At 66.8% G+C, this 41557-nt stretch carries 45 protein-coding genes and 1 tRNA gene (1 of these 46 cut by a window edge); 21 read left to right on the forward strand and 25 right to left on the reverse strand.

Features of this window, described 5'->3' with window-relative positions; translation table 11 throughout:
- The 4 genes from gdhA to QQ25_RS25085 all read left to right on the forward strand — a co-directional run.
- A protein-coding gene (gene gdhA, locus QQ25_RS25070; RefSeq protein WP_039324326.1) for an NADP-specific glutamate dehydrogenase crosses the window boundary here: on the forward strand, positions 1–922 show its 3' portion. 428 nt of this gene lie to the left of the window's left edge; only the last 922 of its 1350 coding nucleotides appear in the window; its start codon lies off the left edge, out of view; it ends in the stop codon at positions 920–922.
- 118 nt (positions 923–1040) lie between these two features.
- A complete protein-coding gene (locus QQ25_RS25075; RefSeq protein WP_039381621.1) occupies positions 1041–2231 on the forward strand; it encodes an NAD(P)/FAD-dependent oxidoreductase in 1191 nt (396 codons plus the stop codon).
- A gap of 1 nt (position 2232) precedes the next feature.
- Positions 2233–3150 carry an RNA polymerase sigma-70 factor gene (locus QQ25_RS25080; RefSeq protein ID WP_039324331.1) on the forward strand — a complete coding sequence of 306 codons (918 nt, stop codon included), beginning with the start codon at positions 2233–2235 and terminating at the stop codon, positions 3148–3150.
- Between the two features lie 39 nt (positions 3151–3189).
- Positions 3190–4719 carry a PucR family transcriptional regulator gene (locus tag QQ25_RS25085; protein ID WP_039381623.1) on the forward strand — a complete coding sequence of 510 codons (1530 nt, stop codon included), beginning with the start codon at positions 3190–3192 and terminating at the stop codon, positions 4717–4719.
- On the opposite strand, the gene speB is transcribed toward QQ25_RS25085, so the two are convergent.
- The 3 genes from speB to QQ25_RS25100 form a co-directional block, all read right to left on the reverse strand.
- On the reverse strand, positions 4698–5744 hold the full coding sequence (gene speB / locus QQ25_RS25090; protein ID WP_052236045.1) for an agmatinase: 1047 nt from the start codon (positions 5742–5744) through the stop codon (positions 4698–4700). The genes QQ25_RS25085 and speB overlap by 22 nt on opposite strands.
- Positions 5681–7258 carry an amidohydrolase gene (locus tag QQ25_RS25095; RefSeq protein ID WP_157847850.1) on the reverse strand — a complete coding sequence of 526 codons (1578 nt, stop codon included), beginning with the start codon at positions 7256–7258 and terminating at the stop codon, positions 5681–5683. Before QQ25_RS25095 ends, speB begins: the two co-directional genes overlap by 64 nt.
- Before the next feature lie 74 nt (positions 7259–7332).
- On the reverse strand, positions 7333–8634 hold the full coding sequence (locus QQ25_RS25100; RefSeq protein WP_039381625.1) for an MFS transporter: 1302 nt from the start codon (positions 8632–8634) through the stop codon (positions 7333–7335).
- 191 nt (positions 8635–8825) lie between these two features.
- Between QQ25_RS25100 and QQ25_RS25105 the strand changes: the two genes are divergently transcribed.
- On the forward strand, positions 8826–10070 hold the full coding sequence (locus QQ25_RS25105; protein WP_039381627.1) for an aminodeoxychorismate synthase component I: 1245 nt from the start codon (positions 8826–8828) through the stop codon (positions 10068–10070).
- Here QQ25_RS25105 and QQ25_RS25110 read toward each other — a convergent pair.
- Together QQ25_RS25110 and rsmI are read right to left on the reverse strand one after the other, a co-directional pair.
- Complete coding sequence (locus QQ25_RS25110; protein WP_052236047.1) at positions 10059–10424, reverse strand: hypothetical protein; 366 nt, start codon at positions 10422–10424, stop codon at positions 10059–10061. The genes QQ25_RS25105 and QQ25_RS25110 overlap by 12 nt on opposite strands.
- Positions 10425–10486: 62 nt before the next feature.
- Entirely contained in the window at positions 10487–11323 is an 837-nt protein-coding gene (gene rsmI / locus QQ25_RS25115) for a 16S rRNA (cytidine(1402)-2'-O)-methyltransferase (RefSeq protein WP_039381629.1), read from the reverse strand.
- A gap of 24 nt (positions 11324–11347) precedes the next feature.
- Between rsmI and QQ25_RS25120 the strand changes: the two genes are divergently transcribed.
- The gene (locus QQ25_RS25120; RefSeq protein ID WP_039381632.1) at positions 11348–12898 is read left to right on the forward strand and encodes a dolichyl-phosphate-mannose--protein mannosyltransferase; all 1551 of its coding nucleotides are present in this window, start codon (positions 11348–11350) and stop codon (positions 12896–12898) included.
- A 117-nt stretch (positions 12899–13015) separates the two neighbouring features.
- Here the strand turns inward: QQ25_RS25120 and arcA are convergent, their stop codons facing one another.
- Positions 13016–14224, reverse strand: a complete 1209-nt coding sequence (gene arcA / locus QQ25_RS25125) for an arginine deiminase (RefSeq protein WP_409370976.1) — start codon at positions 14222–14224, stop codon at positions 13016–13018.
- Positions 14225–14257: 33 nt separating this feature from the next.
- On the opposite strand from arcA, the gene soxR reads away from it, so the two are divergent.
- A complete protein-coding gene (gene soxR, locus QQ25_RS25130) occupies positions 14258–14689 on the forward strand; it encodes a redox-sensitive transcriptional activator SoxR (protein ID WP_039324341.1) in 432 nt (143 codons plus the stop codon).
- 34 nt (positions 14690–14723) lie between these two features.
- Entirely contained in the window at positions 14724–15320 is a 597-nt protein-coding gene (locus QQ25_RS25135; protein ID WP_039324342.1) for an alpha-ketoglutarate-dependent dioxygenase AlkB, read from the forward strand.
- A 6-nt stretch (positions 15321–15326) separates the two neighbouring features.
- Here the strand turns inward: QQ25_RS25135 and QQ25_RS25140 are convergent, their stop codons facing one another.
- Both QQ25_RS25140 and QQ25_RS25145 read right to left on the reverse strand, forming a co-directional pair.
- Positions 15327–16001 carry a DUF5642 family protein gene (locus QQ25_RS25140; protein WP_039381634.1) on the reverse strand — a complete coding sequence of 225 codons (675 nt, stop codon included), beginning with the start codon at positions 15999–16001 and terminating at the stop codon, positions 15327–15329.
- A 47-nt stretch (positions 16002–16048) separates the two neighbouring features.
- Positions 16049–16738, reverse strand: a complete 690-nt coding sequence (locus QQ25_RS25145; RefSeq protein WP_052236066.1) for a DUF5642 family protein — start codon at positions 16736–16738, stop codon at positions 16049–16051.
- Positions 16739–16892: 154 nt separating this feature from the next.
- On the opposite strand from QQ25_RS25145, the gene QQ25_RS25150 reads away from it, so the two are divergent.
- Both QQ25_RS25150 and lpqN read left to right on the forward strand, forming a co-directional pair.
- Positions 16893–17159, forward strand: coding sequence for a hypothetical protein (locus tag QQ25_RS25150; RefSeq protein ID WP_234711971.1), 267 nt, complete (start codon positions 16893–16895; stop codon positions 17157–17159).
- A gap of 140 nt (positions 17160–17299) precedes the next feature.
- The gene (gene lpqN, locus QQ25_RS25155; protein WP_039381636.1) at positions 17300–17995 is read left to right on the forward strand and encodes an envelope biogenesis lipoprotein LpqN; all 696 of its coding nucleotides are present in this window, start codon (positions 17300–17302) and stop codon (positions 17993–17995) included.
- A 2-nt stretch (positions 17996–17997) separates the two neighbouring features.
- On the opposite strand, the gene QQ25_RS25160 is transcribed toward lpqN, so the two are convergent.
- Genes QQ25_RS25160 through QQ25_RS25175 form a run of 4 tightly spaced genes read right to left on the reverse strand, consistent with a single transcriptional unit; the run spans position 17998 to position 21069 of the window.
- Complete coding sequence (locus QQ25_RS25160; RefSeq protein ID WP_409370977.1) at positions 17998–18852, reverse strand: shikimate 5-dehydrogenase; 855 nt, start codon at positions 18850–18852, stop codon at positions 17998–18000.
- On the reverse strand, positions 18849–19850 hold the full coding sequence (locus tag QQ25_RS25165) for an acetyltransferase Pat (RefSeq protein WP_039381638.1): 1002 nt from the start codon (positions 19848–19850) through the stop codon (positions 18849–18851). Before QQ25_RS25165 ends, QQ25_RS25160 begins: the two co-directional genes overlap by 4 nt.
- Positions 19851–19882: 32 nt before the next feature.
- Positions 19883–20665 (reverse strand): molybdate ABC transporter substrate-binding protein, encoded by a 783-nt coding sequence (gene modA / locus QQ25_RS25170; RefSeq protein WP_039381639.1) that lies wholly within the window; start codon positions 20663–20665, stop codon positions 19883–19885.
- Positions 20662–21069 carry a TOBE domain-containing protein gene (locus QQ25_RS25175; RefSeq protein WP_039324356.1) on the reverse strand — a complete coding sequence of 136 codons (408 nt, stop codon included), beginning with the start codon at positions 21067–21069 and terminating at the stop codon, positions 20662–20664. Before QQ25_RS25175 ends, modA begins: the two co-directional genes overlap by 4 nt.
- 143 nt (positions 21070–21212) lie before the next feature.
- On the opposite strand from QQ25_RS25175, the gene QQ25_RS25180 reads away from it, so the two are divergent.
- A complete protein-coding gene (locus QQ25_RS25180) occupies positions 21213–22670 on the forward strand; it encodes an aldehyde dehydrogenase family protein (RefSeq protein WP_039381641.1) in 1458 nt (485 codons plus the stop codon).
- Between the two features lie 12 nt (positions 22671–22682).
- Here the strand turns inward: QQ25_RS25180 and QQ25_RS25185 are convergent, their stop codons facing one another.
- The 4 genes from QQ25_RS25185 to QQ25_RS31425 all read right to left on the reverse strand — a co-directional run bounded on the left by QQ25_RS25185 (position 22683) and on the right by QQ25_RS31425 (position 24220).
- On the reverse strand, positions 22683–23237 hold the full coding sequence (locus QQ25_RS25185) for a hypothetical protein (protein WP_039324360.1): 555 nt from the start codon (positions 23235–23237) through the stop codon (positions 22683–22685).
- Positions 23234–23509, reverse strand: coding sequence for a hypothetical protein (locus QQ25_RS25190; protein ID WP_039324365.1), 276 nt, complete (start codon positions 23507–23509; stop codon positions 23234–23236). The genes QQ25_RS25185 and QQ25_RS25190 overlap by 4 nt, the downstream gene beginning before the upstream one ends.
- Positions 23510–23645: 136 nt before the next feature.
- Positions 23646–23960, reverse strand: coding sequence for an SDR family oxidoreductase (locus QQ25_RS31420; protein WP_052236049.1), 315 nt, complete (start codon positions 23958–23960; stop codon positions 23646–23648).
- A gap of 17 nt (positions 23961–23977) precedes the next feature.
- Positions 23978–24220, reverse strand: coding sequence for an SDR family oxidoreductase (locus QQ25_RS31425; RefSeq protein WP_052236050.1), 243 nt, complete (start codon positions 24218–24220; stop codon positions 23978–23980).
- Between the two features lie 101 nt (positions 24221–24321).
- Between QQ25_RS31425 and QQ25_RS25200 the strand changes: the two genes are divergently transcribed.
- Complete coding sequence (locus tag QQ25_RS25200; protein ID WP_052236067.1) at positions 24322–25164, forward strand: enoyl-CoA hydratase/isomerase family protein; 843 nt, start codon at positions 24322–24324, stop codon at positions 25162–25164.
- Positions 25165–25174: 10 nt separating this feature from the next.
- Here the strand turns inward: QQ25_RS25200 and QQ25_RS25205 are convergent, their stop codons facing one another.
- Complete coding sequence (locus tag QQ25_RS25205; protein WP_039381809.1) at positions 25175–26014, reverse strand: helix-turn-helix transcriptional regulator; 840 nt, start codon at positions 26012–26014, stop codon at positions 25175–25177.
- Positions 26015–26101: 87 nt separating this feature from the next.
- Here QQ25_RS25205 and QQ25_RS25210 point away from each other — a divergent pair, with 87 nt between their 5' ends.
- Positions 26102–27034, forward strand: coding sequence for an SDR family oxidoreductase (locus tag QQ25_RS25210; RefSeq protein ID WP_039381810.1), 933 nt, complete (start codon positions 26102–26104; stop codon positions 27032–27034).
- 72 nt (positions 27035–27106) lie between these two features.
- Here the strand turns inward: QQ25_RS25210 and QQ25_RS25215 are convergent, their stop codons facing one another.
- The gene (locus tag QQ25_RS25215; RefSeq protein ID WP_039381643.1) at positions 27107–27787 is read right to left on the reverse strand and encodes a TetR/AcrR family transcriptional regulator; all 681 of its coding nucleotides are present in this window, start codon (positions 27785–27787) and stop codon (positions 27107–27109) included.
- Between the two features lie 29 nt (positions 27788–27816).
- On the opposite strand from QQ25_RS25215, the gene QQ25_RS25220 reads away from it, so the two are divergent.
- Positions 27817–29271: a cytochrome P450 gene (locus tag QQ25_RS25220; RefSeq protein ID WP_101906469.1), complete on the forward strand. Its 1455-nt coding sequence runs from the start codon at positions 27817–27819 to the stop codon at positions 29269–29271.
- Positions 29272–29326: 55 nt separating this feature from the next.
- On the opposite strand, the gene QQ25_RS25225 is transcribed toward QQ25_RS25220, so the two are convergent.
- The 5 genes from QQ25_RS25225 to QQ25_RS25245 form a co-directional block, all read right to left on the reverse strand.
- Positions 29327–29399, reverse strand: a tRNA-Ala gene (locus QQ25_RS25225).
- 56 nt (positions 29400–29455) lie between these two features.
- Positions 29456–30676, reverse strand: coding sequence for a divisome protein SepX/GlpR (gene sepX / locus QQ25_RS25230; RefSeq protein WP_039381645.1), 1221 nt, complete (start codon positions 30674–30676; stop codon positions 29456–29458).
- 238 nt (positions 30677–30914) lie between these two features.
- Positions 30915–31568 (reverse strand): GNAT family N-acetyltransferase, encoded by a 654-nt coding sequence (locus QQ25_RS25235; RefSeq protein WP_039381647.1) that lies wholly within the window; start codon positions 31566–31568, stop codon positions 30915–30917.
- Between the two features lie 46 nt (positions 31569–31614).
- Positions 31615–32853: a molybdotransferase-like divisome protein Glp gene (gene glp, locus QQ25_RS25240; protein ID WP_039324381.1), complete on the reverse strand. Its 1239-nt coding sequence runs from the start codon at positions 32851–32853 to the stop codon at positions 31615–31617.
- A 68-nt stretch (positions 32854–32921) separates the two neighbouring features.
- The gene (locus QQ25_RS25245; RefSeq protein ID WP_039324383.1) at positions 32922–33851 is read right to left on the reverse strand and encodes a UTP--glucose-1-phosphate uridylyltransferase; all 930 of its coding nucleotides are present in this window, start codon (positions 33849–33851) and stop codon (positions 32922–32924) included.
- Positions 33852–33878: 27 nt separating this feature from the next.
- Between QQ25_RS25245 and QQ25_RS25250 the strand changes: the two genes are divergently transcribed.
- The 4 genes from QQ25_RS25250 to QQ25_RS25265 all read left to right on the forward strand — a co-directional run bounded on the left by QQ25_RS25250 (position 33879) and on the right by QQ25_RS25265 (position 38575).
- The gene (locus tag QQ25_RS25250; protein WP_101906467.1) at positions 33879–34478 is read left to right on the forward strand and encodes a 5-formyltetrahydrofolate cyclo-ligase; all 600 of its coding nucleotides are present in this window, start codon (positions 33879–33881) and stop codon (positions 34476–34478) included.
- A 19-nt stretch (positions 34479–34497) separates the two neighbouring features.
- A complete protein-coding gene (locus tag QQ25_RS25255) occupies positions 34498–35733 on the forward strand; it encodes a PucR family transcriptional regulator (RefSeq protein WP_039381649.1) in 1236 nt (411 codons plus the stop codon).
- Between the two features lie 125 nt (positions 35734–35858).
- The gene (locus QQ25_RS25260; protein WP_039381652.1) at positions 35859–37691 is read left to right on the forward strand and encodes an amino acid permease; all 1833 of its coding nucleotides are present in this window, start codon (positions 35859–35861) and stop codon (positions 37689–37691) included.
- Positions 37688–38575, forward strand: coding sequence for a universal stress protein (locus QQ25_RS25265; RefSeq protein ID WP_039381654.1), 888 nt, complete (start codon positions 37688–37690; stop codon positions 38573–38575). The genes QQ25_RS25260 and QQ25_RS25265 overlap by 4 nt, the downstream gene beginning before the upstream one ends.
- Positions 38576–38683: 108 nt before the next feature.
- On the opposite strand, the gene QQ25_RS25270 is transcribed toward QQ25_RS25265, so the two are convergent.
- On the reverse strand, positions 38684–39466 hold the full coding sequence (locus QQ25_RS25270; RefSeq protein WP_234711972.1) for an HNH endonuclease family protein: 783 nt from the start codon (positions 39464–39466) through the stop codon (positions 38684–38686).
- Between the two features lie 64 nt (positions 39467–39530).
- Here QQ25_RS25270 and QQ25_RS25275 point away from each other — a divergent pair, with 64 nt between their 5' ends.
- The 3 genes from QQ25_RS25275 to mscL all read left to right on the forward strand — a co-directional run bounded on the left by QQ25_RS25275 (position 39531) and on the right by mscL (position 41195).
- The gene (locus QQ25_RS25275; RefSeq protein WP_039381661.1) at positions 39531–39863 is read left to right on the forward strand and encodes an FmdB family zinc ribbon protein; all 333 of its coding nucleotides are present in this window, start codon (positions 39531–39533) and stop codon (positions 39861–39863) included.
- 69 nt (positions 39864–39932) lie between these two features.
- Positions 39933–40592: an SAF domain-containing protein gene (locus tag QQ25_RS25280; protein WP_039381663.1), complete on the forward strand. Its 660-nt coding sequence runs from the start codon at positions 39933–39935 to the stop codon at positions 40590–40592.
- Between the two features lie 132 nt (positions 40593–40724).
- Positions 40725–41195 carry a large-conductance mechanosensitive channel protein MscL gene (gene mscL / locus QQ25_RS25285; protein ID WP_039381666.1) on the forward strand — a complete coding sequence of 157 codons (471 nt, stop codon included), beginning with the start codon at positions 40725–40727 and terminating at the stop codon, positions 41193–41195.
- 78 nt (positions 41196–41273) lie between these two features.
- Here the strand turns inward: mscL and QQ25_RS25290 are convergent.
- The coding region (locus tag QQ25_RS25290; protein ID WP_039381667.1) for an MspA family porin at positions 41274–41557 on the reverse strand (284 nt) is incomplete at its 5' end.

Below are 41557 nucleotides of genomic sequence, written 5' to 3' on the forward strand. Positions count from 1 at the left end.
GATCATGCGGTTCTGCCAGTCGTTCATGACCGAGCTCTATCGCCACATCGGCGAGTACACCGATGTGCCTGCCGGCGACATCGGCGTCGGTATGCGCGAAATCGGTTACCTCTTCGGCCAATACAAGCGGATCACCAACCGCTATGAGTCCGGCGTGCTCACCGGCAAAGGTCTCACCTGGGGCGGGTCACAGGTCCGCACCGAGGCCACCGGATACGGCACGGTGTTCTTCGTCGACGAGATACTGCGGTCCAGCGGGCAGTCCTTCGACGGCAAGCAGGTGGTGGTGTCCGGTTCGGGCAACGTGGCCATCTACGCGATCGAAAAGGTGCACGCTCTGGGCGGCACCGTCGTGGCCTGTTCGGACTCGGGCGGCTACGTGCGCGACGACAAGGGCATCGACCTCGACCTGCTCAAGGAGGTCAAGGAACTGCGCCGGGGCCGCATCGAGGACTACGCCGAGGCCCGCGGCGGCGCGGCCGAGGTGGTCACCGGCCGCAGTGTGTGGGAGGTGCCGTGTGACATCGCGCTGCCCTGCGCCACGCAGAACGAGCTTGCCGGCGCCGACGCGACGGCGCTGATCAAGTCCGGCTGCCAGATCGTCGCCGAGGGCGCCAACATGCCGTGCACCCCCGAGGCGGTGAAACTCTTCGAGGAAGCCGGGGTGAAATTCGCGCCCGGCAAGGCCGCCAACGCCGGCGGCGTGGCCACCAGTGCGCTGGAGATGCAGCAGAACGCCTCGCGCGACTCGTGGACCTTCGACGACACCGAAGCGCGACTGGCCGAGATCATGCGGCGCATCCACGACCGCTGCCTGAGCACCGCCGACGAGTACGGGCAGCCGGGCAACTACGTCGCCGGCGCCAACATCGCCGGGTTCATCCGGGTGGCCGACGCGATGCTGGCCCTGGGCTTGGTTTAAGGGCTCCGCCTAGCGATCACCCCATGGTGATGTGGGTCACATAATCGGGGCGGCTGTCACAAACCCGGCATGCGCGGTGTCTTGAGGGCACAAGCCTTTGAGAACAGGAGACGCTCCCATGACCGAACAAACTGCGCGGAACACCCGGGTGATCGTGATCGGCGGAGGTTACGCCGGGGTGCTGGCGGCCAATCGTCTGCAGGGGACTCCCGGAGTGGCTGTCATGCTGGTCAATCCGCGGCCCGAGTTCGTCGAACGGATCCGGCTGCACCAGATGGCCGCCGGAAACCACAGCGCCACCGCTGCATACGACGAACTGCTGGGCGGCGGGGTACGGCTGCTGGTCGACGGCGCCGAATACATCGACGCCGAGATCCGTCAGGTGCAGCTGACCTCCGGCGAGGTGCTCGATTACGACTACCTGGTCTACGCCGTCGGCAGCACTGCCGGCGTGCCCGCCTCGGTACCGGGCGCTGCCGAATTCGCTTACCCGCTTTCAGAATTCGAGCACGCTCAACGCCTGCACGCCCGTCTGCAGGACGTCCCGATGTCAGCGCCCGTGGTCGTCGTCGGCGGCGGCCTCACCGGGATCGAGGCCGCGGGCGAGTTCGCCGAAGCGGGCCGCTCGGTCACCCTGGTCACCGATGTGGTCGGCGCGTCCCTGGGCGCCGGTGCCCGGCGCTCGATCGTCAAGGCGCTCACCAAGCTCGGCGTCTCGATCGTCGACGGGCCCGAGATCCTGGTGACCGGGGTCGAAGCCGACGCCATCACCCTGGCCGACGGCAACCGCCTGCCCAGTGCGGTAACCGTCTGGACCACCGGGTTCGGGGTTCCCGGGCTGGCCGCGGCCAGCGGGCTGCGCACCGACGAGCTGGGACGGTTGCTCACCGATGAAACCCTCACCAGCATCGACGACGCGTGCATCGTCGCCGCCGGCGACGCGGCCTCACCGTCGGGGATTCCGCTGCGGATGAGCTGCCAGTCGGCAGGCCCGATGGGAGTCCAGGCCGCCAACACCGTGCTGGCGCGCATCGCCGGCGCCGAACCCAAGGTCATCAACCAGGCCTTCGCCGGACAGTGCGTCAGCGTCGGGCGGACCTACGGAACCGTGCAGCTGTGCCACTCCGACGACAGCCCGCGCCGCGTCTTCATCGGCGGGCGTACGGCCGCCTACTTCAAGGAGCAGGTGTGCCGCGCGACCTTGACGTTCCTGCGCAAGGAGGGCGTCAAGCCGGGGTCCTACTTCTGGTTCAAGGGTGACAACCGCGCCCGTCAACTCGCCGAAGCAAGCAAGGAAAGCTTGGTCTGACATGTCCAACCCCAGTGCAGGTAACTCGAACGAACACGCCGAACGATTCACGCTGCTGCGGCCGCTGTTGTTCACCATCGCGTACGAGATCCTCGGATCGGCAACGGAATCCGACGACGTGCTGCAGGAGAGTTACCTGCGCTGGGCCGAGGTCGACCTGGCGACCGTGACCGACACCAAGGCCTACCTGGCCAAGCTGGTCACCCGCCAGGCCCTCAATGCGCTGCGGGCCGAATCCCGGCGGCGTGAGGATTATGTGGGTCCGTGGCTGCCCGAACCTCTGCTGCTGGCCACCGACAATATCGGCGACCCGTCGGCTGATGTGGTTCTGGCCGAGTCGGTCTCGATGGCCATGCTGGTGGTGCTCGAGACGCTGACGCCCGATGAGCGCGCGGTGTTCGTGCTGCGCGAGGTGTTCGGGTTCAGTCACGACGAGATCGCTTCGGCGATCGACAAATCCGCGAGCGCGGTGCGTCAGATGGCGCACCGGGCCCGCAATCACGTGCAGTCCCGGCGTAAGCGTTTCGAGCCCGTCGACCCTGCCGAGTCCACCCGGATCACCGAGCGGTTCTTCGCGGCCGCAACCACCGGCGACGTGAACGTGCTGCTGGAACTGCTGGCACCTGACGTGGTGTGGACCGCCGACAGCGACGGCAAGCGCAGCGCCGCCCGCAGGCCGGTGACGGGGGCCCAGTCGGTGGCCAAGCTCGTCATCGGGCTGATGCGGTTCACCGCCTCAGGCGGCCGCTTCGAGCCCACGACGTACAACAACGCCCCTGCGTTCAAGCTGTACCTCGACGACAGCTTCGAAGGTGTCATCACCGTCGAGGTCGTCGACGGCAAGATCACCCACTTCTACGCGATGCGCAATCCGGACAAGTTGACCGGCATCGACATCCCGCGGGTGATCAGCCGCTGACACTTCGCCAGCAGGCTCTGCGCGTCGTACTGTCACGGGGTGCCCGTCACCATCCGGAGCCTGCTGAAGCATTGGAATACCAGTACTGAGCTCATCGTCGGCGCCGACGACGCGGAGTCGTCGATCGACCAGCCTGTTCTGTGGGTGCACAGCTCCGAATTGGCGGACCCGACACCGTTCCTCGATGCCGGCCACCTGCTGCTGACGGATGGCACCCAGTTCGCAGCTGGATCAGACGATCGGGACCGCTACGACTCATACGTCGCCCGACTTCGGCAGAACGGCATCGTTGGCCTGGGGTTCGGCATCTCCGTGGTCCACCACAGCCTGCCGCCTGAGCTCGAGACGGCGTGCCGCCGGCACGGGCTGCCGTTGTTCCTGATCACCGACCTCACCCCGTTCCTGGCGTTCGCCCGGTATGTGGCCGACGAGCTGGCCCACGAGCAGAACGCCCGAATCCGGTGGTCTCTCGATGCACAACGAGCGATCGCGCGGGCCGCTATGCGACCCGACGGCCTTTCGTCCATCTTGGCCGAACTGGAGAACCAGTTGCAGTGTTCGGCGCTGCTGTTCGATGCGGTGGGTGCACGCATCCGCTCTCCCAGCGACCCGCCGATCACCGACCTGGACAACGAGATCCGTGAAGCGGTGCGGACCATTCTCGAGCGGGGTGTGCGGTCAGCGTCTCATGTGACGATCGGTGAGCGGGTGTACACCATCCAGACAATCGGCCACGGGAAGCGGCTCGATGGCGTGTTGGTTCTCGGCGGGCTCGAGTGGTCCGATCCGGCCGCCGCCGACTTGGTCAACAGCGTGATCGCGCTCGCCGGCCTGGCACTGTCGCAGAACCGGGCGCTCGAGAAGGCACACCACCATCTGCGGGCAGGTCTGTTCGAGCAATTGTTGAAGGGCGACCGGGCGCTCGCCACCCGTACCGCGAAGTCGGTATGGGGCGGACTGCCCACCGAACCATTGGCGGTGCTGGTCGCACAGAAGCCGGACCACAGCGACTTCCTCTTGGACGCACTCGACCATGAGACAGAGGAAAGCCGTGGACAGATCTTCTACACCCAGCGAGGCGATCGCATCATCGTGCTCACCCAGGTGGCGAAGTCGAACAATCTCATGAGGTTGCTTGTCCGCCATGCTATTCCGGTTGGAACGTCATCAGACGTCTCGTTTGAGACGCTGTCCCGCGGCGTTGCCGAGGCGGAACGTGCTCTGCGTCACGCGGTCGCGAGCGGCCAAGCCAGCGCGACCTTCGAAGAATTCCGCGACCGCGGCATACTGGGGCTACTGCAGCGCGAACAGATGGGCACTGTCGCGCGCGGAATCCTGGGCGTACTGCACGCACACGACGTCGAAAAGGGCGCCGACTTGCTGACCACCGTGCGTGTCTGGGTGCAGAACGATTGCGCCTGGGATACCACGGCGCGCGAACTCGGCATCCATCGGCACACACTGCGGAATCGGATCCAGTTGTCGGGCCGACTGCTCGACCTCGACCTCGACCTGCTGCGTGATCGCCTCGAACTCTGGGCGGCGGTTCAGCTGATGACGGACGACTGACGGCCGTCGTCACGCCCCTTCCGAGAGTGCTGCGAGGCCATGATGCTGACGAACTCGTACGCCAGGTTGGCGGCGGCCACGGACGTAATGGCGGCGTGGTCGTATGCGGGCGATACCTCGACGATGTCGGCGGCCACGATCGGCAGATCGCGAAGCCCTCGGATCACGCCGAGAAGCTCGCGGCTGGTCATGCCGCCGGCCTCTGGGGTGCCGGTGCCAGGTGCCATCGATGGGTCCAGGACGTCGATGTCCACCGAAATGTACAGCGGCGCATCGCCTACACGTTCGCGCACCCTCGAGAGCACACCGTCGATACTCAACGAGTCGATGTCGCGGCAGTGAACGATCGTGAACCCCAACCGTTCGTCGTCGAGGAAATCTGACTCGTCGTACAGGGAACCGCGAATGCCCACATGGGCTGAGCGATCCTTACGGATGAGCCCTTCCTCGGACGCGCGCCGGAACGGCGAGCCGTGGGTGACGGGCTCTCCGAAATAGGTATCCCACGTATCCAGGTGCGCATCGAAATGGACCAGCGCGACCGGACCGTGTAACGCGTGTGCTGCCCGCAGCGCCGGCAATGCGACAGTGTGGTCACCGCCGAGCGTAACCACAGGCCGTCCGCCGTCCATGAGACGCGTGAACCCGCTCTGCATACTGTCCAGAGCCTCGGCGATGCTGAACGGATTGGCGTCGATATCACCGGCATCCACGACCTGCGCCACGTTGAAGGGTGCGAGGCCGATCGCCGGGTTGTAGGGCCGCAACAGGCGGGACGCTTCGCGGATGGCCGACGGCCCGAAACGCGCGCCAGGACGGAATGTCACACCCGAGTCGAAAGGCACACCCACCACTGCGATGTCCCAGGTGTCGACGTCCTCGATGCGAGGCAGGCGTGCGAAGGTCGTCAGGCCCGCGTAACGCGGGGAACGCTGACCATCGGTCTGGCCGATGATTGTGGTCACGCTGCATGTCCTTTCGTGATTGGGTTTTCGCGGTCGAATACTCGGCGCCCACCCACCCATGTCTGCTCGACCTCAATGTCGACGACATCATCGACCTCGGCGGTCAGCGGATCGGAGGCAAGTACGACGAAGTCGGCCAGCTTGCCCTCCTCCAGTGAACCGATGGCCTCTTCGCGATGAGCCGAGGCGGCTGCCGTAAAGGTATGGGCTCGTAACGCTTGAGCCACGGTGAGCCGCAGGGCTTCTGAACCTAGACGCTGTCCAGACAGGGTTCGGCGTTGAACCGCCGCGGCGACAGCTTCCAAAGGGTGCGGTGGGCACACCGGCGCATCCGAAGACAGCACCACCGGCGCGCCTGCATCCCGGATTTCACCGAGCGGCGTCACACGCTGCGCACGGTCGCCGAGTACGCCGATCAACTCGTCGCCGTAGCGCAACAGATACTGCGGCTGCGTGATCGGCCACAGGCCCAGATCACGACATTGCCGCACCTGGGCCTCCGTGGGTCCACCGAAGTGCTCGATCCGATGCCGCAGGCCGCTCAACGCGCCCGGCCGCGCCAGCCCATCGTGTGCGTCGAGCACCAACTGGATGGCGGCATCCCCCTGGGCGTGCGTCGCAGCCTGAAGGCCCAGTGCGGTCACGCGGGCGATCATCTCGGCGAGCTCCCCCTTCGGGTGGTAGAGGTAGCCAAAGTCATTGACGCTGCAGCAATATGGCTCGGAGAAACGAGCAGTGCCGGCTGTGAGCGCCCCGTCCGCATAGAGTTTGACACCAGCGATAGCCAGTTGGTCGTCGCCGAACCGTCCGCAGAGGCCGAGTGCCTCCAGCGAATCGATCAGGCTTGAGATGACGAGCATTTCGGCACGCATCGTCAATGTGCCGGCCTGTTTCGCGCGCAGATAAGCGCTGAGTTCGCGCGAGGTCACTTGAGCATCCACGATCGTCGTGATTCCTCGGGCATGCATCTGCACCTGTGCCGCGCGCAGTTGCTCGTCGAGTGCCATCGGCTCGTCAGGTAGGTGAAAGTTGGGGCCATTGTTCGTGATCTTCACGCCATACCGGCCGGTGAGCCAGTCGGCAGCCGAATCCCATACAGTGCCGTCGGGCGTTCCGTCGGCCTCACGGCCGAAGTGTCCGCCCGCCGGATCGGCGGTATCGGCGGTCACGCCCATCGCTTCCAAGGTCCAACTGTTGACCATGGCGCCGTGTCCGCTCGAATGGAACACCAGAACTTCGCGATCTTGAGCGACACGATCGAGATCGTGCCGGGTGAGCAGGCGCCGTTCGGTCACGTTGCCGTGATGAAAGCCTTTGCCCCGCACGGGTCCCGATCCGGTACGCGCCCTGGCGGTAAGCGACGCGACAACGTTATCGATCGCCGGGGCCGCCTCCCACCCGCAGTCGACCCACGAATCGAATTGCCCATACATCAGCGGGTGGCAGTGGGCATCCACGAAACCCGGAAGCACTGTGCCGCCCACAATGTCGACGACCTCGAACCGGCCGACGGCACGGGACCGGCAGTCAGCCTCCGTGCCGACGGAAACGATGCGCTCACCGCGCAAGAGCATCGAGGACACTGCCTCCCCGCCGGCGTGAGGGCGGATCGCACCGCCGACGATCAGTACTTCGTCCAGATCGGTTGTCATTTGACAGCTTCCTCCAGTGGTTCGACGTCGGCGGTGAGCTGACGAGTCGCCAACACGCAGCCGGCAGCACCGATGCAGAGCACCGCCAGGTAGGCGAAAATGAGCCCCGGTGAGCCGCTTGACATTCCGAGCAGGGTGGGCAGCACGATCGGGGTCAGCGCGCCGGCGGTCAACGCGGCGCCCTGATAGGCCAGCGACGTTCCGGTGTAACGGACACGCACAGGGAAGATGCCGGCGAGCACCGCCGCGATCGGCCCGTAGTTGAAGCCGGTGAACAGAGCGGTGACCACGAGCATGAAGGTGATCACCAGGAATGATCCGGTGTGCGCCAGAAGGTATAGCGGCACACTGATCACCGCGATGCCGATAAGGCCGACGACCACCACGTAGCGCGGTTGCCATTTATCGCCGAGCCAGCCCGCGAACGGTACGAACAGCATCTCGAACAAGCCGCCGATGATGAGGGCGTTGAGCAACAACTCGACGGGAACGCCGGCCTCTTCCGATGCATAGGAGAGAAAGAACGACGAGGTCACGTAGTACCCGCCGGTGGCGACGAGCATGGCTCCGATACCAATGAGCAGCGGACGCGGCGCCCGGAACACTTCCCGCACCGGTGCAGCGGACAGTTGCGCAGCGTCGCGGGCACGGGCGAACTCCGGGGATTCGCCGACCACCAAGCGGACGATGAGTCCGACAACGACGAGCACCGCAGACCCCAAGAAAGGTATCCGCCAAGATCCCGCCGCGAGGCCTCCGCCGATGTGTTCCGAAACGGCGAACACCGCAGCGGACAACGTTGCCCCGACCGATGAGCCGAGTTGAGCGAATGACCCGAAGAACGCACGTCGATCAGCGGGCGCATGTTCGATCGCCAGCAACGCCGCGCCACCCCATTCACCGCCCATCGCCACGCCCTGAAAAAGACGCAGAATGATCAGCAGCAGCGGCGCGATCGGGCCGACCGACTCATACGAGGGCAGCAGGCCGATCCCCACTGTTCCCATCCCCATCAGCAGCAGCGTGGCGATCAGGACCGGTTTGCGACCGTAACGGTCACCGAGGTGGCCGAAGATCAACGCGCCGATCGGCCGGCCCAGGTAGCCGAAAGACGTTGTGCCGAAAGCGACGATGGTGCCGAGGACCGGGTCCATGTCGGGCGGGAAGAAGACCTCACGAAAGACCAGTGCAGCGGCGGTCGCATAGATGAAGAAGTCGTACCACTCGATGCTGGTTCCAGCGAGCGCGGCGAGCGCCGCCCGGCGTGGCCGAGCCGCTGGGACAGACTCTTTCGTCACAGGCAATTCCTTACTAATGAAGGCTGTCGGAACTCACGACGCCGCCGGGTGTGTTCCGCATCACGCTAAAAGCCGACGAATACGCGCACAACCCGACATTCGTCTACTTTCAGACCAGCAGATAGACAATTGGCCAGCGGATCGGCGCGACGCGCTTTGTGTCTGCTCGCGGGAGGAAGCAAGCTAGCTCCATGCGGATCGAGCGGCTCGGCGCTCTGGGGGATGCCCCGGCGGTGCTGCGCGGTGTCGCCGCGGCGGCCCGGACTGCGGGCCTCGCGCCGCCGGCCGCAGTGATCGGCGAATGGTTCGGCTCGCGCGCAATCATCGCGCCCTCGGTTTCCATTACTCCAGTGCCATACGAAGCGGCGTTCGAGGTACCGCAAGACGATTCGGGCCCGCCCGGCAGCGTGGGTGGCGGATGGTTCGGCTACCTCTGTTACCCGGATCCAGGTGCCGACAGCGCACCGCCCCGCATCCCGGTGGCGGCCGGCGGTTGGTCGGACTGTGTGCTGCGCCAGGACGACGGCGGGCTCTGGTGGTTCGAAAGCCTCAGTGGCGCAGCGCTTCCCACCTGGCTCCGAGAGTTGGAGCCCATTGAGCCGCGCGCCTGCACCCTTACCTGGGTGGCCCCCGATCGCGACGATCACCGTCGCGGCGTGCTGGCCTGCCTGGAGGCCATCGCGGCGGGCGAGGTGTACCAGGCCTGCGTGTGCACCAGGTTCACCGGCCACATCGACGGCGAGCCGATCGATTTCTTCACCGAAGCGGTGGCCCGGACCGCACCGTCGCGGGCCGCGTACGTCGCCGGGGACTGGGGCGCGGTGGCCTCGCTGTCCCCCGAGCTGTTCCTGCGCCGTGCGGGCTCCGCAGTTGTCTCCAGCCCGATCAAGGGCACGCTGCCCCGCACTGCCGATCCGGCCGATCTACTTTCCTCGGTCAAGGATGTCGCCGAGAACATCATGATCGTCGACCTGGTCCGCAACGACCTGGGGCGGGTGGCGACCACGGGCAGCGTGACGGTGCCCGAACTGCTCGCGGTGCATCCGGCGCCCGGTGTCTGGCATCTGGTCTCGACCGTCACCGCCGACGTGCCCACGGATGTGCCGATGAGCGCACTGCTGGAGGCCACCTTCCCGCCGGCCTCGGTGACCGGCACACCGAAGCAACGGGCCCGCCGGCTGCTGCAGCAATGGGAACCGGCGCAGCGCGGAGTCTATTGTGGCACAGTAGGTTTGGCCTCACCCGTGGCGGGGTGCGAGCTCAACGTGGCGATCCGCACCGTGGAGTTCGGCGCCGATGGCTCGGCGGTGCTCGGCGTGGGCGGGGGCATCACGGCCGATTCCGACGTCGACGCGGAATGGGAAGAATGCCTGCACAAGTCAGCGTCGATCGTCGAGTTGTCCGGTCAGAGACAGCAGCTGTCGTCAGGGGGCTGAGTCGGGCAGGAGAGCCGATCCCCACATCGCGACCCGCGCGTTGAACGCGCCCGTGTCCGGGGACTCGGGATGCCAGGCGGAGATATCGACGGCGACGGGCACGAAGCTGTTGCCTTCATAGATGGGCACAGCCGAGTACGCCTGAACCTTCCCCTCTCGGATGAGGGAAGCGACGATGTTGAGATCGACATCCGCCTTCGCCGCCGCCGAGCCGACCGGGCAGTACACCACGTTCTGAACGTGATCATGCCCGCCGAATTCGGCCGGCATGAGGAACATCCGCTCCAATTGTCCCTGCGCACAAAGCTGCTCGGCCTTTTCCGTGGAATCGACCATCGAGAAATCCGGACCCATGTCGCCACCCTAACCGCAGCATCGGAGCGTCAGACGCACCAATCTGCGACCGCCAACGGGCTTCAGTCCCGAGCCCGCAGCACCGCGTCGTAGAGCTCGCGCCGGGACGGGGCGCCCGGGTTCGCGGCGATCACCTGTGCGCAAGCATCCTTGACCCGGATCCCGTCGGTCACCAACTCCTCGACCTCGGCCACCAGCGCGGGCAATTCGACCGTCAGAGTGCCGCCGGCCAAGACCACCGTGATCTCCCCCAGCACACCGTCGGCCGCCCACTCCGCGAGCTCGCCCAGGCTGCCGCGGCGGATCTCCTCGTGGGTCTTGGTCAACTCGCGGCACACCACGGCGCGCCGCGCGGGGCCCAGCACCTCGACAGCGTCGCGCAGCGTCTCGGCCAGCCGGCGCGGGGACTCGAAGAACACAGTGGTGCGCGGTTCGGCGGCCAGGGTCCGCAGCCAGGCCAGCCGGGCGGCGTGTTTGCGCGGGGCGAAGCCCTCGAAGCAGAACCGGTCGGAGGCCAGCCCGGACACCGCCAGCGCCGTCGTCACCGCGCTGGGGCCCGGTAGGCAGGACACCGGCAGGCCCGCCTCGGCGCACGCCGCCACCAGACGGTAACCAGGGTCGTTGATCAACGGCATGCCCGCGTCGCTCACCACGAGCACCGTCGCGCCCGCCGCGATCTCCTCGACCAGACCGGGCACGCGTCCTGCCTCGTTCTGGTCGAAGAAGCTCAGGATCCGGCCCGCCGGCTGCACGCCCAGCGACTGGGCCAGGCCACGAATGCGCCGGGTGTCTTCGGCCGCCACGATGTCGGCCGTCTTGAGCGCCTCGACCAGCCGCGCCGAGGCGTCGTCGGGCCGGCCCAGCGGCGTGGCGCCGATCAGTAGTTTGCCGGGTGTCACGACCGACAGCCTACGATCGCTTGCGTGACCGCCACCGCCACCGAATCACCGACGGCAGGTCGCTCGGTCCCGTTGATCAGCCCCGCACCGCTGATCCCGGCCACGGATTTCGGGCCGACGGACCGGCTGCAGGGCTGGATGATGACGGCAATCATCACCGCACTGGCCGCGATAAGCCGGTTCCTGAATCTGGGCTCGCCGACCGATGCCGGCACGCCGGTCTTCGACGAGAAGCACTACGCGCCGCAGGCCTGGCAGATGTTGCACAACCACGGGGTCGAGGACAACCCGGGCTACGGGCTCGTGGTGCATCCGCCGGTGGGCAAACAGCTGATCTCGATCGGCGAGGCACTGTTCGGCTACAACGGGCTGGGCTGGCGGTTCTCCGGGGCCCTCTGCGGTGTGGTGATCGTGATGCTGGTGGTGCGGATCGCACGCCGCCTCAGCCGCTCCACCCTCGTCGGCGGTATCGCCGGGCTGCTGATGATCGCCGACGGGGTCAGCTTCGTCTCGGCCCGCACGGCGCTGCTCGACGTGTTCCTGGTGGTGTTCGTGGTGGCGGCGTTCGCCTGCCTGATGGTGGACCGCGACGACGTCCGACGGCGCATGCACAACGTATTCATGGAGGGCCGCATCGCGGAGACCCCGTGGGGCCCCCGACTGGGCGTGCGGTGGTGGCGATTCGGTGCGGGGGTGCTGCTCGGTCTGGCCTGCGCCACCAAGTGGTCCGGGCTTTACTTCGTGGCGTTCTTCGGCGTCATGACATTGGTGCTCGACGCGATCGCCCGCAAGCAGTACCACGTGCAAGCACCGTGGCGGGGCATGCTGCGCCGCGATGTGTGGCCTGCCGCATACGTGTTCGGGTTCATCCCCGCCGCGGTCTACCTGGCGTCCTACGGGCCGTGGTTCGCCTCCGAGACCGGTGTGAACCGGTACGAGGCGGGCCAGTCGATCGGCGAGAACAGCATCATCCCGCTACCCGATGCGCTGCGCTCGCTGTGGCATTACACCTACGCCGCATACCGTTTCCACGCCGGGCTTACCAACGCCGACGGCAACCACCACCCGTGGGAGTCCAAGCCGTGGACCTGGCCGATGTCGTTGCGCCCCGTGCTGTATGCCATCGACAACCACGATGTGGCCGGGTGCGGCGCGCAGTCCTGCGTCAAAGCCGTGATGCTGGTGGGCACTCCGGCCATGTGGTTCGTCGCGGTCCCGGTGCTGGGGTGGGCCCTGTGGCGGGCTGTGGTGCGGCGCGACTGGCGTTACGGCGTGGTGTTGGTCGGGTACTCGGCCGGCTTCCTGCCGTGGTTCTTCGACATCGACCGGCAGATGTACTTCTTCTACGCCACCGTGATGGCACCGTTCCTGGTGCTCGCGATCGCACTGATCCTCGGCGACATTCTGTACAAGCCGAAACAGAACCCGGAGCGCCGAACGTTGGGTCTGCTGGTGGTGTGCTTCTACCTGGCGCTGGTGATCGCGAATTTCGCGTGGCTGTACCCGGTCCTGACGGGCATCCCGATTTCGCAGTCGACCTGGAATCTGGAGATCTGGCTGCCCAGTTGGCGTTAGGCGCAAGCCCTGGTTGTGTCGCCTCGTTCGCCTTGCCGGTTTCTACCGACGGGCTGTAGATCGCATGCCGGCGCGACCGTGCTGTAGAAAACCGCGCAAGAGGCGAAATCAAACGCGCTAGAGCAGATCCCGTGCCGCCGGGCACGACATGCAGCGCGGCCCGCCGCGGCCCGTACCCAGCTCCGAAGCCTCGATCGGCAGCACCTCGATACCCGAATCAGCCAGCCGCGCGTTGGTTTCCGAGTTGCGTTCGTAGGCCACCACCACCCCCGGCGCCAGAGCCAGCGTGTTGTTGCCGTCGTCCCATTGCTCCCGTTCGGCAGTAACCGGGTCGAGCCCGGTGTCGATCACCCGCAGTTGCTCGATCCCCATCGCGTCGGCAGCAGCCAGCACGAAGGGCACTTCGTCGTCGATCCGGATCCCGGCCGCGGTGCGATGAATCGTGAACGCCGACAACGAGTGCACGACATTGGGATACATCACCACCGCGTCGACGTCGACCATGGTGCACACGGTGTCCAGGTGCATCTGTGCCCGCTCCTGCCGGATCGGCACCGCCAGAACGGTGTGGGCCAGGTCGTCGTCGAACAGACTGCGCGCCAAGGCCTCGGCACCGGCCGGCGTGGTGCGCTCCCCCACTCCGACCGCCACCACCCCGGGCCCGAGCAGCAAGACGTCGCCACCCTCGACGGGCGCCGACCGTGACTCGTACGCGCGCCGGACGCCGAGGAACCGCGGATGGTGGGCGTAGATCAGATCGGTCAGAGAGGTCTCGCGGACCCGGGCCGGCAGTGCCAGTGACGTGATGGCGACTCTCGGGCCGATCCAGAACGACGAATCCCGGGTGAACAGCAGATTGGGTAGCGGCTCGATCACGAAATCGCCGCCATGGTGCATGAGCCGCACCAGGGACAGTTCGGCACCGTGGAAGGGCACCTCGTTGAAGGTCATCCCCGCCATCAGGATGCGGGCCAGATCTGCGGGCGCAAGAGTGCGCAGATAGGACGAAAGTTCCTGGGCCAGTGGCACACCCAGGCGTCGCGCGTCGACTGCGGCGGAGATACCGTGCATGCGGGCCGCCCCGCTGTGCCCCAGCGCCTCGGTCAGCAGATCGGCCAGCAGCAACACCTCCACCCCGCGTGAGCGCAGGACGTCGGCGAAGGCATCGTGCTCCCGTTGCGCCTTGGCCACCCACGGCAGCCCGTCGAACAGCAGGGCGTCGTTGTTCCGTGGCGTGAGCCGCTGCAGTTCGGGGCCCGGCCGGTGCAGGATGGCGGCGCGCAGTGTGCCGACCTCAGAATTGGAACCGAACGCCACAGTCTCCACGCCATGACGTTAACTCAACTATGGTTGAGGTGTATGGAGACGCACGAGTTAACTCCTGGCGAGATGTCGCAGCGCAGCGGCGTGGCAGTGTCGGCATTGCACTTCTACGAGCGCGAGGGTTTGATCGCCAGCCGCCGCACCACCGGCAACCAGCGCCGCTACGCGCGCGAGACCCTGCGCCGCGTGGCGTTCATCCGGATGTCGCAGCGGCTGGGCATACCGTTGGCCCGGATCCGTGAGGCACTGGCCAGCCTGCCCGACGACCGGGTACCGACCAGCAAGGACTGGGGCCGGCTCTCCGCCGGGTGGCGCCAGGACCTCGACGACCGGATCCTGCACCTACAACGGTTGCGCGACAACCTCACCGGCTGCATCGGCTGCGGCTGCCTGAGCCTCAAAACGTGCATGCTGACCAATCCCGGCGACGTCCTCGCCGAGCAGGGACCTGGCGCCTCCCGTCTCTAACGCAATCGAACGCCTGTGCGATACACTCGCGCGCATGGAGCTGGCGTTGCAAGGCTCACTGTTCGAGCACGCTGAACGTCGTCGATTGGGTAACGGCGCCTGGGTCGAGCTGCGCTCGGGCTGGCTGCCCGACGCCGATTCGCTGTTCGAAGAGTTGATGGACGGGATCCCGTGGCGGTCCGAGGAGCGCCAGATGTATGACCGGGTGGTGGCGGTGCCGCGGCTGGTCAGCTTTCACCACCTGATCGACGAGCCGGTGCCACACCCCAGGCTCAAACAGATCCGGCGCAGGCTCAACGACACCTTCGGTGGCGAGCTCGGTGAACCCTTCACCACCGCGGGCCTGTGCCTGTACCGCGACGGCAACGACAGCGTCGCCTGGCACGGGGACACCATCGGGCGCAGCAGCAGCGAGGACACCATGGTGGCCATCATCGGGCTCGGCGCGACAAGGGTTTTCGCGTTGCGCCCCCGCGGCGGCGGTCACGCCCTTCGGCTACAGCACCGCCACGGCGACCTGTTGGTGATGGGCGGATCGTGTCAGCGCACCTGGGAGCATTCGATACCGAAGACCACCAGCCTGGTGGGTCCGCGGATCAGCATCCAGTTTCGCCCGCACGACGTGCGCTGAGGGTTTCTAGGCCCTTACGTCGGCGACTGCGGAGCTGAGCAGCTCGCGGGCCCGCTTGGCATCCACCGGTGACACCGGCTTGCCCGGCTCCACCAGCGGGTTGGCGGTGACGATCACCATGAACGTGTCGAAACTGGCGACGTAGTTGTACAGCTCGCCGGTCCGCGCCTGGCCGCCCACCGCGGTCTGCACGATGCGGTGGGTTCCGATGGTGCGCGCGCCCTCGATCTGCGGGGCCTCGACGACGTCCACCTGCCCGCGGATCCCCGGGCCCAGGAATTTCACCTGCTTACAGGCGTCGCCCGGGTCGTTCAGAGGGATCGGCTCGGAGGTCTCCACTGCCAGCACGATGAACCGGTTGCCCGCTCCCTCGGCCGACGTGGCGGCCATGTTGCCCTTCAGACCCTCAGGCAATGACTGCCCCTCGGCGAACTTCGCACAATCGGCGGGTTCTACCTTCACCCCGGGCGGCATCTTGTGCGGCGCCAGCATTTTCGGGTCGATCCCGGTCGGCGCCACATCGGTGACCTTGAACTCCGGGCCGAACGTTGAGCGCACCTTGGCGACGTTGGCGATGTCCGCGTGGGCGGAAGTCGACTGGTCCGATTGACCACAGGCGACCAATGCGGTGGCGCAGGCGAGGACGCCGGCGGCGGCGAGCAAGACGTTGCGGTTCTCCATCGCTCGTCAACATACCTGGGCTCGTCGACATATCCGGCACCACCGACTCAGCCGCGTAACGCCGAAACCGTTTTCACGAGTAGATCGGTGACGAACTCGGTGTCGAGCGCTGGATTGGGCGATCCAGGATCGGTGACGACGGTGATGAACAAGTGATAGACACCGGCCTCGACATTCAGATCAGCTGTGTAGGTGTCCGCGTGAGATCGGGTTTCCGTGCCACCTTCGACGACGGTGGTGACAGCGGTGGACATTCCGGCGGTCACAGCGCCCTCGATCGCCGGGCCCGCGACGGTGGTCACCGTCCCCATGGAATGGCCGCCCGAAACGCTCCACTGCTCGCAGGGAGCGTCGGAGCGGGGTTCGGTGGGCGCACCCCGCAGCTTGCCGACGGCCGCATAGACGATGCCGCCGGGTCCGGAGGCCGACCAACCCCGGGCCGGTTCGGTGTCGGGCGCAGCCGGCGTCGCGCAGTGGGCCGGGTCGGCCGACCAGTTCGGACCGAAACCCCACAGCGACACCGGGGTCGCCAGCGGATCGATGGCCACCACCTCGTAGCCGGGCGGCAGATCGTGGCGTACCCGGTCGATGCGGGCCGGATTGACGGTGACGGTGTTGCCGGTGGACTGCGGTGCCGACGACGCAGGCGCCGGTTGCGGTGCCGACGGCGGCCCGCATGCCACCCCGCAAGCCAGGGCGCACACCAGCAGGACCGCCGGGACGGCGAAAAGGCGCACGGCGTGTTGATACCACAGCCCGGGTTTGCTGTCGAGAACGGAAGCGGCGCTGGTTGTCAACCGAATTTCTGCCGCCGAGAACACGACAAGTGTTGCGATACAGCGGAATTTAATCGCCGCGGGGCGGGTTGCCACCGGCAGGAGATTTGCGACGATGGGGGCGCGACCGGTGTACGGGTTGGCGGGTGCTGTGTTGGCCGGCGGTGCGCTGTCGGCCATGGCCCTTGGCTTCCCCGCCGCCGCACCGGCCGCGCCGTCGGGGGTCGGATCGGCACAGGACACCGCGGACGAACTGGAACGCCGGGGTTACGACGTCGTGATCGACCAGACCGGCACGGCTCCGCTCGACCGGTGCACCGTTTCGTCGGTGCGCCCGGCTCGGTTCCTGGAACGGACCGTATACCTGTCCGCACACTGCTGAGAGCACCCATGGGGTCCGAACGTTTCACTGTGCAAAAGATCGCGCGGTAGGACTGCGGCTTCTGCCAGCCATTGGGCAGGAAAGCGTTTATCGTGCAAATCAGTTGCGCCTCACCGGGGCGTCCAATCGATTGGAGACCGATGACCACCTCACTGAGGGCCGGCGGAATCGTCGCCGCCGCCTTGGCGCTCGGGGTCATGCTGGCCGGCTGCGGCGGCAAGACGGTGTCCGGCACCGCGACTGAGGCGACCGCAGCCAGCGAGACCAGCACCGAACCGACCACGCCCGATGGCACGGACGCTCCGGCTGCCGGGCACAAGTACACGATCGTCGACTACATCCGGGACAACAAGATCACCGAGACGCCGGTGCACCGCGGCGATCCGGGTACCCCCACGTTGGATCTGCCGATGCCCGAAGGTTGGCAGGACGCGACCGCGTCTGCTCCCGAATGGGCTTGGAGCGCAATCGTATCCACCGATCCGGAGTTCGCCGCAGATCCGCCGTCCATCATCGCGCTGATGTCCAAGCTGACCGGCGACGTGGATCCGGCCAAGATCTTGGAGTACGCCCCGAACGAGATCAGGAACCTGCCCGGCTACGAGAACCAGGGCGACGGGTCCGCGGACCAGCTGAGCGGATTCGACGCCTATCAGATCGGCGGCACGTACGTGAAGGACGGCGCCACCCGGCTGATCGCGCAGAAGACCGTGGTGATCCCCGCGCCCGACGGGTTGTTCGTGTTGCAGTTCAACGCCGACGGCACCGAGGACCAGATGGGCCCGCTGATGGATGCCACCACGACGATCGACGAGCAGACGGTCATCACTCCGTAGCCCTATTGGCGGGAGAAGGCCGATGCCGCGGCCACCTGCTCCGCTGTCGGCTGCACTCCGGTGTAGCGCGTGAATTGTTCCGCGGCCTGCAGCGCGATCACCTCCGCGCCGGTGATGACGGGCAGGCCGGCCGACCTTGCCGCGGCGATCAACGGGGTTTCGGCGGGCATGGCCACCACGTCGACCACGGCACTGGCCGCTTGGATCGTGGCCGGTTCGAATGCGCAGCGGTGTTCGTCGGGCCCGTCGGCCATCCCGATCGGGGTGACGTTGACCAGGATGGGTGCCGTCAGGGTGCCCACCTCGGGCGCGTAGTCGTAACCGAGAGTCTCGGCCAGCGCGCGCCCGGCGTGGGCGTTCCGAGCGACGACCGTTCCGCGGTGAAAACCCTTGTCACGCAACGCTGCACCGACTGCCTTGGCCATGCCGCCGCTGCCCCGCATCAGCACCGCGTCACCCGGGTCCAGCGGCGCGACGAGGGCTTGCACCGCCAGGTAGTCGGTGTTGGATGCGGTGAGGTGGCCGCCGGGCACCGACAGGTCGTTGACGATGGTGTTGACCGCGTCGATCGCGCGGGCCGACGGTTCGATCTCGTCGACGAGGGCCATGACGTCCTTCTTGAAGGGCATCGACACCGAGCAGCCCCGGATGCCCAGGGCCCGGACGCCACCGATGGCCGCGGCGATATCCGTTGTGGTGAAAGCCTTGTAGAGGTAGTCCAGGCCGAGTTCGTCGTAGAGGTAGTTGTGGAAGCGCGTCCCGATGTTGCTGGGCCGGGCCGCCAGGGAAATGCACACCAGCGTGTCCTTGTTCAATGCTGGCCTCCGGCCACTGGCGGGCAGCGGCGGCCGACTCACTGGCTGACCGCCCGGATCACCTGACGCGTCACGTCTTTGATCTTCGCCGCCACCTCGGGTTGCAGGCTGAGCGAGCTGACGGCCGGCACCGGAACGTCGGTGAGCACCACGCCAAGATCCTCACGCTCCCACACGGCACCGAGCCGGTCCAGGATGCGGCGCATGGCGTAGTTGTCACTCAGTACCCGCGCGGTAAAGCGTTGAATACCAAGATAATCAGCTGACACCACCAATGCATCCATCAGGAAGGTGCCGATACCGCGGCCCTGATAGTCGTCGCCGACGGTGAACGCCACCTCGGCTGTGGTCGCGTCGTGCCCCTCGCGCACCACGCGGGCGTCGGCGACGACCGGACCCAGCGCGCCCTCGGTCATCACCCAGACGAAATGGTCGGCGTAATCGACCTCGAACAGATACTCCAGCAGGGCCTTGGTCGGCTTACGGACGGATTGGAAACGCCGGTAGAGGGTTTCGCTGGAGAATTCGACCGGCCCGTTCAGGGTCCGCTCGACGTCGCCGGGCAGCACGGGCCGCAGATAGAACCAGTCGCCGTTGCGTACCTGCACCGGGATCGGCGTGATGAACCCGGCCAGCCGCTGGCGGGCGATACGCACCAGGCGGTCGAACATCCCGGGCAGGTGCAGGATGACCTCGAAGGCCTCACGGTCGCCGACCCACCCCGTCACCGGATCGAGCGCGGTCACGGTGGCGGTGCGCGATGCGTCGCGCAGCAGTGCGATCTCACCGATGATCAGCCCCGGTTCCAGATCGGCGACGACGGCCTGTCCGTCGGGCCCGTCGTGCACCACCCGGGTCCGCCCTGAGGCGAGCAGCATGAACGTCAGCGCCGGGTCGCCCTGCCGGATCAGCACATGCCCGGCCGGGACCGACAGCGGGCGCAGCAGAGCGGTCAACGGCGCCAACACAGACGGCCGGCAGCCGGCGAAGAATTCCAGAGCCGCCAAGTCATCAGCGCTGACCTCGGTCAGATCGGCCACAGTCCCAGGCTACGGCGCCGCCCCGGGCTCGGTCAGGGCTTGGCGAATCCAGCCTTGGCGAGAGCCTTTTGGCCGGTCTCGCCAGTCACCAGGTCGACGAAACGGTGGGCCAGCGGCGTGTGTTGGGATTCATTGAGCACGGCGATCGGGTACGTGTTGACGGCCTGAGCCGCTTCGGGGAAGGCGACGCCGTCGACCTTGTCCTGGGCTCCCGCCGTGTCGGTGACGTAGACCAGGCCGGCGTCGGCCTGTCCGCTGGCCACCTTGCCCAGCACGTCGGTGACCGAGGTCTCCTCGCTCACGGGGGACAGCGTCACCCCGGTGGCCTTCTCGATCTTTTCGGTCGCGGCGCCGCACGGCACCGGCGGGGCGCACACCACAACGCTGGTCCCCGGCTTTGCCAGATCGGCAAATGACTTGATGCCCTTGGGGTTTCCAGGGGCGACGGCGATAGTCAAGGTGTTGGTGGCGAAGTTCACCGGGCCGCCATCGACCAGTTCCGCTGCCACCGCCTTGTCCATGTTCCGGGTGTCGGCCGAGGCGAACACGTCGGCGTCCGCCCCTTGGGTCAGCTGGGTGACCAGGTCCGAGGATCCGGCGAACGAGAACTCCACCGAGCTCCCCGGGTTGTCGGTCTCGAACTGCCGACCGATCTCGGTGAACGCCGATTTCAGCGAGGCCGCGGCGAACACCGTGATCGATCCGCCGTCTGTGGTCGAGGGTTCCGATGCGTTCTCCGCCGAGGTGCAACCGCCGATCAAGGCTGTGACGGCCAATGCACTGAAGGCCAGGGCACACATCCGGGCTCGGGTCATGACTGTCCCTTCGGGGTTTCCACGATGACGGTCGTGGCCTTGACCACCGCGACCGCGATACTGCCGGGGGCAAGGCCGAGTTCACGGACCGATTGACTGCTCATCAGCGACACCACGGTGAACGGGCCGCACTGTAGCTCCACCTGGGCCATCACTTCGTCGGCGATGACGTTGGTGACGAGCCCGGCGAACCGGTTGCGGGCCGAGCTTCCGATTCCGAGCGGATCCTTGGGGGCCGCAGCGGCGTTGGCACGCGCGAACGCCGCCAGCGCGGCGCCGTCGATCACCTTGCGTCCGGAGCCATCGAGATGAGCCGGCAGCGCCCCGTCGTCGATCCAGCGCCTCACGGTGTCGTCACTGACCCCGAGCAGTTCGGCCGCCTCGCGGACCCGGATGTCTGGCACCGCGCCAGCGTATCGGCACCTCCTCGGCTCAACAACCGCAAACACGGCGAAATAGCCGCTTCTGATCCGCATATACGGTCTTGACCGCGCTGGTGCTCGGCTGCTAAGCAAGTGCTCAGCATTTCGACGACGAAGGGAACCCTATGGAACTGCAGACGGTTTTGGAAGAGCTCCGCGACCGACCGGGCACGGGCGAGACCATTCCGGTGATCGACCCCGCGACCGAGGAGCAGATCACCGAATTCCGCGACTGCGGTCCCGACGCGGTCAACGAGGCCGTCGCCGCCGCGAAAGCGGCCTACCAGTCCGGGATTTGGACCGACATCCCGGCCCGCCAGCGCGCCAAGGTGCTGTGGAAGCTGGGCGATCTGATCGATGAGCACGCCAAGGAATTCGCCGAGCTGGAATCGCTGGACGCCGGGATGCCCCCGATGCAAGCAGAGATGATCGTCTCCACCTGCGCGGAGTTCTTCCGCTACTACGCGGGCTGGTGTACCAAACTCAACGGCAGCAGCTACCAGGTTCAGATGGAGGGCGGCGTCAACAGCAACTATTCCAACCTGCACGCCTACACCACCAAGGAGCCGTATGGCGTAGTCGGGCTCATCTACCCGTGGAACGGCCCACTGTTCAACGCCTGCGCCAAGATCGCACCGGCCATGGCCGCCGGCTGCTCCAGCGTCGTCAAACCCGCCGAGGAGACCCCGCTGTCGGCGGTGCTGCTGGAGCGACTGATCGCTGAGGCCGACGTGCCGGACGGCGTGGTGAACTTCGTCATCGGGTACGGCGCCACCGCTGGTGCCGCGATCACCGCGCACCCCGACGTGGAGAAGGTCGCCTTCACCGGCTCGACCGAGGTCGGCAAGCAGATCATGCGGGATTCGGCGGACAACCTGAAGAAGGTGACCCTGGAGCTGGGCGGAAAGTCCCCGGTGCTGATCTACGAAGACGCCGACCTGGACATGGCGATCATGATGGCCTCGATGGGCATCTTCGTGCACTCGGGGCAGGGCTGCGTGTGCGGATCACGAATCATCGTGCAGCGCAGCGTTTATGAACGCGTGGTGCAGGGCATCGCGATGATCGGAGACAACCTGGTACTGGGCGGCCCGAAGGACGAGGGCGCCATGATCAGCCCACTGGTCAGCCAGAAGCAGCTCGACCGCGTGCTGGGGTACATCGACCAGGGCAAGCGCGACGGCGCCGAAATCGTTTCCGGTGGTTACCGATTGGACCGCAAGGGCTACTTCGTCAAGCCCACCGTCGTCACCAACGTCGACCCAGCCACCAGCCGGCTGTACAAGGAAGAGATCTTCGGCCCGGTCGTCACCATCCTGCCGTTCGACGATGACGACGAGGCGATCGCGATGGCCAACGACACCAGTTACGGCCTGGCCGCGACCGTCTGGACCACCAACCTGGCCCGCGCGCACAGCCTGGGCAAGCGCCTGCAGGCCGGCATGGTGGGACTGAACTGCCAGTTGACATTCGACCACAACGTGCCGTTCGGCGGTTACAAACAGTCAGGCGTCGGCAAGGAATTCGGGTACGAGGGCATCGACGCTTACCTCAAGACAAAGTCGATCTGGGCGCAGCTGTAGGTCGGCGCCCGGTCAGACCTCGAATTTGACGGCGGCGAGCTCGAGGGCCTTGCCCTCCAGCCGCTGACCGAGGTAGATCTCGGCCTGAATGAGCCGCTCGCAGTGCCACCGGATGTCCTCGGCATGCTCCCGGGATGCCGTGTAGCGCACAGCCATGGTGGTCACGTCGATGCGGCGGGTGTCGCGCACCTTGAGGTCCTCGGACACCTGGAAGCCGTCCTCCTCGGCGGCAGCAATGGCCTCCAGCACCTGCCCGACGGCCAGCCGGATGTCACGGCAACCGTTCTCGGCGATCTCGGAAGCCTCACGCTGGATGTCCCCCTGCTTGCGGACCACCGCAGCATCGGCGTTCACCTGATCACCCGCGAGCTCGCTGGCGGCGCCCGACCACTCCGCCCCTCCGGGCGCACACACATTCTGCCGGTGCCACTCGAACAGTTCCTCGGACTCGGCCGCCAGCTGGCGCCAGCGCGCAGCGGCGTCCGCGAGATACGTTGTGTCCCAACTCTCCAGCCGGGAGCGAGTCAGCGCCCCATCTGATGGACCGGCGACGGATACCTCATTCACATCAACTCCGCCAGACCTCCGGCGGTTTGTTCATCGGTCGCGGTGTAGCGATGCGCGGCCGCGGACAGATTTCCCGCCTGCGAGCTGACGCGACCAGATTGGGAGGCCCGCGCCGTGATCACGGCATCATCCATCGCCGAGACACCGCTGCTGCTCGGATAGCCTCCGGCGTCCGGGCGGGCAGGCGACACCCCCAATTCGGCAGCGATCATCTCGCTGCTGGTGGCCCCGGCACGAAGCGCCCCCGGGTCCACACTCAGATCGTTTGCCATAGCAATCCCCCAACTGGCCAATCTGTTCCCCGAGGCTAACCGAATCACCTGAGTTCAGCCCAGGGGCTGAGCAAGTATGCCATTGCAAACTGGCGTCGACCAAGAGCGGGCTCGCCGCCTGCCGGCCACCGAATGGTCATCCACCGGCCATCCTCAAGCCTCCACTGACACTGAGGACTTGGCCAGTGATGAAGCTGGCATCGTCGGAGGCGAAAAACAGGACCGCCTCGGCGACCTCCTCGGATTTCGCGACGCGGCGCGACGGGATAGCTCTGACCAGGCCGTCGCGCACCTTGTCCGGAAGCGAATCGAACAGCGGGGTGTCGGTCGGTCCAGGGCAAACACCGTTGACATTGATCTGGCGGCGGGCCGTCTCGCGCGCGAGCGACTTGATGAAGGCGATCCCCCCGCCTCCGGCTCCGGCGTACACCATCTCGCCCAGACTACCCACCCGTCCTGCATCACTGGCTATGTTGACGATCTTTGCCGTGCTTCCGTGGCGCGGATGGTTTTGCGGAAGGCATGGGTGAGCCGAACCGGTCCGAGAAAGTTGACCGCAACCGGTGTCCGCCACAGCGCGTCGTCGTCGGACACGAACGACTCGACCCGGTCGATGCCCGCTGCGTCGACGATGACGGCCGGCGTTCCAGGTGCGACCACCACGTCGTCGTGCAGTGTGCTCACCGCGTCCGGGCCGGCCAGATCGACCACATGCGCGGAGGTGTTCGCGCCGCCCTCGCCGTGTGGCCGATGCCCGGCGCCCGGTGCCGTAACTTCGGTTGAATGGCGTGCGTGAGCAGAAGGGTGCCGACATGAATTTCTCCGATTACCAACAGTTGACGCTGACCCGCCGGGACAACGGCGTCCTGCTGATCACGCTGAACCGGCCGGAGAAGTACAACGCCGCCGACGAGGGCATGCACACCGAACTGGCCAACATCTGGAAAGACGTCGCAGCCGACCCGCAGACCCGGGTCGCCGTGATCACCGGTGCCGGTAAGGCTTTCAGCGCCGGCGGCGATCTGGCCATGGTCGAACGGATGGCCGGTGACTACGACCGGGTGTCACACATGCTGACCGAGATGAGCGATCTGGTCTACAACATGATCAACTGCGACAAACCCATCGTCTCGGCGATCAACGGTGTGGCCGTCGGGGCGGGCGCGGTGGCCGCACTGCTCGCCGACATCGCGATCATCGCCGAGGACGCCCGGATCGGTGACGGACACGTCAAACTCGGCGTGGCAGCCGGCGACCACGCCGCCATCATCTGGCCACTGCTGGCCGGGACGGCCAAGGCGAAGTACTACCTGATGACCGGTGAGATGATCGGCGGCATCGAGGCCGAGCGGATCGGCATGGTCGCCAAAGCCCTTCCGCGCGAGGAAGTTCTGGACGAGGCGCTGCGGATCGCCGACAATCTGGCGACCGGCGCCCAGCAGGCGATCCGGCTGACCAAGCGGGCACTCAACAACTGGTTGCGCAATGCGGGCCCGATCTTCGACCAGTCGGCGGCCTACGAGATGTTGACCTTCCTGGGACCCGACGTGGTGGAGGGCTACACCGCCTTGCGGGAAAAGCGCGCGCCGCACTTTCCGTCGGCGCAGCCGACCAGACAGAACAGCCCGTCGGCGCAGCCAGAACGGGGCGACTGACGACTGGGCTTCACAATGACGACGACGCGCCGAGCACCGAGAGCAGCTGCAGCTTCTCGTAACTCTCGCTGCCCGGCACCGCGGTGTAGACCAGCAGCGAGTGGGACTGGTCGGGGTCCAGCAGAATTTGGCAGTTGAGTTCCAGGCTCCCGACCAGCGGGTGCTGATAGCGCTTGATGTCGCGCGGCCGGATGCCGACCTCGTGCTGGTCCCACAACAGCCTGAACTCCTCGCTTTCGTCGGTGAGCAGTTCCGCGTATCGCGCGGCCTTGGACCCCGGCCCGCGCAGTGCGAGCACTCCTCGCAGCCCGGACACGTACATCCGCGAGTAGAACTCGTGGTCTTCGCGCGGGTACAGATCGCGCACCGTCGGGTCGGTGAACCAGCGGTACCCGATGCTGCGCGAGGGACCCGTGTACCGGCTGAGGTCCCCGACGAGGGCGAGACCGGGCGGGGTCTGCCGCAAGGTCTCCCCCAACTCCGTGACGATCTCGGCCGGAGTGTCGGTGAGCCGGTCGAAGATTCGCAGCATCCCAGGGCTGATGTGGTCACTGCTCGACCCACGCACCGGCGGCTGGTGCCCGGCAAGGCGGAAGAGGTGGTCGCGCTCGTCGAGGGACAGATGGAGCCCTTGTGCGATCGACGCGATCATCTGCTCCGAGGGCTGCGGGCCGCGTTCCCGCTCCAGACGCGAGTAGTAGTCGGTCGACATGTGGCACAGCGCGGCTACTTCTTCGCGGCGCAGGCCGCTCGTTCGTCGGCGTTGTCCGCGCGGCAGCCCGACGTCTTCGGGTTGCAGTGCCGCGCGACGGCGGACCAGGAATTCCGCAAGCCCGGCTCGATCGATCATGCCTGCCATCTTCTCCCGGGTCGGATCGCTCAGCCACGGATCGTCAGACCGTGGATAGGGCGCAGCCCGATGGGCAATCTGGATCCCATGCCACATGATTACGACATCACGATCGACGACCTGTCCGGAAAGCGGGCGGTGGTGACCGGCGCGAGCGACGGCATCGGCATCGGCATCGCGGCACGACTCGCCGGAGCGGGCGCCGAAGTGGTCATGCCGGTCCGGAACCCGAACAAGGGCGAGGCGGCCATCGCCAAGATCCGCGAGCGGCATCCACACGCGAAGCTGACGTTGGAGGAGCTCGACCTGTCCTCCCTGGCCTCGGTGGCAGCGTTCGCCCAGAAGCTGTGCGCCGAGGGCGCTCCCATCCACGTGCTGGTCAACAACGCGGGGGTGATGACCCCGCCTGACCGGCAGACCACAGCCGACGGATTCGAGCTGCAGTTCGGCACGAATCACCTGGGCCACTTCGCGCTCACCGCCCGTCTGCTGCCACTGCTCAAGGCCGGTCATGCGCGGGTGACGTCCCAGACCAGCGTCGCCGCCCGCAGCGGCGCCATCAACTGGAGCGACGTGAACTGGGAGCACGGCTACGACGGCATGGCCGCCTATCGGCAGTCCAAGATCGCGCTCGGGTTGTTCGGCCTCGAGCTTCACCGTCGCAGCGTGGCCGCGGGCTGGGGAATCACCAGCAATATTTCTCACCCTGGCGTCGCCCCCACGAATCTCCTGGCGGCACGCCCCGAAGTGGGACGTGCCAAGGACACCGTCGGTGTGCGGCTGATCCGCTGGTTCTCAGCGCGCGGCCTCATCGTGGGCACTGTGGACAGCGCGAAACTGCCCGCGCTGATGGCTGCGACGTCGGCCACGGTCAAGGACGGCGCGTTCTACGGGCCCCGGTGGCCGGGCCACGTCGGTGGCCCGCCGGGGGAACAGAAACTCTGGAAACCGCTGCGCGACAACGAGAGTGCGGCGCGACTTTGGGCGGTGTCAGAGGAGCTCACCGGGGTCACCCTGTGACGAATGTGCCGCCTGTCGAGGATGATTCACGGCTTTCACACGACGACTCGACACATTCACCACAGGGTCCGATCAAGGCACCTTGCCCGGCGCCGGCACCGGTGACATGCGGGCGCGGGCGACTTGGGCGGCGCCGTTGCCGGTGATCAGCCAGAGCGTGGCGAGCTGCGCGATGAAGTCGTCGACGGACAGGTCGACGCCGCCGTTGACGAATTCCAGGATGGCGTCGGCCGTTCCGCCGACGATGAATGCCGGTGTCACCTTGGCCAACGGGTCTGTTTCCAACTCGACCCCGTGCACTGTGCGCCCGTGGTCGATGAGCACGTCGGTGAGCCGGTGCATGACCGTGCTGCGGTGCGCATCGAGTTCGGGCGACGCGGCGACACCCCCGAGCAGCACACGAGCGCGGCGCGGGTCGTCGACGAGTGCCCGCACCGCGGCCGCCACGCTCGCCAGTGCCTGGATTTCCAGCGGGTCCTCCGCTGCCGCGTCCGCCGCCGCCACGGTCGCGCTGCGTACCCGCTCGGCGATGTCGTCGACGACGGCAACCGACAGGGCGTCCAGATCCGTGAAGCTCTCGTAGAAGTAGCGCTTGTTGAGACTGGCTGCTGCGCAGAGCTTCTCGACCGTCACGCCCCGCCACTCGTTGCGCGTCATGACGTCCATCGCAGCTTCCAGCAGACGTTCACGCCGCTGGCGGCGACGAGCGTCGGCCGATTGGCCGCCGTAAGCGCGTTTGGTCGTTGACACCACCTGGACATTCTGGCACGGTTTCGTACCAGATGGCTGACCGAGAGGACACCATGGAACTGTGCTCGCCTCTGAACGCGCACCGCCTCCAAGCCCTGGGCGCCGCCGTCACCACACGATTTCCGAGCGGTGAACGCCCTTTGGCCGCTCCGCCACCGGGGTCGAATCTGAAGCCCGTCATGGGCAATTACGGCTTCCCGTTCCTGGGCCACGTATTGAGCTCCCTGGCCGATCCGCTGGCGTTCGCACGGGACCGCTACGAGCGTTACGGGCCGGTGTCGTGGGCCGGCGGCGTCGGCTTCCGCGTCGTCGGACTCATGGGTCCCGATGCCCTGGAAACCGCCTGGGTCAACCGCGACAAGGTGTTCTCCAGCACTCGCGGCTGGGCACCGGTCATCGGGCCGTTCTTCCACCGCGGAATGATGCTGCTGGACTTCGACGAACACCGCGACCACCGCCGCATCATGCAACAGGCTTTCACCCGCAGCGCGCTGGATGGCTACCTGCAACTGATGCTGCCCAGCATCGACCGCACGCTGCGCGATTGGCCATCGACACAAGCCTTTCCGTTCTATCCGTCGATCAAGCACCTGCTGCTCGAGCAAGCCGCCGAGGTATTCGTCGGCACGCACCTCGGCCCCGAATCCGACCGGCTGTCAGCGGACTTCCACGACACCGTCCGGGGCGGGCAGGCGTTGTTGCGGGCGGACGTGCCCGGGGGTGTGTGGGCCAAGGGGCTACGGGCCCGGGAGCGGCTCGAAAGGTACTTCGCCGACCAGGTTCCCGATCGGCAGCGCGGCGATGGCACCGACCTGTTCTCGATGTTGTGCCGCAGCGAGGACGAGGACGGCGCCCGGTTCACACCGACCGACATCGTCAACCACATGATCTTCCTGCTGATGGCCGCCCACGACACCACTGCCATCGCGCTGTCCATGCTCTTGTACGAACTGGGCCGGAACCGGCAGTGGCAGGAGGCTCTTCGCGATGAAGCGGTCAGCCTGCCGAACGACACGCCCAGCGTTCTGGACCTGGACGCCTACCCACTGCTCGACGCCGCGTTCAAGGAGATCCTCCGGATGTACGCACCTGCGGGCGCGCTGTTCCGCCAAACCGTCCGCGACACCGAGATCCTCGGGCACTTCGTGCCGCGCAAGACCCAGGTCGCCATCAATGTCTATGCCTCCATGCGGCTTTCCGACTGGTGGCCCGACCCCGACACGTTCAATCCCGAACGGTTCGTCAACAACTCCGCATCCCGCGCCACGGTGAGCCGCTACGTGTTCGCGCCATTCGGCGGTGGCGCGCACAAGTGCATCGGCCAGCAGTTCGCCGACATGACCGTCAAGACCACGATGCATCAGATGCTGAGGCGGTTCGAGTGGAGTGTGCCCGCCGACTACCGCCCGCAGCTGACCTGGGGAACCGGGCCGACACCTGCCGATGACCTCCCGATCGACCTGCGGGCGCGCGTCGGCGGCCGGTAACGACAAACGCGGCCCGGGAGACTCTCCCGAACCGCGCTGACCTGTTCAAACTTTGTGGAGCTAAGGGGAATCGAACCCCTGACCTTCTCGATGCGAACGAGACGCGCTACCAACTGCGCTATAGCCCCTTGATACCGGATGCACAGGCTACCAGCCTTGCGCCCGCGGAACGAAACCGGCCGCTCTACTGCCCGGCAGCGCGCGGTAGATCGTATTCGCGGGACATCGACCCGTACGACGCGTACGCCAGGTGCTCGAAGATCGGATCCTCGTCATCGATGTCGAGGACGACCGCGCCGGGGCGGCGCAACCTGGCCGGCACCACGTCGAGTTTGTGGTCGTCGGTGTTCTCCACGCCCAGCCGCGACCGCGCCATCCGTTGTGCACGGCGACGCCGCAGCTGCTCCTCGATGCGCGTCTGACGACGCAGGTAGGCCAGGTACAGCACGGTCAGCGTGCCTGCACCGCCACACAGCCACCAGGCCGAGGGCGTCACCAGGAAGGCAGCGGCCGCCGAGAACACCAGCGTGGCGGCCAGCACCGCGAGCACACGCTTGCGGAACCGGAACTTGCGGGCACTGATCTCCGCGGCTTTCTTGGAATCGAACCGCCGCTGCCGGTTCGCGTTCAACGACGCGACGGGCGCCTCGGTCTGCTCCTCCTCGACCGGCTCCTCGTCGGCCTCGGGTTCCAGGCCCGACGAGTCGGCGACGTACTCGTACTCGTCGTCGGCAAGGCCTTCGGGGTCCTCGGTGTCCTCTGCCGCGTCGAGGTCCTCGGCGCTCTCGACAACACCGGGGTCGTCGGCCTCGTCGAGATCCACTGGGATGCGTTCGGTTTGGGCCTCTGCCTCGGCCTCGAATTGCTCAACGGGTTCTTCGATCGCGACGGGTTCCGGTTCGGCCTCGGTCTCGGCCTCCGCCTCGGTCTCGAATTCCAATTCGAGTTCGGGCTCGTCGACTTCCTCGGGCTCGGCGTCGGCTGTGGTGTCGGCCGCCTGGCGCAGCGTACCGACCGGCAGCGCGCCGGAATCCTCGTCGACGATGTCGACGTCGAGATAGTCGGGTTCGGGGGTCTCGACGCGCGCCGCCGCCACCACGACGGTGCGCTGCACGCGGACCTCGGCGGGCGCCTCGTCGTTCTCGGGGTCGTCCTCGAAGTCGTCGTCGAGCTCCTCGTCGAGGTGGTCGGCGCTGGGCTGCCAGTGGGGATCGCTGTGATGTCCGGCGGCCGGGCCGCGTCGTAACCGTTGTGCGTTGCGGCCGCTGTTGAGCACTCGTGTCGCCAGGGCGACGTCACTGGTACGACGCACCGAGTCGCGCTTGCTGATCAACATCGGGACCAGAACGAAAAGCCAGAGAACGACAAGGGAAATCCACAGCAGTGACTGGGGGATGCTTGGCATGACGCCTGCTCCTTTCCCCTTCAGGCTAGGTCCGTGACCAGCGCATCCATGGACGGCGCGCCGACCCAATTACACACCTGTAATTCGATCGATACAAGCACCAACAGTCACATTTGTCACATTGGTAACAGCTGGCCGCCCCTACTTCGCTGAGATTGCTTCCAGGGCTGCGGATCCGGGGAAATCACGACCGTAGGCGCAGTGTCGACGCGGCGCGCCGCGCCCACACCCGGCGGACTCAGCACCAATCGGCCCGGCCGGCGATAACCAGGGCCTGGGCCGCCGAATGCTTGAGTTCTTCCAACGTGACCGCCACCAGGAGATGGTCGCGCCAGGCACCGTCCACCTCGAGATAACGGCGCAGCAGACCCTCCTCGCGGAAGCCGACCCGCGCCAGTACGGCCCGGCTTGCGGCGTTCTCCGGGCGCACCGTGGCCTCGACCCGGTGCAACTGGACCCCGTTGAAGCAATGGTCGAGCCCCAGCGCGAGTGCACCCGTCGCCACCCCGCCGCCCGTCTTGTCGCTGGCCACCCAGTAGCCGATCCACGCCGATCGCAGCGCTCCGTGGGTCACGTTGCCGATCGTGAGCTGGCCCGCGAACTGTCCGTCGAGCTCGATCACATACGGCAGCATCCGGCCCCGCCGCGCCTCGCCGCGCAGACCCGAACAGATTGCCGGCCACGATGAAACTGCATGGCGCACATGCCAATCCACACCACTGACCGGCTCCCACGGCTCCAGGTGGGCCTGGTCGGCCAACCGGATGCGGCTCCATACCGCGGCATCGCGCAGCCGCACCGGACGCAGCCGCACCACGCCGGCCTTCACCCGCAACGGTCCGACCGCACCGGGCCAACCCGGGTGAAAAGTGTTGGACCGGAACAGGCTCATCCGCGTGATCGATTCGTCACACCGTCATTCATCGAATGAAGTCTTATCAGCCGCGCTGGGCCAAGAACGCCACATCCACCGTTTCGCCGGTACGAACCTCGTCGACGTCACTCGGAACCACCACCAGACAGTTGGCCTCGGCGAGCGTCGCCAGCAGGTGCGTGGACGCGCCCGGCGCCCCACCCAAGGCCTGCACCAGGTATTCGCCGGTGTCCTGGTCGCGCATCAATTGCCCGCGCAGGTATCCGGTGCGGCCTGCCACCGAGCTGATCGGCGACAGCGTGCGGGCCTGAACGACGCGTCGCATCGGCTGCCGCTTGCCCAGCGACAGCCGGATCAGCGGGCGCACCATCACCTCGAAGACCACCAGCGCGCTCACCGGGTTGGCGGGCAGCAGGAACACCGGAACGCGGTCACGGCCCAGCTGGCCGAAACCCTGCACCGAGCCGGGGTGCATCGCGATCCGGGCCACCTCCATCTCGCCGAGCTCGGCGAGTACGGTGCGCACCGATTCGGCCGCGGCCCCGCCCACCGCGCCGGCGATGACCACGATCTCGTTGCGATTGACTTGGCCCTCAACGGTTTCCCGGAGCTCCCCCGGATCGGTGCTGATGATGCCGACGCGGTTGACCTCGGCACCCGCGTCGCGGCCCGCCGCGGCGAGCGCGTAGGAGTTCACGTCGTACACCTGCCCGGTGCCGGGATTGCGGGACACGTCGACGAGCTCACCGCCCACGCACATCACCGACAACCTGGGCCGCGGATGCACCAGCACGCGGTCACGGCCCACCGCTGCCAACAAGCCGACCTGGGCGGGGCCGATGATGGTTCCCGCCCGCACCGCGACGTCGCCCGGTTGCACATCGTCCCCCGTGCGCCGGACATAGGCGCCCGAGCGCACGCTGCGCATGATCCGGACCCGGTTCTCACCGCCGTCCGTCCATCGCAGCGGCAGCACCGCGTCGGCCAGCGTGGGCATCGGCGCGCCGGTCTGCACCCGCGCGGCCTGCCGGGGCTGCAACCGGCTGGGGGTGCGCGCGCCTGCTTCGATCGAGCCCATCACGGGGAGGCTGATCTCACCCGCGCCGTCGCCCACCGACAACACGTCGACGCTGCGTACCGCGTAGCCGTCGATGGCTGCCTGATCGAACCCCGGCATGGGCCGTTCGGTGACGACCTCCTCGGCACACATCAGACCTTGTGACTCGGCGATGGCCACCCGCACCGGTCGGGGCGCCACCGCGGCAGCCGCTACCCGAGCCTGCTGTTCCTCCACCGAACGCACAACACGCCTTCCTATCCCATCTCCGGGCCACTACCGGACAACGTGCGGCGTACCGGGCCAGCTCGTTGCTAGCCCTCCTGTCCGGTCAGACCCAATCGTTCGACCAACCACCGCCGCAATTCGGGGCCGTAGTCGTCACGTTCCAACGCAAAGTCAACCGCAGCCTTCAGGTAGCCGCCGGGATTTCCCAGGTCGTGTCGGGCTCCGCGGTGCACAACCACGTGCACCGGATGGCCCTCTTCGATGAGGAGCGCGATGGCGTCGGTCAGCTGGATCTCCCCGCCCACTCCGCGCGAAACACGGCGCAGCGCATCGAAGATCGCCCGGTCGAGAAGGTAGCGGCCGGCGGCGGCGTACGGGGACGGCGCATCCTCGGACTTGGGCTTTTCCACCATGCCCTTGACCCGCAGCACGTTCGGGTTGGCCGCGTCGGGCACGGTCTCGACATCGAAGACGCCGTAAGCGCTGATCTTGTCCTCGGGCACCTCGATGGCGCACAGCACGGTGCCGCCGCGCTTGGCCCGCACCTTCGACATGGTTTCCAACACGCCGGTCGGCAGCACCAGATCATCGGGCAGCAGGACGGCGATCGCGTCCTCGTCGGGAGCCAGGGCGCCTTCGACGCAGCTGACCGCGTGCCCCAGGCCCAGCGGCTCGGCCTGCACCACCGACTCGACCTTGATCAGTGCGGGCGCGCGGCGGACCTTCTCCAGCATCGTCTTCTTGCCGCGAGCCTCCAGCGTGCCTTCGAGCACCAGGTCCTCGACGAAATGCGCGACGACGCCGTCTTTGCCCTCGGAGGTGATGATGATCAACCGCTCGGCACCGGCCTCGGCCGCCTCGGCCGCGACCAACTCGATGCCCGGCGTGTCGACGACCGGCAGCAATTCCTTGGGGACCGTCTTGGTCGCCGGGAGGAATCGGGTACCCAGACCGGCCGCCGGGACCACGGCCGTATAGGGAATCGGCACCTCAGGCGCCTTGTGAGACGTGCTCATCGTTCACACCCTAACGTCCGTTCTGAAATGGTGGAGGGCGTGACCCCGCCGACGAAGACCGAGTTGCGAGCCGGCGTTCTGCGTGCAAGAAGGGCGGTGCCCACCGACCGCCGCGACAGTGAGTCGCAGGCGCTTCGCCGTTGGCTGCCCACTTTGGTGCGCAGCGGGCAAACGGTGTGTGCCTACGTTCCGGTGGGCTCTGAACCGGGTTCGCCGAGCCTGTTGGACGCCCTGTCGGAACTCGGTGTGCGTGTGCTGCTTCCGGTTGCCCGCAACGACGAGGACGGCCGCGCCATGCCCATGCAGTGGGGCCCCTACGAGCCCGGCACCTTGGTGGCTGCCGAGTTCGGCCTGCGCGAGCCCGCGCCACCGTGGTTGCCCGCCGGTCGGATCGCCGATGCCGAGGTGGTCCTGGTACCCGCGCTGGCCGTCGACCGGCACGGAAACCGGCTGGGCCGGGGTGCCGGCTTCTACGACCGCAGCCTGATCTACGCCGCACCGCACGCGCGGCTGGTCGCGGTGGTCCGTGACGACGAGCTGGTCGACGAGTTGCCCGCCGACCCTCACGACGTGCGGATGACGCATGCACTGACGCCGTCGGGCGGAATCGTGACGTTGCAGCCCTGAGCTGGTCCAGAATCGTCAGGTGTCCGATCCGGTGAGTGCTGACTTCAGCGTCCGCATGCAGCTGATCGTCGACGTCCTGGCCCAGACCCTGGATCGGGCCGTGCTTCTGGACGACGAGGAGCTGACCCCGATCACCCACAGCCGTCAGCTCGGCGAACTCGACGATGTCCGGGTGCACAGCGTGCTGCAACGTGAGACCCGCGCGGAGGTCAAAGCGGCGCTGTTCGAATTCGGGATCGGCACGGCGGATTCTGCGGTGTGGATCCCGGCGTTTCCGGACTACAACCTGATGCCGCGGTTCTGCGTGCCTGTGCGCTCGGCGTCCGAGCGGTTCGGCTACCTGTGGATCATCGCCCCCGAGGGCTCCCTGTCCGAGCACGGTCAGCAGCTGGCAAAGCGGGCTGGTGCCGACTTACTGGCCATCCTCGACCGCCGCAACGCGGCACTGCGCGCCGAAGAGTCCGCGCAACAGGGCCTGCTGATGCGGCTGATCGCCGCGGAAGATCCCGGGCAGGCCCAGGGAGTGGTCGCCGAACTCCATGCCAGGGCGATGGCCGAGCCGCAGCACGTCATCCAGGTTTTCAGGTTCGAGCCCGACGCTGACAGCGCGGGCAATCCGGTCGATCGGAGTCTGGCGTTGCGGCTCCGGTTGACGGCCACCGACCGAACGCGCCGCTGGTACACCCTGGCCGGGTCACCGACCACGATCCTCGCGGTGTCGCGCGCCGACGCTGGGCCCGTCGCGACCGCCGAAATCGTCGCCCCGGCCGTCCGGGCCGGCTACGGAACCCGCCCAGCCATCGGCGCGTCCGGCGTTCCCTTGCCGATAACGCAAGCAGCCCTTGGCTTTCGGCAGGCAAGCCTGGCGCTGACGCTGGCAGAGATCGGCGTGGGCAGCGCGCAGGTGGCCGACTGGTCCGCGCTCGGCTCGTGGCGGTCGCTGGCGCTGCTGGGCGAGGCCTACGGCCCGGACCGGCTCGGGGAGCTGGTCCATCCCGGCATCGTCAGCTTGATCGAGCAGAACCGCGAAGACCTCCTCCGCACGCTCGAGACGTATCTGGCCAACGGCGGTGACGTGCGGCGCACATCCGAGGCCATGTATCTCCACCGGTCCACGCTGTACTACCGGCTGGAGAGGCTCACTGAGGCACTCGACAGCGATCTCAGCGACGGTGAGACCCGTTTCGAGCTGATGCTGGGCTTGCGGCTGGCTCGCCTGGCCAGGCTGTATCGCCCCACTTCGACAACTGTCTGAACGAGCGAGCCGAGTTTCCTACAGTTTCGGCCCGATTCCGGCTCCGCCGGCCGGCCGGCGGGCATAGCGTTCCCTTCTGGCCGTTTGTGATCTGAGTCACACACCACGGAGGAGTCGGTACGCACATGGGTGAAACACCCGCGCTGAAGAAGGCGCTCAGTCAGCGACAACTGCGCATGATCGCGATAGGCGGTGTCATCGGCGCCGGACTGTTCGTCGGCTCCGGGGTGGTGATCGGCAAGACCGGCCCCGGCGTCTTCATCACCTATGCGCTGGCGGGCGTGCTCATCATCATGGTGATGCGGATGCTGGCCGAGATGGCCGTCGCCAATCCGTCGACCGGATCGTTCGCGGACTATGCGCGCAACGCGATGGGCAACTGGGCAGGTTTCTCGGTCGGTTGGCTGTATTGGTACTTCTGGGTGATCGTGGTCGGCTTCGAAGCCATCGCCGGCGCCAAGATCATTCAGTACTGGATGGACGTACCGATCTGGCTGACCGCACTGATCCTGCTGATCGCGATGACGGCGACCAACCTGTTCTCGGTGTCGTCGTTCGGCGAGTTCGAGTACTGGTTCGCCGGCATCAAGGTGGCCGCGATCCTGGCGTTCATCGGGCTGGGCTCGCTGTACATCATCGGATTGTGGCCGCACAAGGAAATGGATTTCTCGAACCTGTGGGCCCACGGCGGGTTCTTCCCGCTGGGCGCCATGGCGGTCACGGTCGGCGTGGTGACGGTGATCTTCTCGATGGTCGGCGCCGAGATCGCCACCATCGCGGCCGCGGAGTCGGCCGATCCGGAGCGCGCCGTGGCCAAGGCCGCGAACTCGGTGATCCTGCGCATCGCGGTGTTCTTCGTCGGCTCGGCGTTCCTGTTGGTGACGATCCTTCCGTGGAACAGCGAGCAGGTCGCCGCATCGCCATTCGTGTCGGCCTTCACCGAGATCGGTATCCCCTACGCCGACCACATCATGAACGCCGTCGTGTTGACGGCCGTGCTGAGCTGCCTGAACTCAGGCATGTACACCGCATCCCGGATGCTGTTCGTGCTGGCCGCCCGCCGCGAAGCGCCACCGCAACTGGTTTCGGTGACCCGGCGCGGAGTACCGGCGACCGCGATCCTCGCGTCATCGGTGATCGGTTTCCTCGGTGTGATCGCCTCGGCGTTCTCCCCGGACTTCATCTTCAAGTTCCTGCTGGATTCCAGCGGCGCGGTGATCCTGTTCGTCTACCTGCTGATCGCCGTCTCGCAGATCGTGTTGCGGTACCGCACAGACGGTTCCAAACTCAAGGTGAAGATGTGGCTCTTCCCGGTGCTGTCGATCCTCACCGCCACGGCGATCTTCGCGATCCTGGTGCAGATGTTCGTCCAGGGCGGTGACAACCGGAAAGCACTGACCATGAGCCTGCTGTCGTGGGCCGTGGTGATCCTGCTGTTCCTGGCCAACCGCTGGTTCATCGGGCACCGGCCCGAGGTGGCCGGGGTGACGCCGGCGCCGGGCGCCGCGCCTCCGCACCGAGTGTTGGTGCTGGCCAACGAGACCGTGGAATCCAACGAACTGCTCGACGAGCTCCGCCGCATCGGCGCGGACCGCGACGCCCTCTATCAAGTAGTGGTGCCCGCCAGCCCGATCGACACCGGAGTGGCCGCCACCCACGGGCCCCTCGACATCTCGGAGGCCACCACCCGCGCGGCCCAGCGCCGTCTCGACCAGACGCTCAGCACGCTGCGTTCCGAGGACTTGCAGGCCGACGGGGAGCTGGGCGACTACCGTCCGCTGCGCGCGCTGGCCCATGCCGTCGAGACGTTCCGGCCCGACCAGATCGTGATTTCCACACTCCCGCCGGAAGATTCGGTGTGGCACCGCTTCGATGTCGTCGACCGGGCCCGCTCGGAGTATCAGATTCCGGTGACCCATGTGGTGTCACGGGTGCGCGCGCAGGAGCCTGCGTCGTGACCATCCTGGCCGCATTCAGCGCGAGCCGGCACAGCAGCGCACCGCTGAATCTGGCCATCCAACTGGCTCGCACCACCGGCGAGCAGGTGATCGCCGCGGCGGTGGTGGAACGGGCCTGGCCACCGCGGGACGACCCCGTCGAGGGTGAGTATCTGGCATATGTCCGCGCGCAAGCCACGCAGGCGCTGCAGCGGGCGGTCGCGGTGCTGCCGATCGACCTCGACGTCACACCGGTGGTTCACGAATCCACCTCGATACCAACGGGTTTGATCGAGCTCGCGGACGCGCATCGCGCGTCGCTGGTGTCGGTCGGCTCGTCCTCATCGGGGATGATCGGCCGCGTCGCGCTCGGCAGCGTCACCGAGCGCCTCGTGCACACCGCCCGGGTCCCGGTGGCCTTCGCGCCGCGCGGATACGCCCGGATCGACGCACCGATCCAACGCCTCACCGCCGCCTACGGCGGGGAAGCCGACGTCAACGGACTCATCCCCGCGACCGCCGAGCTCGCGGACGCGTGGAAGGCGAAGCTGCGCATCGTGTCGTTCACCGTTCGCAACACCGCGGCGTTCGCCGGCACCATCGAATCCTCGGCCGAGGAGTTGGTGGTCCAGCAGTGGTCACGGCGCACCATCGCCGAGATCACCAAACAGCTCAATGCCATTCGTGACCGGATGAAGGTTCCCGACGTCGACGTGGTGGTCGGCGCCGGCCACGATTGGAACGCCGCGGTGGAGAGCATCGGGTGGGACGTCGGAGACATGCTGGTGCTCGGCTCCGGCGCCGCCGCCCCGAGCGCGCAGGTGTTCCTCGGCTCGGCGGCAGGCAAGATCCTGCGCCGCTCCCCGGTGCCCGTGATGATCGCGCCGAGCTACAAGGCGGGGTAGGTCGCGCCGACAAGAACCCGACCGGGCGGCTTCGCGGTGTTTGCGCCTAGGATTCCGGTCACTATTGAGCAGCAATCCTCGGGTTAGAGCTCAGTTCACACGCCATGTCTAGCAGCCATCGAGCACCGTCTCCATCGCATCCTTCTCTTTCGCCGAAACCCACAGCGCATAAGCGGTTTTCACCTCGACCTGGCGAGCGACGAAATCACAGCGGAACACCGCATTCGGTGGCAGCCAACTGGCCGCATCGCGAAACGCCTTGTCGAAATTGGGCTGCGCGGCGACGGCCATCAGGTTCCGCGGATCGTTGGCGAAGTCCTTGCGCCGCTGCGGGTCCCAGGCCCGCGCTCCCTTGTACCAGGAGTCCGACAACGACACCACATGGTCGATCTGCACTGCTCCGGAAGTGTCCGGACCGCGGGTGAACGCGATCTCGGCGCCGGTATAGGGGTCGTGCAGCACACCGGTCGCGGCGTAGCAGGTGCCGGGGCGGACAGTCAGTTGCGACAGGTCGCGGCGCAGGATGTCGTCGCGGGTGTTGCAGCCGTTGCGGCCGAACTCGACGTTGACGTCGTCACTCCAGGCCTCACCGAAGCGATACCTCGCATAGTCGGTGTGGCGGTCCCAGCCCTTGACCGGCAGCGCCGCCAACAGCGCGCGGGCGCGGTCGAAGCCGGGAGTTGGCCGGCGGGCAGGCATCTGTGCCGCGCCGGACGGGTGGGGCTGGACCGAGGTCGCAGGCTGGTCCGGGGACTGGGCTGCCGGCCCGGACTCACGCATGCGGGCCACCACCAGCACGGCCAGCACCCCCACGATTACCGCCAGCACGACCAAGACCGCTAATCTTCCGGTGCGCCGGCGCCGGCGGCCCGCGGGAATGACATGGCCCACCTAGCGGTTCTAGCACTTGAGCCGGTAGAGTGCTAACAAGTTTGACCAAATTCGGAGGGTTTTCGTGCCTACCTATTCCTACGCGTGCACTGAGTGCGGCAATCGGTTCGACGCGGTGCAGGCCTTCAGCGATGACGCACTGACCACCTGCCCCAAGTGCTCTGGCAAGCTGCGCAAGCTTTTCGGCTCGGTGGGAGTGGTGTTCAAGGGCAGCGGGTTCTACCGCACCGACAACCGCGACTCGAGCAAGGGCGCATCCAACGGCTCCGCCGCCAAGACCTCGGAGAGCAGCTCCTCGAGCACGTCGTCGGACTCGTCATCTTCCTCCTCGTCGTCGAGCAGCTCCGGCAGTTCCAGCAGCTCAAGCGCCGCCCCAGCCGCGGCCGCGTCGAGCTAGCTCGAAAGTTATCCACAGGACGGCGAAGACGCCGTTCTCACCCGGCCGTTGCGCGCCTACCGTGGCGCCATGGCCGATTCACTCAACCCGCCGCCCTGGCGTCGGCTGACTTCCGCGCGGCCCGATTGGACGCGCACGGTGGCCGCACGGCGCGCTGCCGCAGCCGGGCTGGTGGTGTTGGCGGCCATCGCCGTCCTACGGTCGGATCCGCACGGTGAGTACACCGAGATCGCGGTGGCCACTCATGACCTGTCGCCCGGCGTCGCGCTGACCGCCGCCGATGTGCGGCTGGAGCGCCGCAGCACCGCCACCCTGCCCGACGGCGCCCAGCGTGACGTGGCCCCCGTGATGGGTGCGACGCTGACCGCTCCGGCCCGTCGCGGCGAGGTCATCACCGATGTCCGGCTGCTCGGGTCACGGCTGGCCGAATCCGCTGCGGGGCCGGATGCCCGCATCGTGCCGGTCAAACTCAGCGACACGGCGTTGCTCGATCTGATCCGCCCGGGCGATGTGGTCGATGTGCTGACGGTGACGGCCGATCAGGAGGACAAGCAACCGGCCCGGCCGGTGGTCGTCGCCTCGGGGGCTGTCGTGGTGCTGGTCTCGGAGAAGGCCCGTGGCGCCGGGGTCGGCAGTGACCGCGTGGCCCTGGTGGCATTGCCCGCGCGCTCAGCCAATGAGGTCGCGGCCACCAGCCTGGTGCAGGCCGTCACGCTGACGATTCACTGAGCCAGATCCGATGCCGGACAACGCAATTCATGCCTCATGAAGTTGTTGAGCGACAATCACCCAGCCGTTCGGCAAACTCGGTTACTGTTTGCTTGCCCCACAAAACACAACAAACTGCAGGAAGGGTCCCGCATGTTGAAGGGCTTCAAAGAGTTTCTGTCCCGTGGCAACGTCATCGACCTTGCGGTTGCTGTGGTCATTGGCGCGGCATTCACCGGCTTGGTCACCGCGTTCACCGAGAAGGTGGTCCAGCCGATGGTCGACCGCATCGGCGCCGGCCCCGGCAAGGAATACGGCCTGCTCAAGATCTCACTGGGCGGTGACCCCGAGACGTTCGTCGATTTCAACGCCGTCCTGTCGGCCTTCATCAACTTCATCCTGGTCGCCGCGGTGATCTACTTCGTCATCGTCCTGCCGTACAAGAAGCTGCGTGAGCGTGGCGAGGTGGAACAGGCCCAGGACACCGAACTGGCCATCCTGACCGAGATCCGCGATCTGCTGGCCTCCAACGGAGACACCTCCAGTGGCAAGCACGTGACCGGCCCGGGCACCGGCCCCAGCCCGGACACCGCCAAGTACACGAGCGCTGACCGCGACAAGTAGACACCGAACACAAAAGCGGCCCCTGGAAATTTCCAGGGGCCGCTTTAGTCGAGGCTTCAGAACGTGACGTTCATGTCCTTAATTCATATTCCAGGGCTCGCCGTAGGTGGTGACGCTGTCACCCGTCGAGGCGATCAGGCGGGCGAACGGACGCAGCAGCACACCACCGGCCGCACCGGTCACGGTGCCGTGCGCATTCGACACCGCCACACCACCGGCCGGGCCGGCCACGTCGACCGAGAACGTGGCCACTTCCTGAATACCCGGGCCGTTGCCCAGGTCAGCGCTGATCGACACACCCGGGAACAGGTTCGGGGTGATCACGGACTCCAGGCCGAACGGCGGGCCGGTGATGTCACCAT

This window comes from Mycolicibacterium setense (assembly GCF_000805385.1).
In the GTDB taxonomy this organism is placed as follows: Bacteria; Actinomycetota; Actinomycetes; order Mycobacteriales; family Mycobacteriaceae; genus Mycobacterium; species Mycobacterium setense.

Coding starts and splice junctions, on each gene's coding strand:
- QQ25_RS25075 (WP_039381621.1), top strand. CDS start 1,041: ATGACCGAACAAACTGCGCGGAACACCCGGGTGATCGTGATCGGCGGA.
- QQ25_RS25080 (WP_039324331.1), top strand. CDS start 2,233: ATGTCCAACCCCAGTGCAGGTAACTCGAACGAACACGCCGAACGATTC.
- speB (WP_052236045.1), bottom strand. CDS start 5,744: ATGGGTGGGTGGGCGCCGAGTATTCGACCGCGAAAACCCAATCACGAA.
- QQ25_RS25095 (WP_157847850.1), bottom strand. CDS start 7,258: ATGCTCTTGCGCGGTGAGCGCATCGTTTCCGTCGGCACGGAGGCTGAC.
- QQ25_RS25105 (WP_039381627.1), top strand. CDS start 8,826: ATGCGGATCGAGCGGCTCGGCGCTCTGGGGGATGCCCCGGCGGTGCTG.
- QQ25_RS25110 (WP_052236047.1), bottom strand. CDS start 10,424: ATGGGTCCGGATTTCTCGATGGTCGATTCCACGGAAAAGGCCGAGCAG.
- soxR (WP_039324341.1), top strand. CDS start 14,258: ATGGAGACGCACGAGTTAACTCCTGGCGAGATGTCGCAGCGCAGCGGC.
- QQ25_RS25135 (WP_039324342.1), top strand. CDS start 14,724: ATGGAGCTGGCGTTGCAAGGCTCACTGTTCGAGCACGCTGAACGTCGT.
- QQ25_RS25140 (WP_039381634.1), bottom strand. CDS start 16,001: ATGGAGAACCGCAACGTCTTGCTCGCCGCCGCCGGCGTCCTCGCCTGC.
- QQ25_RS25150 (WP_234711971.1), top strand. CDS start 16,893: ATGGGGGCGCGACCGGTGTACGGGTTGGCGGGTGCTGTGTTGGCCGGC.
- lpqN (WP_039381636.1), top strand. CDS start 17,300: ATGACCACCTCACTGAGGGCCGGCGGAATCGTCGCCGCCGCCTTGGCG.
- modA (WP_039381639.1), bottom strand. CDS start 20,665: ATGACCCGAGCCCGGATGTGTGCCCTGGCCTTCAGTGCATTGGCCGTC.
- QQ25_RS25180 (WP_039381641.1), top strand. CDS start 21,213: ATGGAACTGCAGACGGTTTTGGAAGAGCTCCGCGACCGACCGGGCACG.
- QQ25_RS25190 (WP_039324365.1), bottom strand. CDS start 23,509: ATGGCAAACGATCTGAGTGTGGACCCGGGGGCGCTTCGTGCCGGGGCC.
- QQ25_RS25200 (WP_052236067.1), top strand. CDS start 24,322: ATGAATTTCTCCGATTACCAACAGTTGACGCTGACCCGCCGGGACAAC.
- QQ25_RS25205 (WP_039381809.1), bottom strand. CDS start 26,014: ATGATCGATCGAGCCGGGCTTGCGGAATTCCTGGTCCGCCGTCGCGCG.
- QQ25_RS25210 (WP_039381810.1), top strand. CDS start 26,102: ATGCCACATGATTACGACATCACGATCGACGACCTGTCCGGAAAGCGG.
- QQ25_RS25220 (WP_101906469.1), top strand. CDS start 27,817: ATGGCTGACCGAGAGGACACCATGGAACTGTGCTCGCCTCTGAACGCG.
- sepX (WP_039381645.1), bottom strand. CDS start 30,676: ATGCCAAGCATCCCCCAGTCACTGCTGTGGATTTCCCTTGTCGTTCTC.
- QQ25_RS25235 (WP_039381647.1), bottom strand. CDS start 31,568: ATGAGCCTGTTCCGGTCCAACACTTTTCACCCGGGTTGGCCCGGTGCG.
- QQ25_RS25245 (WP_039324383.1), bottom strand. CDS start 33,851: ATGAGCACGTCTCACAAGGCGCCTGAGGTGCCGATTCCCTATACGGCC.
- QQ25_RS25250 (WP_101906467.1), top strand. CDS start 33,879: ATGGTGGAGGGCGTGACCCCGCCGACGAAGACCGAGTTGCGAGCCGGC.
- QQ25_RS25260 (WP_039381652.1), top strand. CDS start 35,859: ATGGGTGAAACACCCGCGCTGAAGAAGGCGCTCAGTCAGCGACAACTG.
- QQ25_RS25280 (WP_039381663.1), top strand. CDS start 39,933: ATGGCCGATTCACTCAACCCGCCGCCCTGGCGTCGGCTGACTTCCGCG.
- mscL (WP_039381666.1), top strand. CDS start 40,725: ATGTTGAAGGGCTTCAAAGAGTTTCTGTCCCGTGGCAACGTCATCGAC.